A 57671-nucleotide genomic window follows, 5' to 3' on the forward strand; every position below is an offset into this window, starting at 1 on the left:
GTGGCGGGTTCTGTCCGAGCACGGGGTTCGTGCGGATGTGCTGGTGGGGCATTCGGTCGGTGAGATCAGTGCGGCTGTGGCCGCGGGGGTGCTGAGTCTGCGTGACGCGGTGCGGTTGGCCTGTGTGCGGGGCCGGTTGATGCAGGGGATGGCCGCCGGCGGGGTGATGGTGTCCGTAGCCGCGCCCGCTGAGGACGTCCAGGAACGCGTCAGTGGGGTTTCCGGGGTGTGGGTGGCCGCGGTGAACGCGCCGGGGTCGGTCGTACTGGCCGGTGAGGCGGACGCGGTGGGTGGAGTGGTCGAGAAGCTGACCGCCGAGGGCGTGCGCACCCGATCGCTTCCGGTGAGTCATGCCTTCCACACCCCGCTGATGGACCCGATGCTGGACGACTTCGCCGCCACCATTGCGGATGTGGAGTACGGGTCGCCTCAGATACCGATCGTCTCGACGGTGAGTGGTGAGTCGGCGGGCGTCGACTTCGGCAGCCCCGCGTACTGGGTGGAGCACGCCCGCCAGCCGGTACGGTTCGCCGAAGCCATAGAAACAGCGCGTGAGTTGGGGGCCCGCGTATGGGCGGAGGTCGGTCCACAGCCCGCGCTTTCCGCCGCGATGGAAGAGCGTACGGGCGAGGCCGTGGCCTCGTTCATGCGGCGGGACCGTGACCAGGTCACCGGGCTGCTCACCGGCCTGTCCCGGCTGCACGTGCACGGGGTCGAGGTGGACTGGGACCAGTGGGTATCCCGTACGCGACCGCCGGTGGAGATCCCGACGTACGCCTTCCAGCGCCGTCGCTACTGGCCGGGCGGCGCTGTCGCGACGTCCGCGGGCTCGCTGTCCGGTGTGGGCCTGGCCGGTACCGGCCATCGTCTGCTGGGTGCACAGATCACGCTGGCCGACGGCGGCGTGGTGTTCACGGGCCGGCTGTCGGTGGCCACGCAACCCTGGCTCGCCGACCATGCCGTATCCGGCACCGTCCTGCTTCCCGGGACCGCGTTCATCGACTTCATGGCGCACGCGGGTCGGCAAGTGGGATGCCCGCAGGTGCGGGAACTGACTCTTCAAGCACCCCTGGTGCTGGCCGAGGACGGGCCGGGCACGGCGGTCCAGGTCGTCGTCGACGTCCCCGACGACGACGGGCAGCGGACCGTCGCGATCTACTCCCGCCCGGACACCGAAGCCGGGGAGTGGACCCGGCACGGCACCGGCGCCCTCACCGAGACGACCGACGGCCCCGACACCACCTGGGTCTGGCCCCCGGCCGGAACCCCGGCCTCGGGGGAGGACGTCTACGCCGGACTGTCGGACGCCGGATTCGACTACGGCCCCGTCTTCCAAGGGCTGACGCAGGTCTGGCCGGACGGTGAGGACGTCTACGCGGAGGTCGTCCTGCCCGACGACCCGACCGGCTTCGCGCTGCACCCGGCCCTGCTGGACGCCGCGCTGCACGCCCTCGCCGCCACTCCTGGAAGCGGTGAGGGTGGGCTTCCGTTCGCGTTCACCGGCGTACGAGTACACCGGCCCGGTGCCTCGACGCTACGCGTGCGGCTGCGCCGCCAGGAGCCCGACGGGGTCGGACTGGAGGCCGTCGACCCCGCCGGAAACCCCGTGGTGTCCATCGACTCGCTGGTGTTCCGGCCGGTCAGCCATGCCGACCTCGCCGCGCCCGGGACATCCGACGGGGACGTGCTGCACCTGCGGTGGACGCCCCTCCCGGAACGGACCCCGGAAGAGGCACTGGAAGCAGAATCGGCGGGAACCCCGGCCGACGCGCAGCCGGGCGGTGGCCATGTGCACGCCGTCCCCGACATCGCGGCGGCCTCCGCGGCGGTGCGCGACGGAACGGCCGAGCCGCACTGGGTGGTGCTGTCCTGCCACGCCCCCGAGGAAGGGACGGTGCCGGAACGTGCGCGTGCCCTGACCGTCTGGACACTCGGCCAGGTACAGGCATTCCTCGACGCACCCGAGATGGCCGGGCGGAGACTGGTCGTCCTGACCCGGGGCGCGGTCGCGGCCGACGAGAGCGACCGCGGCGTCGACGTGCCCGCGGCGGGCGTCTGGGGGCTGGTGCGCTCGGCCCAGTCGGAGCACCCGGACCGGCTGGTCCTCCTTGACGTCGACACCGAGGTGGGCGATGCCGAGTGGCCCACCCTGCTGTCCGCCGTCTCCGCCGCCCCACTGCCCCAGCTCGTCCGGCGGAACGGCGCACTGTCGACGCCGCGCCTGGAGAAGGTCGGCGACAGCGGGGACCTGATCGCCCCCGCGCAGGGCCCGTGGCGCCTCACAGCCGGCTCGGGCGGCACGTCGTCGGAACTCGCCCTGGAGCCACAGCCCTTGACCGCCGACGCACCGCTCGGCGAGGGCCTGGTCCGAGTCGCGGTACGCGCGTCCGGCCTCAACTTCCGCGACGTGCTCATCTCACTCGGCATGTACCCCGGTGCCGCATCGATCGGCGGCGAGGGCGCGGGCGTGGTCACCGAGGTCGGCCCGGGCGTCGCGGGCACGGAGGTCGGGGACCGGGTGATGGGACTGATGCCGGACTCCTTCGCCGATACGGCGGTGGCGGACGCCCGCATGGTCGTCCGTATGCCCGAGGACTGGACGTTCCAGGAGGCGGCTTCCGTCCCCATCGTCTTCCTGACCGCGTACTACGCCCTCGGGGAGCTTGCGGCGGTGCGTCCCGGTGAGCGGGTGTTGGTTCATGCGGGTGCGGGTGGTGTGGGGATGGCGGCTGTGCAGCTTGCGCGGTATTGGGGTGCGGAGGTGTTCGCGACGGCGCATCCGTCCAAGTGGGGGACGTTGCGGGGGTTGGGGTTGGCGGAGGATCACATCGCGTCTTCGCGTGATGTCGGTTTCCGTGAGGTGTTTCTCGGTGTGACCGGTGGTGGTGGGGTCGATGTGGTGTTGAACTCGCTTGCGGGTGAGTTTGTGGATGCTTCGCTGGCACTGTTGCCGCGTGGTGGTCGGTTCATCGAGATGGGCAAGACGGATGTGCGGGAGGCGGGCTCGCTGCCGTCCGGGGTGGGGTACCGCACCTTCGACCTCACGGAACCGGAGCCCGCCCGGATCGGCGCGATGCTGACCGAACTGCTGGCACTGTTCCGGGACGGCGCCCTGCGGCACCTTCCGCTCACCTCGTGGGACGTACGAAGGGCCCCGGCCGCGTTCGGGCACGTGCGGTTGGCCCGGCACACCGGCAAGGTCGTCCTCACCGTACCCACGCCGCTCGACCCGGACGGCACCGTCCTGATCACCGGCGGCACCGGAACACTGGGCGCGCTGGTCGCCGAGCACCTGGTCACCACGCACGGCGTACGGCACCTCCTGCTCGTCGGCAGGCGCGGCCCCCAGGCCCCCGGTGCCGATGAACTCACCCGGCGACTGGAGCAGCGCGGTGCCGACGTCCGTATCGTGGCAGCCGATCTCGCGCGCCGCGAAGAGGCCGTGGACGTGCTCGCGCAGGTCGCCACGGACCATCCGCTCACCGGCGTCGTGCACGCGGCGGGCATCGCCGACGACGGGGTCCTCGGCTCGCTGACGCCCGACCGGGTCGAGCACGTCATGGCCGCCAAGGCCGACGCGGCCTGGCATCTGCACGAGCTGACCCGGGACGCGGGCCTGGCGATGTTCACCCTGTTCTCCTCCGCCTCCGGAGTCCTCGGCTCCCCGGGCCAGGCCAACTACGCCGCGGCGAACACCTTCCTGGACGCCCTGGCCGAGCACCGCAGGGCACAGGGCCTCGCCGCACAGTCCCTGGCCTGGGGGCTGTGGGCCCGGCGCAGCGCCATCAGCGGTCACCTCACCGACGCCGACCTGGCGCGGGTGGCCCGGTCCGGGATGGTGCCGCTCGGCGACGAGCACGGGCTGCGCCTGCTGGACGGGGCGCGTGACCGCAGTGGACGCGCGCACGTCGTACCGTTGCTGCTCGCACCGGGGCACCGGCACACCCATCCGCTCCTCGCCCATCTGGGCGGACCGTCCCGCCCGACCCGTACCGCCACGCGCGGCGGCGGGGCCGGCGCACCGTCCGTCGCACTGGCCGAAAGGCTCCGCGAACTGTCGGCGGAGGAACAGCGGCGGACCCTGCTGACCCTGGTGCGGGAGCAGTCCGCGGCGGCCCTCGGGCACGAGTCCACGGATGCCATCGGCGCCCGCAAGCCGTTCAAGGAACTGGGGTTCGACTCGCTCACCGGCGTCGAGGTACGCAACCGGCTCGGCGCCGCGACCGGGGTGACACTGCGCGCGACCGTCGTGTTCGACTTCCCCACGCCCGCCGCGCTCGCCGACCACCTGTGGGAGAAGCTCCGGCCGGACGACGGCACGGGGCAGCCGCCGATCATCGCCGATCTCGCCCGTCTGGAGGCCGCGCTGACCCGGGCCGCGGACTTCGGCGACCTGCGCGACGAGATCACCGCCCGCCTGGAGGAGATCCTCTGGACCTGGCGGGACGGGACGGACGGCGGGCGACCGGCCACCCAGGAGGACGACGACGATCTGGCCGCCGTGACCGACGACGAGATGTTCGCCCTGATCGACGAAGAACTCGGCAGGCAGTGACATGCGCGTTCGCCTGCCTGCCTGCCCGCCGCACGTGAGGAGTTAGGACCGGATGTCAGACAACCAGAAGCTGCGGGACTACCTGAACAAGGTCACGGCCGATCTGCGGCAGACCCGTAGGCGGCTGGAGGAGGCCCGGTCCGCCGACACCGAGCCGATCGCCATCATCGGGATGAGCTGCCGGTTCCCCGGCGGGGTGGACTCCCCCGAAGGGCTGTGGGAGCTGGTCGCCGGGGAACGGGACGCGATCACCCCGTTTCCCCGCGACCGGGGCTGGGACGTGGACGGCCTCTACGACCCGGACCCCGAGCGGACCGGCACCTCGTACGCCCGCGCGGGTGGGTTCCTCGCCGACGCGGGCGGCTTCGACGCGGAGTTCTTCGGCATCAGCCCGCGCGAGGCCCTGGCGATGGACCCGCAGCAGCGGCTGCTGCTCGAACTGTCCTGGGAGGTCTTCGAGGCCGCGGGCATCGACCCGACCTCGGTGGCCGGCCGACCGGTCGGCACCTACATCGGCACCTCCACCTCCGGCTACGGGATCACCCTGGCCGAGACGCCCTCAGGGGTGGAGGGATACCTGCTGACGGGCAGTGCCACGGCCGTCGCCTCCGGACGGATCGCGTACACCCTCGGTCTGGAGGGCCCGGCGGTCACGATCGACACGGCGTGCTCGTCGTCGCTGGTTGCCATGCACCTGGCCGCGCGGGCCCTGCGATCCGGCGAGAGCGATCTCGCGGTGGCCGGCGGCGCCACCGTCATGTCCAGCCCGGGCACGTTCGTGGAGTTCAGCAGGCAGCGCGGCCTGTCGCCGGACGGACTGTGCAAGCCCTTCGCCGCCGCGGCGGACGGCACCGGCTGGGGCGAGGGCCTCGGACTGCTCCTCCTGGAGCGGTTGTCCGACGCCGTCGCGAACGGTCACCGGGTGCTCGGCGTGCTGCGGGGCTCCGCGGTGAACCAGGACGGCGCCTCCAACGGCCTGACGGCACCGAACGGACCGTCGCAGCAACGCGTCATCCGACAGGCGCTGCGCAACGCCCGGGTCGCCGCCGCACAGGTGGACGTGGTCGAGGCCCACGGCACCGGCACCACACTCGGCGACCCCATCGAGGCCCAGGCCCTGCTCGACACCTACGGGCAAGGACGTCCGGAGGGCCGTCCGTTGTGGTTGGGGTCGGTGAAGTCGAACATCGGTCATACGCAGGCGGCTGCGGGTGTGGCTGGTGTGATCAAGATGGTGATGGCGATGCGGCACGGGAAACTCCCGGCGACGCTGCACGTGGATGCCCCCTCGCCGCATGTGGACTGGACGACCGGTGATGTGCGGCTGTTGACGGAGGCGGTGGCGTGGGAGGTGAACGGCCATCCGCGTCGGGCGGGCATCTCCTCGTTCGGGGTGAGCGGCACGAATGCGCACGTGATCCTGGAGGAGCCTCCCGTAGTGGAGCCGGAGGCTGCCGCGCCGGTGGGGGTGTCGGGTCCGATGCCGTGGGTGTTGTCGGGGCGCGGGGATGAGGGTTTGCGTGGTCAGGCGGCGCGGCTTGCCGCTTTCGTGCGGGAGCGGCGGGCGGTGGGTGGGGTGGATCGGGCGTGGTTGGCGGGTGTTGCGTCGGGTCTGGCCGGCCGGGCTGCTCTGAAGCAGCGGGCCGTGGTCGTGGGGTCGGATGTGGAGGAGTTGCTGAGGGGGCTGGACGCGGTGACCGGCGACGGGGAGCGGTTGTCGGCAGGTGCCGAGTCCGGTGTGGTCTTTGTCTTCCCTGGTCAGGGTGGTCAGTGGGCGGGTATGGGTCGGGAGTTGCTGGAGTGTGATGCGGTTTTCGCGGAGGCGGTTGCCGAGTGTGAGCGCGCTTTGGATCCGTGGGTGGACTGGTCGTTGCGGGGGGTTCTGTCGGGTGGGGAGCGGGAGTGGTTGGGTCGGGTGGATGTGGTTCAGCCGGTGTTGTGGGCGGTGATGGTGTCTCTGGCGGAGGTGTGGCGTGCGGCGGGGGTCGTACCCGATGCTGTGGTGGGTCACTCGCAGGGTGAGATCGCGGCTGCGGTGGTGGCGGGTCGGTTGAGTGTGGAGGACGGTGCCCGGGTGGTGGCGCTCCGCTCGCAGGCGTTGCGGGAGCTTGCCGGTAGCGGGGCCATGGCCTCGGTCGCGCTCGATGTGGCGGAGGCGGGGGCGTATCTGCCGTCGGGTGTCACCGTGGCGGCGGTGAACGCGCCGGGGCAGATCGTGGTGAGCGGACCACAGGATGAAGTGGCCGCGCTATGTGCTCAGTTGGACGGGCAGGGGATACGGGCCCGTCGTATCGAGGTGGATTACGCGTCGCATCATGCGCAGGTGGAGGTGGTGGAGGAGCGGTTGCGTGGGGAGTTGGCCGGGGTTGTCGATCTGCGGGGTTCGGGGCCGGAGTTCGTGTCGACGGTGACGGGTGAGCCGGTTCCTGAGGGGGAGCTGGATGCCGGGTACTGGTACCGGAATCTGCGGGAGCCGGTGTTGTTCGCCCAGGTGGTGGGGCGGTTGCAGGGTGCGGGGCCGCAGGTGTTCGTGGAGATCGGTCCGCATCCGGTGCTGTCGTTGGCGATGGAGCAGACGGTCACCGATGGTCGGGTGCTGCATACGCTGCGCCGTGACCAGCCCGAGGCCGCGCAGCTTCTGAGCAGTCTGGGTGCTGCCTGGGCGGCGGGTCTGCCGGTGGCGTGGCGCGATCTGCTGTCCGCCGTGGAACCGGTGGCGCTGCCGACGTACGCCTTCCAGCGCGAGCGCTACTGGCTCATGCCTCCGGCGAGCACGACGCAGACTGCCGTCGGCCGGTACCGGATCGGCTGGAAGCCGCTCCCGGAGCCGGAGCGGATCGGGTCGCCCCCGAACACCGAATGGCTGCTGGTCCACGAGGAAGACGGGAATCGCGCCGCCGAGGCCGCTGTGCTGGCCGCGGCGCTGGCGGGCGACGGCGGCTCGGCCCGTGTGGTCGCCGTCCCGTCCGGAACGGTCGAACCGGAGGCGCTGGCAAGGCAGTTGGGTGCGACCCTTGTACCTGAAGAGCACCCGATCGGGGTGGTCTCGCTGCTGGGCGGCGAGGCCGCGGTGGGCCTTCTGCGGGCCGTGGAGTCCGTGCCCTGGCGGGCCCGTCTGTGGCAACTGACCTCGGGCGCGGTCGGCGTGGGCGGCGGAGATCTCGTCGCGGACTGCGCCCAGGCCGAACTGTGGGGATGGAGCCGCTGCTTCGCGCTGGAGCACCCGGACCGCTGGGGCGGCCTCATCGACCTGCCCGTCGGCGCCGCCGACGACGTGCTGGCCCGCGCGGCGGCCCGGCTCGCGCACGACAGCGGTGAGGATCAGGTCGCCGTCCGCGCCGAGGGCACCTACGGCCGTCGGCTGCTGACGGTGACCGACGAGCCGGGCGACCCACGACCGGCGTGGCCGTCGACCGGCACGGTGGTGATCACCGGCGGTACCGAAGGGCCCGGCCGCCATGTCGCCCGCTGGGTGGCCTCCCAGGGCGCCGACCGCCTGGTCCTTGTCGGCGCCGACACGACGGAACTGTGCGCCGAGCTGACCGAGGCGGGTACGCCGACCTTCGCCGTGACGGGCGACATCACCGACCCCGAGGCGCTCCGCCTGCTGCTTCAAGAAGCCACCGGGGAGGGGCCGTTGGCAGCCGTGGTGCATGCCGCGGGCGCCATCGAGCTGGCCCCGGTCCGGCAGAGCGACCCCGCACACGCCACTCGAGTGATGCGGGAGCGCTGCGCGGGCGCCGAAGCGCTGGCCGAGGTGCTGCGCGCCGACCATCCGGCCGCCCCCCTCGTACTGCTCACCTCGGTCGCGGGCGTCTGGGGCGGAAGCGCGCACGGTGCGCTCGCCGCCGCCGGCGCACACCTCGACGCCCTCGCCGAACGCGAACGCGCGGCCGGTCGCCCGGTCACCGCCGTCGCCGTCAGCCCCTGGGAGGCCGAGCCCGAACTCGCCGACCTGCTGCGCGGACAGGGGGTGCCGGTCACCGACTCCGCCGCGGCCCTGACCGAGCTGCCCGGCCTGCTGGCCCTGCCCGAACCGGCCGTCGTACTGGCCCGTGTGCACTGGGAGCGGTTCGTCCCCACGTTCACCGCCGCCGGGCCCCGCCCGCTCATCGGCGACCTTCCCGAGGCGCGTCGCATCCTGGACGCGGACCGGAACCCCGACGCCGCGCACACCTCCAGGCTGGCACGGGCCCTGGCTGCCTCCGCGCCTGCGGAGCACGACCGGATCGTCCTGACGGAGGTCCGGGCCACCACCGCCGCCGTGCTGGGCCACGCCGGACCGGACGACATCGGCGAGACCAAGGCGTTCCGCGAGTTGGGCATGGACTCCGTGACCGCCGTCGAACTGCGCAACCGGCTGTCGGCGGCGACCGGCGTACGGCTCCCCGCCACGCTGATCTTCGACCAACCCAACCCGACGGCGGTGGCCCGCCTGCTGCGCCAGGAACTGACGCCCGACCTGACAGGAGCCGGTGACGAGACGGCCGACCCGCCCCCGCGGCGGGCGGTCGCCGACGAACCCATCGCCATCGTGGGGATGAGCTGCCGGTACCCCGGCCGCGTCGCCTCTCCCGAGGACCTGTGGCAGGTGGTCGCCGCGGGCGTCGACGCCGTCGCGCCGTTCCCCGACGACCGCGGCTGGGACGTGTCCGCCCTCTACGACGAGGACCCGGACCGGGCCGGGACCGTGTACGCGCGCACCGGCGGATTCCTGCACGACGTGGCCGGGTTCGACGCGGGATTCTTCGAGATCAGCCCCCGTGAGGCGACCGCCATGGACCCCCAGCAACGGCTGCTCCTGGAAACCTCCTGGGAGGCGTTCGAACAGGCCGGTATAGCCCCGGAGGACATGCGCGGCAGCGACACCGGTGTCTTCGTCGGCACCAACGGACAGGACTACGGATCCCTGCTGATGTCCGGCGACGACGGCCTGGAGGGCTACCTCGGCACCGGCAACGCGGCGAGCGTGGCCTCCGGCCGGGTCGCCTACACCCTCGGTCTCGAAGGCCCCGCCGTCTCGGTCGACACCGCCTGCTCGTCCTCCCTGGTGGCGATGCACTGGGCCGCGCAGGCGCTGCGGCAGGGCGAGTGCTCCATGGCACTGACCGGCGGCGTCACGGTGATGACGACCCCCGGCTCGCTGCTCACGTTCGCCCGGCAACGCGGCCTCGCCGCGGACGGACGGTGCAAGGCGTTCTCCGCCCACGCCGACGGAATGGGCATGGCCGAGGGCGTCGGCATGCTGCTGCTGGAACGGCTCTCCGACGCCCGGCGCCACGGGCACCGGGTGCTCGCGGTGATCCGCGGCTCCGCGATCAACCAGGACGGCGCCAGCAACGGGCTCACCGCCCCGAACGGCCCCGCGCAGCAACGGGTCATACGACACGCGCTGCGCAACGCCGGACTCGGCGCCGCGGACGTCGACGCCGTCGAGGCGCACGGCACCGGCACCACGCTCGGCGACCCGATCGAGGCCCAGGCGCTCCAGGCCGCCTACGGCAAGGACCGCCCCGCGGACCTCCCGCTGTGGCTCGGATCGCTGAAGTCCAACATCGGCCACACCCAGGCCGCCGCCGGAGTGGCCGGGGTGATCAAGATGGTGATGGCGCTGGACCGGGAGTCACTGCCCCGCACCCTGCACGCCGACGAACCGTCCACGCACGTGGACTGGTCCGAGGGCACGCTGAGGCTGCTCACCGCGCCGCTGCCCTGGAAGCGCTCCGAGCGCCCCCGCCGGGCCGGCGTCTCGTCGTTCGGGATGAGCGGCACCAACGCCCACGTCATCCTGGAGGAGGCCCCCGCGACCGTGGCCGGGGTCACCGGCGAGCCGGCCACCCACGACCACGAGGCGTCCGCCGTACCGCCGTGGCTGCTGTCCGCGAAGTCAGCGGCAGGGCTGCGCGACCAGGCCGACCGGCTGCGGCGCCGACTGCGCGCCGCACCCGGCCCCGACCCGGTGGACGTCGGCCACGCGCTGGCGACCACGCGCTCGTTCTTCGCGCACCGCGCGGCCGTCCGGGGCGCCGGGCTCGGCGAACTGCTCGCGGGCCTCGACGCCGTCGCCGCGGGGGACCAGTCCTCGTACGCGTTCAGCGGCCGGGCCGACGCGGGTGAACGCCCCGTGTTCGTCTTCCCGGGCCAGGGCTCGCAGTGGGACGGCATGGCCCTGCGGCTCCTCGACACCTCGCAGGTGTTCCGCGACAGCGTCGACGCGTGTGCCGCGGCTCTGGCACCGCACCTGGACTGGTCGCTGCCCGACGTGCTCCGGGGCACCGCGGGTGCGCCGCCGCTGGACCGGGTGGACGTGGTGCAGCCCGCGCTGTTCGCGATGATGGTGTCGCTGGCCGAACTGTGGCAGGCGCACGGCGTCCGACCGGCCGCCGTGGTCGGCCACAGCCAGGGCGAGATCGCCGCCGCGTACATGGCGGGAGCCCTGTCCCTGGACGACGCCGCCCGCGTCGTCGCCCTGCGCAGCCGGATGCTGGCCGGCCTCCAGGACGGCGGCGGCATGACCTCGGTCGCCGCTCCCGCCTCCTGGGTGGCGGACCGACTGGCCCGATGGGGCGGCGAGGTGGAGGTCGCCGCCGTCAACGGACCGCGCTCGGTCGTCGTGTCCGGGCCGCTCCCCGGTCTGGTCCTGATGGAGAAGGAGTGCGCCGCCGAGGGGATACGCGTACGGCGCGTACCGGTCCGGTACGCCTCCCACTCGCGGTACGTGGAAGAACTGCGCGAACCGCTGCTCGCCGCGCTGCACGGCCTGTCGCCACGCGCGGCCACCGTGCCGTTCCTCTCCACCGTGACGGGCGAGTCCGTCGACAGCTCCAGCCTGGACGCCGACTACTGGTACCGGAACCTGCGCCACACCGTCCGGCTGGACGACGCCGTCGGCACCCTGCTCGGCCAGGGGCACCGGGCCTTCGTCGAGATGAGCCCGCACCCGGTCCTCACCGCCGGGCTGCTCGACACCGCCGAACAGGCCGGCACCGACGCGTTCGCGGTGGGCACGCTCCGCCGCGACGACGGCGGCCTCGACCGCTTCCTCACCTCGCTCGGAGAGGCCCACGTCCGCGGCGTACGGGTGGACTGGCGGCCCGCCTTCACCGGCCACCGGCCAAGCCCGATGGAGCTGCCGACGTACGCCTTCCAGCGGCAGCGGTACTGGATCCAGGCCGCGCCCCCCGAGCCGGGGGACGTCGCGGCGGCGGGGGTGGAGCGGGCGGACCATCCGCTGCTCGGCGCGGAGATCGCGCTCGCCGACACCGACGAACTGGTGCTCACCGGTGCCATCCGCACCCCGGCACTGCCCTGGCTGACGGACCACCAGGTCTCCGGCGTCGCGCTGCTGCCCGGGACCGCCTTCGTGGACCTCGCGCTCCGAGCCGGTGAACGCTGCGGCCACCCCGTCGTGGAGGAACTCACGCTCCAGGCACCGCTGGTCCTCCCCGAGGGCGAGGAACCGCGGATCCAGGTCAGGGTCGGTCCGTCCGACGACACGGGACGGCGCGAGTTCCGCGTCCACTCCCGGACGGGCGACGGCGCGGCCGGCCTCACGGGCACCGGCACGGACGACTCCGGTTGGACCTGCCACGCGACCGGCACCCTCACCGCCGCCGCCCCCACCACGCCGAGCACCCCCGCCGCCCCCACCACGCCCACCGCCCAGACCACGCCCACCGACCTCACCACTCAGACCGACCTCACCACTCAGACCGACCCCACCGCCCTTCCGGACGCGGGAGCGGAGCCGGCCCCCTGGCCACCGGCCGGCGCGATCGCCGTCGACCTCACCGACGGCTACGACCGGCTGGCCCAACTCGGGTACGGCTACGGGCCCGCCTTCCGGGGAGTCCGCGCGGTCTGGCGCCTCGGCGACGAGATCTTCGCCGACGTGCGGCTGCCGGACCCCCTCGCGCGGGAGGCCGCCCGGTTCGGTCTGCACCCGGCCCTGCTCGACGCGGGCCTCCAGGCGGTCGGCCTCGCCGCGACCGGCCCCCACGGATCCGCTGCCTCCGACGGCTCCAATGGCTCCGGCGGACCGGAACCGGCCGGCGACCCCGCAGGCGTCCGGCTGCCCTTCGCCTGGACGGGGTTGCACCTGCACCGCGTCGGCGCGGATGCCCTGCGGGTGCGGCTGGCGCCGACCGCGAACGGCGGTGTCTCCGTCACGGCCACGGACGAGACCGGCACCCCGGTCCTGTCCGCCCGCTCGCTGGAGTTCCGGCCGCTCTCGACCCGAGGGATGGGGCTCTCCGGAGGCGGACTGTTCCGCCTGGACTGGCGGGAGACACCCGGCCCGCGGGGACACACCTCGCCCCAGGCCGGTGCCTGGGCCGCCGTGGGCCCCGGGGCGGAGGAACTGCGGACGCTGCTGGCCGCCGGTGGAGCCGACGCCACGGCGTACGCCGACCTGCCGGCCCTGCTGAGCGCCACCGTCGCCGACGCTCAGACACCCGGCGTCGTCCTGCTGGCCCCGGAGCCGGCCCGGACCGGACCCACGGACACCGTGGACGACGTACACACGCGTACCGGGCGCCAACTCGGCCTCCTACAGGACTGGTTGAGTGAGCCGCGCTGGTCGGACACCCGTCTGGTGGTGACCACCCGGGGCGCGAACGTCCTCGATCCGGCAGCCGCCGCGGCCGGGGGACTCCTCCGCTCGGCGCAGGCCGAGCACCCCGGCCGCTTCACCCTGCTCGACCTGGACGGTGACGTACGGCCGCAAGCGGTCGTCGAAGCCGTCGCGAGCGGCGCCCCCCACCTCGTGGTACGCGCCGGAGCGGTCCTTGGACCCTCGCTCGTCCGCCTGCCCGCACCGGTCGGGGCACCCGCCCCGCTCACCGGAACCGTACTCATCACCGGCGGCACCGGAACCCTCGGCGCGCACGTGGCCCGGCACCTCGCCGCCGAACACGGTGTGAAACACCTGCTGTTGATCAGCCGGAGCGGCGCGACGGCACCCGGCGCCTCGGAACTCTCCGCCGACCTCGCCGCCCTGGGCTGTGAGGCCACCTTCGCGGCGTGCGACAGCTCCGACCGGGACGCGCTGCGCGTCGCCCTGGACGGTGTCCCGGCGGAGCGGCCCCTGGCCGCCGTGATCCACGCGGCCGGGGTCCTGGACGACGCCGTTCTCACCTCGATGACGCCGGAACAACTGGACCGCGTGCTGCGTTCGAAGGCCGACGGGGCGATCCACCTGCACGAGCTGACCCGCGAGCACCCGCTGGCCGCCTTCGTCCTGTTCTCCTCCGCGGCTGCCGTCCTGGGCAGCCCCGGCCAGGGCAACTACGCCGCGGCGAACGCTCTGTTGGACGGCCTGGCGCGGCACCGACGCGCCGCCGGACTGCCCGCGCTCTCCATCGCGTGGGGCCTGTGGGGACAGCGCACGGGGATGACCGCCCATCTGTCCGAGGCGGACCTGCGCCGCATGACGCGCGCGGGTCTGGCCCCGCTGGACACCGAGGGCGGACTGGCGCTGCTCGATGCCGCGCTGGCCACGGACGAGGCGACCGTACTCGGAGCGCGGGTGGATCTGGCGACCCTGCGCGCCCGGGGCGCCGATGCCACGATCCCGCCGCTCCTGCGCAGTCTGGTGAAGGGGCCCGCCCGGACGGCGCCGAACGGTTCGGCGCAGCGGGAGCCGGAGGCGACGGTACGGCGGGAACTCGCGGGTCGGACACCGCAGGAACGCCGGCAGGTACTGCTGCGCCTGGTCCGCTCGGCCACGGCCGCCGTGCTCGGCCACGCCGACGCCGACCAGATCCCGCCCGACGGGGCGTTCACCGAGCTGGGCTTCGACTCGCTCACCGCGGTCGAACTGCGCAACCGGGTGCAGTCCTCGACCGAGTTGCGGCTGCCCGCGACCCTGGTCTTCGACCACGCGACCCCGCTCGCGCTGGCGGCGCACCTGGACGCGGAACTGGCGGCCGAACCGACCCCGACCCCGACCCAGGCGCGGGACGACCGGACGGACCTGGCGGAGAGCGCCGCGCCGGACAGCATCGAGGCGTTGTACCGGGCGGCCTGCCGGCAGCGTAAGGCGCACGAGGCCATGGATCTGCTCGCCGCGGCCTCCCGGCTCCGGGAGCAGTTCACCGACCCGGCGGCGCTGGCCGCTCCGCCCCGACCGGTCCGCCTGTCCGCCGGTCCCGACGCACCCGTGCTGATCTGCCTGTCCACGATCACCGCGCTGTCCAGCGTCTACCAGTACGCCCGCTTCGGCACGGCCCTCCAGCAGCGACGCGAGGCGTGGTTCGTGCCGGTGCCCGGGTTCACGGCGGAAGAGCCGGTACCGGCCGATGTGGACGCCGTCGTCGATCTGCTGGCCGATCTCGCGCTGTGGTGCGCCGAGGACCGCGCGTTCACCCTCGTCGGTCACTCGGCCGGCGGCTGGCTGGCGCACGCGGTGACGAGCCGGCTGGAGGACCGAGGCAGGCCGCCGGTGGGCACCGTACTGATCGACACCTACCTGCCGGGCAGCTCCGCGTTCACTCAGGTGCAGGACGCGCTGACCGACATGATGTTCGACCACGAGTCCACCGTCGGGCGGCTCGACAGCGCCCGGCTCACCGCGATGGGCGCCTATCTGCGACTGTTCGACGACTGGCAGCCCGCACCGGTGCGCACACCGACCCTGTTCGTCCGCGCGGGCGAGCCGGTCACCGACACCGTCGCGGACGACGGGTGGCGCCTGAGCTGGCCGCTGCCGAACACCACGCGGGAGGTGCCGGGCGACCACTTCTCCATGATGCAGTCCGGCGCCGCCACGACCGCCGAGGCCGTCGACGCCTGGTTGCGGGACCTCCCACGGACGAAGACCGACTGAGTCACGGCGGGGCCGCCCCGGCCGGCGTGGTCCGGACGGGGCGCCCCCACGTGTACAAGACACCGCAGGGCCCATGCACCAGACCACCGCAGGGCCCATGCACCAGACACCGCAGGCCCCGTGTACCAGACCCCCGCAGGGCCATGCACCAGACCACCGAAGAGCCCGCGTACCAGACCACCGCAGGCCCCGCGTGCAACACACCGCAGGGCCCCAGCACGTGCCGGGGCCCTGCGGGTGTCGAGCGGGTTCAGCCGTTGTGCGCGCTCAGCGCGTCCGTCAGCTCCGTGTAGGAAGGGCCGGGGGAGAGCACCGGAGGCTCCCAGCCGGTGGCCAGTACCGCGTCCAGCCGCTCCCGCACCTCGGGGGTGTCCAGGCTGTCCGGGGACGCCATCAGATTGGCGCGCAGTTGCGCCCGTTCCCACAGGTGGTGGTCCTGCTGACCGGCCAGGGCGGTGAGAAGGGCCGGCGGGAGCCCCGCGGGCGGCTCCGGACGACCGGCCACCGTCGCGCGCCAGTTCCGGATGCGCTCCGTGTCCTCGTGGACCCCGTCCTCGTACCAGGGGCGGACCGTGCGCCGGGCGTAGGCCCGCAGTCCCGCACTCACCGCGTCCAGATCCGCACCGTGACGGTCCAACAGGTCACTGAGTTCGGCCGCCCCGGCCAGGGCGAAGGAAGCGCCACGGCCCAGGATGGGATCGGTCGTGCACAGCACGTCCCCGATCGGCAGATAGCCGGACGGGGCGTCGGGCGTCAACTCGCGCCACATGTTGGTGAGTCCGGCCATCGGTACGACGTCACCGATCGGCTCGGCGCTGCCCGGCCGCAGCCACGGCTCGAACTGAGCCACCGCGTGCGCGGCGGCCTCGAACGCGCCGGTCTCACGCAGCCGCCCGAGCGCCGCGTCCTCCGGCAGCCGGGCGAACACCACCGCGAACGTACGGTTGTCATGTGCGTAGAGCCCGCCGCCGAAGCCCTCCCCGCCCGCGAAGACCACGGGAACCAGGAACGTGGGCGGCTTCGGAACGCCGTCGAGCAGCCGGTAGAAACGGCTGTTGTAGACGTTGCCGCAGGGGCTTTCCTCCACTTCCTTGGTGAAGGCGCCGACCAGCGGCGAGCGACGCCCCGTCGCGTCCACCACCGCGTCCGCCTCCAGCACCGCGGTGTCCACCCGCACACCCTGGACGCGTCCCTGGTCCACCACGACCTCACGGACGGAGACGCCGTGGTGGACCCGGACACCGGCCTGCCCCTGAAGGGCGCGGTGCAGGACCCATTCGACGGTCGCCCGGCGGGAGCCGAAGCTCGCCAGCTCGGTCGCGTCGGCCGGAGCCTCGACCCCGGGCGGCGCCGTCATGTCCACCTCGTCGACCCCGTGCGCGAGCAGATCCGCGTGCACGTCCGGCAACCGGCTGTGCAGCAGGTGCCGGAACAGGCCGAGGAACATGTGCGGATGACGGACCTGCGGCGCACCCGGTCGCCGCCACTCCTGAACGCCGCCGAGATCCTTCGGCGGCGGACCGTCCCGCTCCACCAGATCCACCGCGTACCCCTGGCGTGCCAGCAGCAGCGCGGCGCTCAGCCCGGCTATGCCCCCGCCCGCCACCACGATTCGTGAAACCATGCATGCTCCCGGATGTTGGGCGGCCCCTACGAGCCACGGCGAAGCGGCGGCCCCACCCCACGCCCGTACCCCGGTCGGGCACCGGGCCCGTGCCGTTGAGCCGACTGCGTCAGGTCGCGATGCTAGGCAGCCGCCCACGGCCTTGTGGAGGACGAACGACGAAGATAGGGGCCCCTATCCCTCGGAAGGGGCTCAGCCCGGGCATCCGCGTTCCAGCTCCCGGCCTTCTCCGTCCCCAGGTCGGCAGGCCCGCACCGAACGCGGCGAGAACGATCCGGCCGGTCATTCGGACATCCGACTCCTCGACCGGGCCTTGCGCGGCGCACGGTCGCCGAACGCAGAAGTCGGCCGCGATGAGCACGTATGCAGGGAGCCCCAAGAGACAGTAAAGAAACTGTATGGAGCAATGGTTGCGGGACTGTTGTTCCATGCCTGGTCAGAGCCGGTCGCGACACGGCGCGCTGGGGTAGGGGCTCCGCCACGATAGGGGTTGGTCGGGGGTGGGTCCGCTCTTGATCGCCGGTACGTTGAAGCGCGACGGCAGGGAGTTTCATACAGCTCAACCGAGCGAAGGACAAACCTTGACTGAAACGATATCCGGTCGGCACATCGAGATTGCCTGGCCCGATCTGGGCGTCACGGTGACAGCGGAACTCGACGGCCGCAACGCCGAACTCGCCGACGCCCTCTGGGAGGCTCTGCCTTATCAGAGTCTGCAAGGCCACGCGCTCGTGGCGGGTGAACATCTCTATCACGCGGCACCGATTCCGTCGCTGCTGCATCTGACCGCGGACACCCGTATAGCGGATCGACGCGACGCGCCCGATGGGACCGTATTCTGCTCCGGTCTTCAGCATTTAGGCATCAAGTACGGAACGCTGACCGAACCGATGCCGGCCACCCCGGTGGGCCGGATCCGGCAGGAAGACATTCCGGCCCTGCTGGAGGCCGGACAGGGGATCTGGGATTCCGTCTATTCGACGAAGAAGCCGATCCTGGTGGAAGTCCGCAGAGCGGGAACCGAAGGCGGCCACCGCATTCCGAAACTGGTCGCCGCGGATCCCGACGCGAGCCGTCTCATCGACGATGTGCACGCCGCGACCGAGACGGCATGGCTGTCCGAACCGAAGGAACTGGCCGACCTCCACGCGGGGTTGATCCCCTCCGGGGCGGGAAGCTTCGAGACGGTGTTGCCGACCCTGCTGTTCGTCAACGGCGAGACCCGCCCGCTGGGGTATGCCACCTACGGTGGTCTGGTCCGGGGCGCGGTCCAGGGCATGCCGATGGATTCCCTGCGCCACATGACGCGCCTCCTGGTCGGTGTTCCGGCCGAGTTCCTGGGCTACTGCGGCCTGGAACGGCTGTGGAGCTTCACCCAGCGCTTCCTGGACTGTCTCGACCGGCTCGACCGTGAGGACTTCCTCAGCGTGGTCGGCCAACTGGCCCTCTACATCAACTGCCTGGGCGGCTGGAACCTGCACCTGTACCCGTGGGAAGCCGGAGACCACCTGCGCCAACTGCGCCCCGACGAACCGGTCCTCCAGTCGTGAGTCGACTTCCCGAACGCGCTGACGCCGTCGTCATCGGCGGCGGTGTCATCGGCACCTCGACAGCGTGCCGGCTCGCCGAGTCGGGCGTCGGCACCGTCCTGCTGGAGCGTGGCGCGCTCGGATCGGGAGCGTCCGGGACCACCGCCGGCGTGGTGCGTACCTACTTTCCCGGCAACGCGCTCATCAGCAGCCTCGCCGTCCGGAGCCTGACGGAGTACCAGACCTTCACCGAGCGGACCGGCACCGAACTCGGCCTGGAGCGCATCGGCCTGCTCGTGCTGCTCTCCGACGAGCGACAGGTGCGGGACTTCCGGGAGAACGAGGCCGCCCAGCGGGCAGCGGGTGTGGAGGTCGAACTGGTGACCGCTGCTGAAGCGGCCCGGCTGAACCCCCTGGTGGACGAGCGAACCGTCCTGGCGGCAGCCTGGTCACCCCAGGCGTACACCTGCGACCCCGCCGCCATCGTGCGCGGTTACGCCACAGCGGCCCGGCGGGCGGGCGCCGTCCTGTGCACGGACACGCCCGTCACCGGCATCGACCCGGACGGACGGGTCCACACGCCCGCCAGAAGCATCCGCGCCGACACCGTCGTCTGTGCGGCAGGGCCCTGGGCGGGCACGGTCGCCGCCCTGGCCGACGTGACCGTTCCCGTGACCACGTACCCCGTCGAGATGCTCCTGACCGACACCCCCGGCGATGTCCCGCACGACGCCCTGCCGATGACCATGCACCCCTCCAGCCTGCGGATCCGCAGCTGGGGTGACCGCATCCTGGTCGGGATGGGCCGTCCCGCTCCGGACGAGACCCGACAGGACTGGCTCCGGCGGGTGTCGCACCACCTCGGCACGACCTTCCCGAGCCTCGCCGGCGGCTCCATCGAGAGCGGGTGGAGCGGGAACCTCGATGTCAGTCCGGACGGCATGGCATTCATCGGCCGCGATCACTCCCGCCGGTTCTTCTACGCGGCCGGATTCTCCGGTCAGGGACTGTGCCAAGCACCCGCCGCCGGGGAGATCGTCCGAGACCTTGTGCTCGACAAGGAATCCTGGATCGACACGGCGGCTCTCTCCACCACCCGCCACCTCGGTGGTTCGGCCGGGAACGGGTAGGAGAGCGGCCACGGCCCGAGCGCACCGTGAGGCCGAGGACCAGCGCGGGACTGCGTCGCGGCGCCGGGTGACCCGGCGCCGCGACCCTGCGCGAGACGCCGTTCGGTGAGCCCCGCGACCGGATGAACACCGGATCGCCGAGATCTACTTCAACCAATGCGAGAGGACATCCATGGTCGAGCACACGGGCGGAGAGTTCGTCCGGGAGATGATGCGGTGGCACTTCAGCCCGGAGACCGGGTCGCCGTTCTGGCTGGAACGAGCCGCGCGACTCGACTTCGATCCACTGACCGACGTCCGGGACTTCGACGACCTCAGCCGGTTTCCCCAGGTGGTCGACGAACTGCGCGACGTCGGAGTACGTGAGCTGATTCCCCGTGGCTACGGCGACAAGCACGAGGCGTCCGTCTACGAGAGCGGTGGGACCACGGGACGACCCAAGGCGGTTCCGTACACCGCCGAGTGGCATCGCCGCAGCGTCGAGTGGTTCAGCGAGCGACTGGACTCCCACGGCGTACCCCGGAACGTCGACTGGCTCAGCGCCGTCCCCACCGGACCGCACAATGTCGGAGCGATGGCGGTCGACACCGCGATGCTCCGCGGTGGGCTGAACTTCAGCATCGACCTGGACCCGCGATGGGTGAAGAAGCTCATCTCGGAAGGCCGGACGGACGTCGCCGACACCTACACCGATCACCTCATCGAACAGGTCGGCCACCTCCTGGTCGGCCAGGACGTCGGCGTCCTCTTCGCCACCCCGCCGCTGCTCGAACGCCTTTCGCAGCACGACGATCTGGTGGAACTGGTGAACCGCAAGGTGCGCGCGATCATCTGGGGCGGCACGCATCTGGACGCCGACACCCGGGACCTGCTGCGCGACGAGGTGTTCGCGGGCGTCAAACTGGTCGGCGGGTACGGTGGCACGATGATGCTGGGCACCTCGGTGGAACGACCCGGCCTCGGTGACGACGAACCCTGCGTGTTCGACTCCTTCGCGCCGTACACCACCTTCCGGGTGATCGACCCCGGCACCGGACAGGTGGTGCCGTACGGGGAACGCGGGCAGATCGTCGTGCACCACATGAGTCGAAGCGCCCTGCTGGTCAACAACATCGAGCGGGACTACGCGACCCGGATCGCGCCGGTGGACGGCGGCTTCGGCGATGCCGTCGCCGACGTCGCACCGGTGGCGTCGTTCGGCGACACGGCCGTGGTCGAGGGCGTGTACTGATGCTGTCCCTGGACGTTCTCGGCCCCGGCGGCCCCTACCGGTCCCGGCGCCAGGAGACCCTCGGCGAGTTCTCGGGACACCAGGTCGCGACACTGAGCCTCGCGCCCTCGCTCTACGTCACCCGCGCGATGAAGGCCCTGCGCCGCGCGCCGACGCCGGCCTACGACGCGCGGATCGAGGCATTCGCGCGGGCCGGCCGGGCCTTCGCGACGCAGACGGTCGCGGGACTCACCCCGCAGGAGTATCAGCACACCGTCAGCACCGTCACCGGGATGCCGATCACGGTGGTACGCCAAGCCACCGACGAGATCGCACAGGCCGCCGAGCGCGTCCACCACAGCGTGGAGAACGCGCGGCCCGCCGGTGCGGTCGACTCGTGGCGCGATCCGCGGGCCCGGGACGGCGCGGCGGTGTGGGCCCGGCGCGGCGAGGTGTTCGCCGTCCACGCGGCGGGCAATCACCCGGCGGTGCACCAGGGCTGGTTCGACGCCCTCGCGCTCGGCTACCGCGTTGCCGTACGCCCCTCGCGCCGTGAGCCCTTCACCCCGCACCGGTTGATCACCGCCCTGCGCGAGGCCGGGTTCGGCGACGAGGGCATCGTGTTCCTGCCCACCGACCACAACGTGGCCGACGACGTTCTCCGCCACGCCGACCTGGGAATGGTGTACGGCGGCGCGGACGTCGTGGCGAAGTACGCGGACGACCGACGCGTACTGCCACAGGGCCCCGGGCGCTCCAAGGTGCTGATCACCGCCGAGACCGCCTGGGAACCGATCGTCGACACCATCGTGGAGTCGATCAGCAGCGGTGGGGGAGTCGGCTGCGTCAACGCCACCGCAGTCCTTGTCGAGGGCGACCCCTCTCCCGTGGCCGCGGCGATCGCCGAACGCCTCGCCGAACTGCCCAGCCTGCCCGCGACGGACGAACGAGCGGTCCTGCCCGTGCAGCCCCTCGGCCTCGCCCGTCGATGGGACGGGTATCTGCGGCAGCAGGCGCGGGGCACCAAGGCGTGGCTCGGCGGCGACGGGGTCGTGGACGATCTCGGCGACGGTTCGGCGGTGCTCCGGCCGGCGGTGCATCAGCTCGACAGCCCGTTCGCCGAACAACTCGGGATGGAACTCGGATTCCCCTGCGCGTGGGTCGCGCCGTGGGACCGCGCAGCAGGTGTCCGGCCGCTGCGCGACACCCTCGTCCTCACCGCCGTCACCACCGACGGGAACCTGATCGACGCGCTGGTGGCCGAGCCGACCATCGCCAACGTCTACGTCGGTGACCATCCGACCCCCTGGATGGCGCACGGACTGCCGCACGACGGCTACCTCGCCGAATTCCTCATGCGCACCAAGACGGTCCGACGCTGATGAGGTGTTCAGGAGTCGCGGAACGGTGTTGCGGAAACGCCGTAGCCGAACACCTCGTCGGCATCATGGTCAACGTTCGCCCGCGGAGCGCGACACCCAGTGTCCGCGCCTGTTCATCCCCGACCGGACGGAGTCCGTCCGTCCCGCTGCGCGGTGGACGGTGACGGGGCGTCGTCGGCGAGCCTGATGAGCGCCAGCGCGGAGCGGTACTCCTCGGCGGAGTAGCCCAAGGGCCGGTCACCCGTCCCCACCGTCTCCTCGTACAGCTCCCGCTGCGCCTCCGCGTAGGACCGGAGGACGGACCGGGCCCGGCCCGTCGTCACGTCCAGCGCGCCCGCCACCTCGTTCCAGGTGGCACCCCACCGCATGGCGTCGTGCACGGACCAGGAGCGGTCCGAGAAGAGCGTGCGGTGCATGCTCTCACCCAGGGCGAGGACCGCGAGCGCGTCGTCCGCGGTGGCGGTCTCGCCGGGGTGGCAGCCGGAGGGCAGGTGCCGGTCCATCAGGCGGTGGTGGTGCGCGAAGTACTTCTCGGCCAGCCACGGCAGCAGGACCCCGTATCCCACGTCGTCCGGCCTGCGGATCACCTGGGCCCGCCACTCCTCCTGCGAGCGGGGTGAGTTGACGGGGACGGCGGAGGGCCGCGCCGGCGCCGGTTCCGAGGGGGCACGTGTCCCACCGGTCCGCGCGCCGGGCGCGGCCGTGTCCGGCGCCGGGCCGCCGTCACGGTCGGCCCTCCGCGTGGCGGACCGGACCAGAAGGGCCACCACGGCCAGCGCCCCCAGGTGCGCCCCGGCTCCCGCGAGCAGGAACCACCAGGGGGACCCGCCCCGGTCCACCGCGTCGAGGCCGAGCCCCACGGACGCCACCGACGCCACGACCAGGCCGATCCACGGCAGCAGGACCATCGCCACCGTCCACGTCCTGACCGGCTGTTCGACGTTGACGCACACCCAGAGCGCGATCAGGTTGACCAGGAGCCCGCACCCCGCGAGGACGGCTACCGCGCCCAGGTAGAGCATCGGCCACTCCTGCGACGCGCAGGAACCACCGCTCGCGTGCTGCATGAGTGCGTTCATGGGCTCCCCGCCGTCCGGTCCGCTCGACTACCACCCCCGACGGTACGAGGAGTTCGGCGCCCCGCCCTGAGCACGCGTACTCAGCCGGACCCGGCCCGCTACTCAACCGGCCCGCCCGCGCGCCCAGGACGGTCTGCGGTGGGCCCAAGCAGAGTGGTCCTCGTTCCACCGCTCCAGGTCCCCGGCCCGCTCCACCTCGGCGTCCAGACGCTCGATCCGAAGGGCGCTGTCGGGCCGTCCGGTCCCGAGATCCAGTCGCCCTCGCCTGCCTACTGACAGCCGGTGGGACCGGCCGAGCGCCGCCCCATCGGCCGCCTACGTCACGGAGGGTCCGTCAGGTGAGATGTGTCGTTGAGCAGCCGCACCGACGCGGCCCCGTCCCCGGAATAGGACACCGCCGACAGCGAGGCGGCCGACAGCTCCATCCGGAACAGTGTCGCCGGTGGTGCGCCCAGCGCCAGCCGAAGCAGCGTCCGCAACACCCCGACATGGGAGACGACCAGTACCGTCTCCCCCTCGTACCGGGCCAGCAGCCGGTCCCGTGAGAGCGCGGCCCGACGCGCGACCGAGGCGAACGTCTCCCCGGTCCGGCCCGGCACCGCCTTCGCGGAGGCGAGCCACGCCGCCATCTCGACCGGGTGACGCTCACGCACCTCGGCGAACGTGAGCCCCTCCCAAGCGCCGAAATCCGCTTCGGTGAGCCCACCGTCGATGTGGACCTCCAGGCCCAGACGACGAGCCACCACCTCGGCCGTCTGCCGGGCCCGGCGCAGCGGTGACGACACCACCGCCTGCACCGGGCCGCGGGTGACGAGCACTCTCCCGGCTGCCTCGGCCTGCCGCAGCCCGGTCTCCGACAGCGCCGGATCCGAGCCGCCGCTGCCGGAGATCCGCTTCTCCGATGTCAAGGCCGTCTCACCGTGACGGAGCAGGACAAGGGTCGTGGAGCCGCCGCGGGCTGCGGGTGCGCGATTCACGCCGGCTGCTCCACGACGGGTTCCTGGGCCGGTGCGAAGCGGGTGTCCATCCCGGGATTCCCCTAGCGGGGGAAGTGCGCGGTTCACCGCAGCGCGGCGAGGACCGGCGCGAAATTCTCCATGTTGTATTCCATGATCGTGAAGTAGGTGAAGCCGTAGCGCTCACGGCGTTCCTTGATCTGCTGCGCCATGTCCGCGGCGGTTCCGACCAGAACACTCGGCAGTTCGTCGGGGCTGTGCTCGGCGTCGGGCGGCACGGGCGCGAACCTGTCCGGCACCGCGGCGCCTTCCGAGGGCGGAATCACCTGCTGCACCAGGAGATTGAGTTCCACGGAGTCGGCACGGTCTCCGAGCAGGCCGCGCACATAGGTGATGCGTTCTTCCATCTGCGCGGATCCGGCCAGATGGAGCGCGTCGCCGTCGGCGTTGGCCCAACCACCGGGGAAGCCGATGATGTCGGCGTGCGCGGCGGCCACCCGCAGCAGCCGGTCGCCCCAGCCCGCGATCAGCAGAGGCGGGCCGGACGGCTGGGCCGGACGCGGCTGGTAATCGGGGGAGTCGAACAGGCGACGCAGGGTCGTGACCGTGCGTTCCAGCTGTTCGACCCGCTTTCCACCACTGGGGAAGGGAATCTCCGCGGTGTCGAACTCGGCCTTCACATAGCCCGCGCCGAGCCCGAGTTCCATGCGCCCGTCGATGAACCGGTCGGTGCTTGCCACATCACGCGCGAGGAGGGCGGGGTTGTAGAACGGCGTGTTCAACACGAAGGTGGTCAGTCGTATTCGCTCGGTCGCCTCGGCCGCCAGCACCATCGCCGGAAAAGGTGCGGGGAATCCGAGATGGTCGGCCACTCCGAGGACGTCGAATCCGAGTTCCTCGGCTCTGCGGCACTTCGCGCGCCACTCGTGCGCCGAACCAGGGACGAACATGTTGACGCCGAAGCGTAAGGAGAGTTGGCGAGACATTATATTTGTGTACCACACATTGATTCTTCCGTCATCCCGCCGGGCGAAACGGAATGATGTGGATCGTTTGTCCATCGAGGTCGCTTCGACCCCGTCATGGGTGCGGTGTGTGAACGCATGCAGACGGTCGCGGGGATGGCGCCGTTTCACAATTGGATGAGGGCTGAGACAGGCACGGATCCATGAAGATCATGTCACAGGTGAGAGTCAACTCGCAAGGGCGCCCATCGCCCCGATGTCTTCAAGTGCCGGACTCTGCCGCTGTGTTGGGGGTCGGCGGGTGCTTGGAAGGCACACGCACTTGGCCGGTATGCGTCAGGACCCCCGAGGTTGCGCTCTAGGCTTCGGTCAGTGTTTGGTAAAGCCAGGTACGGCTCGCGGGGGAAGCCTCGCACAAAACGATTGGGTAGCCAGTGGTTCTGAAGACGTTCGGCTGGTCGTTCGCGGTGACCGCGCTCGGCCTCGTCGTCGCGGTTTTTTACGGGGGATGGGCGGCCTTCGGGATCGTGGCGATCCTTTCCATCCTTGAGATCTCGGTGTCCTTCGACAACGCGGTGGTCAACGCCGGGATCCTGAAGAAGATGAATGCCTTCTGGCAGAGGATCTTCCTCACCATCGGTGTGCTCATCGCCGTCTTCGGCATGAGGCTGGTCTTCCCTGTCGTGATCGTGGCGATCAGTGCCAAGGTCGGCCCCATCGAGGCCGTCGATCTCGCGATCAACGACGCCGAGCGCTACGAGCGGCTCGTCACCGACGCCCACCCGTCGATCGCGGCGTTCGGCGGTATGTTCCTGCTGATGATCTTCCTTGAGTTCATCTTCGAGGACCGTGACATCAAATGGCTCGGCAAGCTGGAGCGCCCGCTGGCCAAGCTCGGCAGGGTCGACATGCTGTCGGTCTGCGTCGCCCTGATCGTCCTGGCGATCAGCGCCATGACCTTCGCGACCCAGGCCCACCAGCACGGCGGCACACACGTCGACAAGGCGGCGACGGTCCTGCTCTCGGGGGTCTTCGGCCTCATCACCTACCTCGTCGTCGGCGGTCTCTCCGGCTACTTCGAGAAGAAACTGGAGGAAGGGGAGGAGCGCGAGCGCGAGGCCGAGGAAGAGGCCAGGAGGAGCGGCAAGAAGGTCCCGGCGGTCGTGATGGCCGGCAAGGCCGCGTTCTTCATGTTCCTCTACCTGGAGGTCCTGGACGCGTCCTTCTCCTTCGACGGGGTCATCGCCGCTTTCGCCATCACCAACGACATCGTCCTGATGTCGCTCGGCCTCGGGATCGGCGCGATGTACGTCCGGTCGCTGACGATCTACCTCGTCCGCCAGGGCACCCTCGACGACTACGTCTACCTGGAGCACGGCGCGCACTACGCGATCGGCGCGCTGGCCGTGATCCTCATGATCTCCATCCGCTACCAGATCCCCGAGGCGGTCACCGGTCTCATCGGTGTCATCTTGATCGCCTGGTCCTTCTGGTCCTCCGTCCGCCGCAACCGCAAGCTGGCGGCGGACGGAGGGGAGCAGGCGAGGTCCACCGAGAAGGCCGAGGTCCCCTCGGACGCCTGACCCGGCCCGGACCACGCGGTGCGGCCCTCACCCGGCGGCGGTGAGGGCCTCGAACTCCGCGTCGTCCAGCCGCACCAGCGCGGCGTTGACGTTCTCCTCCAGGTGGGCGGCGCTGGACGTGCCCGGTATCGGGAGCACCACGGGGGAGCGGCGCAGCAGCCAGGCGAGGGCGAGCTGTGCGGGGGTCGCGTCGTACACCCGGGACGCGGCGTCCAGCGGACCGCCGGGGCGGGCGAGTTCGCCCGTGGCGATCGGGAACCAGGGGATGAAGGCGATGCCCTCGGACTCGGCGAAGTCGAGTACGTCCTGGGCCGACCGGTTCACGAGGTTGTAGAGGTTCTGCACAGAGACGATGTCCACATGGGTGCGGGCCTCCTTGAGCTGCTCGACCGTCACCTCGGACAGCCCGAGGTGACGGATCTTCCCCTCCCGCTGCAGCTGGGCCAACGTGCCGAGCTGCTCGGCCAGCGGGACCTCGGGGTCGATACGGTGCAGCTGGTACAGGTCGATGCGCTCAAGCCCGAGGTGCCGCAGGCTCAGCTCCAGCCGCTCGCGCAGAAACTCGGGCCGGCCGTCGGTCCGCCAGTCGTCCGGACCCGGACGCGACACCCCGCCCTTGGTCGCGATGACCAGGTCATCGGCGTAGGGGTGCAGAGCCTCGCGAATCAACTGCTCGTTGACGCACGGGCCGTAGGCGTCCGCGGTGTCGATGAAGGTGACGCCCAGCTCGACCGCCCGGCGTAAGACCCGGACGGCCTCGTCCGGGTCGCGGGCCTCGCCCCAGACACCTGGACCGGTCAGTTGCATGGCGCCGTAACCGAGACGGTTCACGGGAAGGTCGCCGCCCAGGGCGAAGGTGCCGGAGGCGTCGGCCGGACGTGTGGTGGACTGCGTACTCAACATCGATCCTTGGAAGTCATGTGCCCGGAAGGAGTGCTGGTCACAGGGGCCCGCAGAGGCACAGCACCCTCACCAGCCCCATCGAGCATGCCCCATCACCCACGCATTGGAAAGACCTCCCCAGTGAGTGGGTGACCGGCTGTCCGGACGCCGCCGTCGGGGAATTGACGGGTCAGCCGTGCATGCGCTCGGGACCAATACCCGTGCTCCGAGGCCCGGTTCGACCTCGGACCGAAGAGGACGGGCTAAGACGCGGGGAACGCCGGACGGCCGCCCGTCGTCGTCGAGAAGATCACGCCCGGGTGCGACGGCGTCTGGTTGAGCACCCACAGGCCGATCAGCGTGGCCAGGGTGAAGACGACGGCGATCAGGACGGCGAGGACGAACCGGCGTCGGCGTTCGCGCCGCAGCCACTCGCCGCGTGCCGTGCGGTAGGCGTCGGGGACGGCATGCACTCCGTCGGCGAGCGCGGCGAGCGCCTCGCTCAGCTCGCGCTCGGTGCGGTCCGGACCGGTGTCGTTCATCGCCGGGCCTCCATCGCGCGGGTCAGAGCGGCGATGCCGCGGGCCGTGTGGGTCTTCACCGAACCGGAGGAGATCCCCATCACGGCGGCGATCTCGCTCTCCTTCAGCCCGAGCCAGTGCCTCAGCACGAGTGCCTCGCGCTGCCGGGACGGCAGGTGCTGCAGGGCGTCGATGAGCACCCGCTGGTCGTCACGGAGCAGGGCCGTGCTCTCGGCGGAGGCGACGGACCCGTCCGGCGGGACCGGTGGGTTCTCCACGTGCTTGCGGGCGACCTGGAGGTGGCGTATGCGCATCCGCGTCAGATTGCAGACCGTGGAGCGCAGATACGCCTCCGCCGCCTCGACGTCCCGCAGCCGTCGCCACTTGCGGTAGATCTGGTAGTACGCCTCGGCCACCACGTTCTCCGGGTCGTCCGCCCCGAGCAGCACGGCCAGCCGCAGCATCGACGAGTAGTGGACGTCGAAGAGGCGGGCGAGGGCGGCCTCGCGCTCCAGTTCGGCCGGGTCGGACGGCGCGGGAGCGAGGCGCCGGCCCGGCAGCCCCACGGAGTGCTCGGGCGCGCGAGTCGGTGGTGGGCGTCTCATGATCGGTCCGCTCTCGTCTCCGGGCGCCGCCTGACGGTCAGGCGGGACGGCAGGTCGGTCAGGTCGGCGCCGCGCGGGACGCCGCGATGTTCCAGCACGGCGGTGCCGGCCACCGCCACGATCAGATTGAGCAGCAGCGCGGCGAGACCGGCGTAGATCTCCAGCGGCCCCGAGCCGAGCGGCACGATGGACGCGAAACCCTCGCGCACGACCAGGTACGTCCCGGCCGACATGCCCACGACCCACCCGGCGAGCAGCGCCCGCGGATGCAGCCGCCCGGTGAACAGCCCGACGGCCACGGCCGGGAAGATCTGCAGGATCCAGACCCCGCCGAGCAACTGGAGGTTGATCGCGTCCTGGTCGCGCAGCCCGAACACGAAGGCCACCGCCCCCACCTTCGCGGTGAGCGACACGGCTTTGGCGATGCGCACCTGCCGCTTGGGCGTGGCCGTGGGATGCATGTACTCCACATACACATTGCGTACGAAACTGGTGGCCGCCGCTATCGACATCACCGCCGCCGGAACCAGCGCCCCCACGATGATCGCGCCGAACACCAGCCCGGCCAGCGGCCCCGGCATGAGCCGGTCGACCAGCAGGGGTACGGCGGCCTCGGCGCCGCCTTCCGGCGCGGGCACGCCCGCCGCGAGCGCCGCGACGCCGAGGAAGCCGAAGAGGGCGAGCAGCGCGGTCCAGGCGGGCAGGGCCACGGAGACCTTGCGCAGGGTGCGTGGTCCGTCGGCGGCGAACCCGGCCGTCAGCACATGCGGGTACATGAGCAGGGCGAGCGCGGAGCCGAGGGCGAGGGTGGCGTAGGCGGGCTGCTGGGCGGGGGAGAGGAGCAGGGCCTGATCGCCGAGCTTCTCCGCGGCTCCGTCGAACACCCGGCCCGGTGGGCCGAGCCGCTCCAGGACCAGCCAGGTGACCGCGGTGAGCGAGACGAAGACGGCGACCGCCTTGAGCGCGGAGATGACCGTCGGCGCCCGCAGCCCGTGCCGGTAGGTGGCCACCGCGAGCCCGGCGAACAGCGCCACCATCACCAGGTCCCCGGTGACGCTGCGGGGGGAGAAGCCTCCCGCCGCCAGCACCGCCCGTATGCCGAGCAGTTGGAGCGCCAGATACGGCATCGTCGCCAGGATCCCGGTCAGCGCGACCACCAGGGCCAGCGCGGACGATCCGTACCGGCCGCGCACGAAGTCCGCCGCAGTGATGTAGCCGTGCTGGCGGGCCACTTCCCACAGGCGGCTCAGCAGCACGAAGGCGATCGGGCAGACGATCACCGTGTACGGCACCGCGAAGAAGGCGGGCGCGCCGTTGCCGTAGGCCAGGCCCGGTACGGCGGTGAAGGTGTACGCGGTGAAGATCGTGCCGCCGAGCAGGAACCATGTCCACACCGGGCCCAGACTGCGGTCGGCCAGCGCCCAGCCCTCCAGGGACGGCAGCCGGTCGCTCGGACGCAGGCGCCGCGCGGTCACGGCGAGCAGCGACGCTCCGCCGATCACGGCGAGAAACGTCGCGGTCATGGCGCCGTCGGCCATGGGTCACCGTCCTTGTGTGCCTGAACCCTCGCGCAAGAGATGCGCGGACCCCTGCGATGGATGACAGAAACAGGCGGGAAACTTTCTGGCCATCTGCTGTCAACCGGTTCCAGGGGGTGGGCAACTCTTGCACAGACCCTCAGCGAACGGGAGAGGAGCGCAGGTCATGGCACGGACCGGTCATCACCGGCTACGACGCGTAGCGATCACCGTACTGCTTCTCGCGCCCGCCGCGGGTCTGCTGTGGGTCCCCTGGTACGCCGGCGCCGAGCCGCGACTGGCGGGCACGCCGTTCTTCTACTGGTACCAGCTCGCCTGGGTGCCGGGGTGCGGCCTCTGTCTCCTCGCGGCGTACGCGCTGACGGACCGACAACGCCGCTGATCCGTTTCGATCCGCGTTTCTTCCCTTTGCACCGCTTCCGGTGAGGAGCTGCCATGCCCGCCACAGTCCTGCCCGAACCCGACCCCAGGTCGGGCGAGACGTCACGCGTGTCCCCTCGGGCGATCGTGCTCTGGGCCACGGTCTCCCTGCTGGGCGCCGTCGCCTGGGGCGTTCTCGCCCTCGCCCGGGGCGAGGAGGTCTCCGCGGTCTGGCTGGTCGTCGCGGCCCTCGGCTCCTACGCCATCGCCTACCGCTTCTACTCCCGCTTCATCGCCCGCCGGGTGCTGAAGCCGGACGACCGCCGGGCCACCCCGGCCGAGCGCCTTGAGGACGGTGTCGACTTCCACCCCACCGACCGCCGGGTGCTGCTGGGCCACCACTTCGCCGCGATCGCCGGCGCCGGCCCCCTGGTCGGCCCGGTCCTCGCGGCGCAGATGGGATATCTGCCGGGCACGCTCTGGATCGTCGCCGGGGTGATCTTCGCGGGGGCGGTGCAGGACATGGTGGTCCTGTTCCTGTCCATGCGGCGGGACGGCAAGTCGCTCGGACAGATGGCGCGCGACGAGATCGGCCGGGCGGGCGGAGCGGCAGCCATGATCGCGGTGTTCGCCATCATGATCATCCTGCTGGGGGTACTGGCGCTGGTCGTCGTCAATGCCCTCGCGCACTCCCCGTGGGGCACCTTCTCCGTCGCGATGACCATCCCCATCGCCCTGTTCATGGGCTTCTGGCTGCACCGCGTGCGCCCGGGCCGGGTCGTCGAGACGAGCTTCATCGGCGTCGCCCTGCTCCTGCTGGCGATCGTCGGCGGCAGTTGGGTCCAGGACTCCTCGCTCGCGTCCACCTTCACCCTCAGCCCGACGACCCTCGTCTTCTGCCTCATCGGCTACGGCTTCGTCGCCTCCGTGCTCCCGGTGTGGATGCTGCTGGCCCCGCGCGACTACCTCTCCACCTTCATGAAGATCGGCACCATCGCCCTGCTCGCGATCGGCGTGGTCGTGGCCACTCCGGTGCTGCGCACGGACGCCGTCAGCGAGTTCGCCACCTCGGGCGCGGGCCCGGTCTTCGCCGGTTCCCTCTTCCCCTTCCTGTTCATCACCATCGCCTGCGGCGCCCTGTCCGGCTTCCACGCCCTGGTCTCCTCCGGTACGACTCCGAAGCTGATCCAGAAGGAGTCCCAGGTCCGGATGATCGGCTACGGCGCCATGCTGATGGAGTCGTTCGTCGCGGTCATGGCGCTGATCGCCGCGGCGGCGCTGGACCCGGGCCTGTACTACGCGATGAACGCCCCCGCCGGACTCCTCGGCACCACGGCCGAGTCGGCGTCCCAGGCCGTGGCCGGCCTCGGCTTCACCATCACCCCCGAGCAGTTGACACAGGCGGCCCGGGCCGTGGAAGAGCAGACCCTGATCGCCCGTACCGGCGGCGCCCCGAGCCTCGCGGTCGGCATGTCGGAGATCTTCTCCGGTGTCTTCGGCGGCTCCTCGACGAAGGCGTTCTGGTACCACTTCGCGATCATGTTCGAGGCGCTGTTCATCCTGACCACGGTCGACGCGGGCACCCGGGTCGGACGGTTCATGCTCCAGGACATGCTCGGCCATGTGTGGAAGCCGATGGGCCGGGTCAACTGGAAGCCGGGCATCTGGCTGTGCAGCGGCCTGGTCGTCGCGGCCTGGGGCTACTTCCTCCACACCGGGGTCACCGACCCCCTCGGCGGGATCAACCAGCTCTTCCCGCTCTTCGGCATCGCCAACCAGCTCCTCGCCGCCATCGCCCTGACGGTCTGCACGACGGTCCTGATCAAGTCCGGGAGGCTGCGTTGGGCCTGGGTCACCGGCGTGCCGCTCGCGTGGGTCACCGCGATCACCTTCACCGCGGGCTGGCAGAAGATCTTCTCCGACGACCCCCGGGTCGGCTTCTTCGCCCAGCGCGCCAAGTACGCCGACGCCCTGGACGCCGGGCAAGTGCTGCCGCCCGCCAAGTCCCTCGACGACATGCACACCGTGGTCACCAACTCCACCGTCGACGGCCTCTTGATCGCACTGTTCCTGCTGCTGGTCGCGGTCGTGATCGTGAACGCCGCCGTGGTGTGCGTACGGGCCGTACGCTCGCCCGACGCACTGCCGAACACCGAGGCACCGTACGTCGAGTCGCGCATCGACCTGCCCGAGCGGGCCGGTGAGCCGCTGGCGGGTGCCCGGCCATGAACATCCGGCGGTGGGCGCGGGCGGTGCTCTGGTACCTGCGGGAGCTGACCGGGGAGTCCGAGTACGACCGCTACTGCGAGCGTCACCGGCACCGTCACCCCCTCGCGCCGGTCCCGACGCGCCGCGCGTACCAGGTGCTGCGCACACGGCAGCGCGAGACGCAGCCCCAGAGCCGCTGCTGCTGACCCTGCGCACCCGCCGCCGGACCGACGCCGCCGTCGAGGAAGGCCCAGGACGGCCGGGTCGGTCGACGGGCATCCCCTCAGGTGAGCCGGCTGCGGACGGCGGCGGACAGCCGGTCCACCAGGACGATCAGGACCACGACCACGAGGATGTGGGTGAGCATCTCGTCGAACTTGAACAGCCGGATGGACTGGTTGATGAGAAATCCGATGCCGCCCGCGCCCACCAGGCCCAGCACGAGTGAGGAACGGACGTTGACGTCGAACCGGTAGAGCAGCAGGCCGGCCAACTGCGGTGCCACCGTCGGCAGCAGGGCGTGCACGGCGACCTGCACACGGCCCGCACCGGCCGACCGCAGAGCCTGCGCGGGCCCGGGATCGGCGTCCTCCAGTGCCTCGGCCCAGAGCTTGCCCATCACCCCCACGTTGTGGCACACCAGCGCGAGCACACCCGGGAACGGCCCGAGGCCGACGGCGGTCACGAAGACCAGGGCGAACACGACATCGGGGACCGCGCGCAGGAACGACAGGACGGACCGCGCCGCCTGGTAGACCGTGCCCGACGGTGCCGTGCCCCGCGCCGCGAGCAGCGCCAGGACCAGCGAGAACGGCACGGACAGCGTCGTACCCAGCAGACCGATCCACAGGGTGACGAGCGCGGCGGAGAAGCTGGGTTCCAGGACGCCCCAGGACAGGTCGGGCGGGACGGCCTCGGAGAGGAAGTCGACCATGCCGCGCCAGCCCTCGGCCAGTGCGCCGAAGGACACGTCGGTGGTGCGCCACGCCACGACGTGCGCGGCCACGACGAGCGCCGTGACGAGCCCGCCCACAGCCAGCTTCCTGGGGACCCGGGGCCGGGGAGGTACGGGCAGGCGGCGGATCTCCGTCGTCATGACACGGCCTCCAGGGGCGCGGGTCGGTACAGGGCGTCGACAGGCTGGTCCGGGGCGCCGTCGAGGACGACCCGGCCCGCGCGCAGGCCGACGACCCGGTCGGCGTGGCGCGCGGCGTAGGCGGGCTGGTGCAGGACGGCGAGCACGGCCAGCCGCTCGACGTGGGCCAGCTCGGCGAGCAGCGCGAGCACCTGCTCGGAGGCGGCCGGGTCGAGGGCGGAGACCGGTTCGTCGGCCAGCAGCACCGGGGAGCGCTGGCACAGGGCCCGTGCCACGGCGACGCGCTGCTGCTGGCCGCCGGAGAGGCTGCCGGCCCGGTCGTGGGCCCGGTCGGCGAGGCCCACCCGGTCCAGGCAGGCCATCGCCTCCTCCTTCACCGCGTCGGGGAACCGGAGCAGCGAGGACCGCAGAGGAAGCCGGCCGAGCGCGCCGGCGCACACGTTGCTGAGGACGGAGCGTCGGCGGACGAGATGGATCTGCTGGAAGACGAGCGCGATGTCGAGCCGCTCACGTGCCCGCCCGTCCACGGTCACCGCGCCCGAGTCCACCGGTACGAGCCCGGCAGCGGCGCGCAGCAGCGTCGACTTGCCCGAGCCGTTGGCGCCGAGCACCGCCAGCAGCTCGCCCTGGGCGACCGTGACGTCCACGCCGTGCAGCACGGGCCGGTCGCCGAAGCGCACGGTGATCCCGTCGAGTGCCAGCATCAGACGTCCTCCTCGGTCAGTCCGAGCGAGTCGGCCAGCTCGAAGAGCGGCTGGTAGGTGGTCTCGTCGACGCGGACCAGCGGTCCGGGCGGGCTGACGTCGAGCAGGGCGCCGATCTTGCCGACCGCGGCCGGGTCCAGGTCGAGGAGCGCGTCACGCACGGCGGTCTTGAACTCGGCGGGCATGTCACCGCGGACGGTGATCGGGTCGTTGGGTATGGGGTCCGAGCTCCAGACCCGGCGGAACTTCGAGGGGTCGAAGGTGCCGGCCTCCTTCGCGCCGGCCAACTGCTGCGAGTTGATCTCGGCCGCGTCGACCGCGCCGTTGACCAGGGCGAGCAGGGCCTCGGGGTGACCTCCGGCGTAGGTGAGCTTCACGTCGTCCTTGGCCAGGCCCGCGTCCAGCAGGGCCTTGCGGGGCAGGGCGTCGCCCGAGGTGGAGCCGATCGAGGCGAGGGCGAGGGACTTGCCGCGCAGCTCCTCGATGGAGGTGACCGGCGACTTGGCGGGGACCCAGATGCCGGCGGTGTAGCTGGAGAGTTCGCCGTCGGCGTCGCCGAAGGAGGCGAGGGCCTCGGCATCGGCGCGCTTGGAGGCGAACACGTACCCCAGCGGTCCGAAGACGCCGATGTCGAGCTTGCGGTTCTCCATGGCGAGGACCTCGGCCGAGTAGTCCTCGGTGATCGTCAGCTCGACCGGACAGTCCAGGGACTTCGACAGCGCGTCGGCGAGCACCTTCGCGGCCGGGGTGAGCCGGGCGGGGTCCTCGAACGGCTCGACGCCGAAGCGGATCTTTCCGTCCGGGCAGGTCGCCGAGGAGGAGGCCGACTCGTCGGAGCCGCCGCAGCCGGTGAGGAGGGAGGTGGCGGCAAGGCCCGCCATGAGGGCGGACACGAAGGTGGAACGGCGGACGGACACAGTGGACTCCGAGATGAATGAGGATGGGGTGTGCCAGAGACCTGCGGCTGAGCCGGCAGCGCACACGGCGACCGGTCGCGGTGTGGTGGAGACGTGCGCCCACGCTGGCAGTGCACACCGTGACCGGTCAACGACTTGTCTTGACAAGTCATCTTCTGTTCATGTGGTGGTAGCCGGATGGTCAGGCGGGATGGCCGAGATCGGTCGCCGTCCGGCTGACCTTGAAGATCTGCTTGCCCTCGCGGTTGATCCAGGTGGCGGTGAGTGTCGCCGGAGACACCGTGGTGTCGGCCACCAGCTTGAGGAACACATGCGGCTCGACGGCGCTGTGCACCAGACTCGGGTGCGGGATGTTCAGGCTCGGGATCGTCCGCTCGTGCAGCGGGCTGACGATGTACTGCCACAGGTCGTAGCCGACACGCGGCCCGTAGTTCAGGGCGCGTGAGACATGGATGTCACCGCCGATGAGGAAGCATCCGGGGATGCCTTCGTTCTTGATGAGATCGAGGATCGCGTCCTTCTCGTGCTGATAGGTGGCCCAGTCGTCGGACTCGCTGTTGCCCTTGTCGTCCCAGATCATGCCGGTGGCGATGGCCTTGAAGGTGGCCGTGCTGCTGGTGAGCTTCGAACGCAGCCACTCCCACTGGACCTTCCCGAGACAGGTGGGCTTGGTGCCGTCGGTCCAGCTCGCGCCGGTGTTGCTGAACCAGCGCGGGTCGAGGAGGAACACTTCGACCGGTCCGCGCCGGAAGGAGGTGTAGAGGCCCTGGCCGGCCGTCCTCGCGGTCAGCGGCTTGTCGTCGTCTCCGTGACCGAAGGTGGCGTTGGCCCGGTGGTCGACGAAGGCGGTACGGGTGTTCGTCTTGCCGGCGAAGCTGCCGTCGATGCCGTTGCCGCCGAAGTCGTGGTCGTCCCACGTCCCCCACACGGGCATGGACGCCACCAGGCGCGCCAACTCCGGCTGCATCAGGAACGTACGGTGCGCGGTGCGCGCCACCGCGAGGTCGCCGGAGTCGATGTACGGGGTGTCGCCGAGCAGCACGAAGCTGTCGCAGCCCTCGTCCTGTATCCGGGTCCAGACGGTGTTCGGCGTGGAGGGCGCGCACGAGCCCATCCCCATGGTGACGACCGCGGGCTGCCCCGCCTTCGGCGCGGTGGTGAAGGAGCCGGTCAGCGGTGTGAAACCGGCCGCGTCGGACGTCGGGGTGATCGTGAACTCGTACTCGGTGTCCGCCGTCAGGCCCGTCACGTCCAGCAGGAGCGTCTGGTCGTTGGCGGTCGTCAGCCGCCCTGTCGCGGTGACGGACCGGCCCGAGGCCGAGCGCACGGCGCACTGCCAGTCCGGATGGGCCGCCGGATCCAGGCCCGGCCTCGCCCAGATGCGGGCACTCACCTCGTCCACATGGCCCACCAGCGGACCCACCGAGGTCTGGGACGGCATGGGGGTGGGTACCACGGCGGGCGCGGTGCCGGCTCGGACCTGGGTCACGTAACCGGCGAGGGCGGTGGCGAACGTGACGCTGTCCTTGACGGCCGCCTCGGGCTGGATCGCCGCACCGGCGGAGTCGAAACACTTGTCGACGGAGAGGCTGGAGACGAGGAAGCGGCCCGATCCGTGCGCCCCCTCCAGCAGACACGGGGAGGAGCCGGTCGTCGTACACGCCAGCAGGACGCGCATCCCTTGCCACGCCCCCAGCGTCTCCCAGCTGACCCGGACACCGGCCGCCCGGCCGGTGAACACCCGGCCCGAGGTCACCGGCAGCGCGGAGACCAAGGGGTGGCCGGTGGCGACGGGATGGACGGTGTCGTAGTCCGTGTCCGTACGGACGGCTCGCAGGGGGGAGGGCAGGTACGAGACGTTCGCCCCGAGCTGGTCGGACTGCGCGAGGTCCAGCACCACCCCGCCGTCCTTGACGAATGCGCCCAGCGAGGCCGCGTGCTCGGCCACGTAGGTGGTGTAGGGCGCGTCGTTGTTGGTGAAGCTGCCGAAGGCGATGAGGTCGGCCTCCTGAGCGGTGGCCGGCTGGGTGAGGTCCAGTGTCGTCACCGAGAATCCGGCGCGGCGCAGCAGTTCGGCGAGACCGGTGGCGCGCGTCCATGGGTCACGGAACTCCAGCACCGCCGCGCGTGGTGCTGGAGTGTCGGCGTTCGTGGTCTGGGCGGGAGCCGGGGTGGCGGCGAGTGCGGTGAGCGTGGTGGCCACGCCCCCAACTACGAACGAACGGCGGTGAATTCCTTCATTGGTCATGGTTACCTCCTGGCCGAAACTGTTCCAGCGGCCGAGAGCCCATGGCAAGAGCTTGTAGATACAAGTCGTGCTCTGTTCATGTCCAGGTAGCCGATCGATCACGGTCGGTGGCTGCCTGTAGAGTCAGGAACATGAAGGAACCTCTACACCGCTCCGTCGCGGCCGAGTTGCGCCGGCGTATTCGCACCGGCGCGATCGAGGTGGGCCAGGCACTGCCCTCGGAAGCCGACCTCTGCCAGGAGTTCGCGGCCTCGCGCGGTCCGGTGCGGCAGGCGCTGGGCACGCTGCGGGACGAGGGCCTGATCGGCGGCGGCCAGGGCAAGCGCGCGGTGGTCCTGGACGCCGTACCGACCCAGCCGTTCGAGTCGTTCCTGTCCTTCACCACGCGTGCCGAGATCACCGGTCATGTGCCGGGCCAGCGACTCCAGGAGATAGCGCTGCGGCGTCCCGACGCGAAGGTGGCCGCCGTCCTCCAGATCGACCCCGACGACCTGGTGGTCCAACTCCTGAGGCTGCGCCTGCTGGACGGCCGGCCCGCGATGCTGGAGCGGATGACCTACACCGAGCCGGTCGGACGTCCTCTGCTCAACGCGGACCTCGACGCCGGCTCGATCTACGCGCTGCTGACCACCTGGGGAGTGGACCTGGATTCCGCGCGGCACACCTTCGACGCGGTCGCCGCCGACGCCACCGACGCGGCGCTGCTGGACGTGCCGGAAGGATCGCCGCTGTTGCGCGAGCGACGGCTGACGACCGATTCCCAGGGGGTGCCGATCGAATGGTCCGACGACCGCTACCGCCCCGACGTGGCCACCGTGACCGTCACCAACACCCGCACCGCGCGCACGGCGATGCTGTGATCCCGCGGACGCGCTCGGGAGCCCGCGCCCGGCAGGCTCCTTGAACTCCCGGGGTTCGGCCTCAGCCTGCACCAGGGCGAGGATCTGGGCCGCCCTGCCGAGCTGACCGTGACACCGGACGCGGGCGACCCGCGGGCGCGGATCGGCGCCGCCGGGGCTCGGCCCGGATCAGACGGGCGCTCCCGTCAGCCCGGGCGCCAGGGCCTGCCGCGGGGCGGCGCCGTGCCGTGCCGCCACCATCGCGGTGTCCACCTGGTCCAGCGGGTGGGCCGTTCCCACAAGCTCCGCGAAGGGGACGGAGCCGTGGTGCGCGGCCAGGAACTCCACCGCCGTCAGCAGGTCCCCGGGCCGGTAGTTGTGGACGCCGACGACGGTGTGCAGGCCCCGGACCAGCGCCTCGGGGTCCAGCGCCACCGGCTGGCCCGGGGACACCGACCCCACCAGCACGGCCACCCCGCCCACCGCGAGGGAATCGAGACAGGTCCGCACCCCGTCCGGGTGCCCCGAGAACTCCATGGCGATGTCGAACGCGCCCAGCGGCGCCGAGCCGTCACCGACCTCCCGCGCGCCGAACGTGAGAGCCTGCCGCCGCCGAGCCGGGTCCGGGTCCGCCGCGCTCACGCTCGCCCCGGCCGTCGCCGCCATGGCCACTGCCGTGAGACCGAGCATCCCCGCGCCCGTCACCAGCACCCGCCGGCCGGCGACCGGACCGGCGGCCACCATCGCGGCGGCGGCAGTCGCGGTGGCGCAGGACGCCGGACTCGCCACCGTGTCCGGCAGCGTGTCCGGCACCGCCACCACGGCGGTGCCCGGCAGGACCACGCAGTGAGTGGCGAAGCCTCCCGTCAACGGGGCCTCCTCCAGCAGCGGTTGGTGCCCGTATTTGCTCAGCTTCACGCATTTCTGGGTCAGCCCGCGTACGCACCGGTCGCAGCTCCCGCACGACGCGGTGACCGACCACACCACCCGCATCCCGGGCACCACCGGGGTTCCGTCCACACAGGACACGCCTCCCGGACCCACCCCGAGCACGGTCCCCACCTGCTCGTGCCCGAGCACGGCGGGCACCGGGGAGGGCCGTCTCCCCTCGACGGTGTGCAGGTCGCTGCCGCACACCGTGGCCAGGTCGATCCGCACCAGCAGCTCCCCGCGGGCCGGGACCCGGGGGGTGCTGTCCGACACGAGGGTGAACTCACTGCCCACGCCGTTCCACCGTGCATAGCGGACGGGGACAGTGTCCGTCGAAGAGGTCATGGAGGGAACCTGCCATGGATCCGTTCCCCACCCTATACTTGTAGATACAAGTTGGTCGGGTGTTCACCTTCGCCGATCAGGGACCGGCCACGCTCCGGCGGATGCTCGCTGGGCCGAGGGGTTCACCACTTCGCCTCCACGGACCAGGTCGAGCCCTGCGGGGGCGAGAAGCCGGCGCGGGCCTCGTGGTGGTCACGCAGAGGCCGGGCGAAATTTCGCAGGCTGGTCGTCCGGCATCTTGGCCCAGCTCTCGACCCTCAGCCCTCAGCCCCGGAGTCCCGGAGTCCCCTCAGGATGTCCACGGCTGGGCGGCTCACAGCCAGCGGCTGTGCAGTTATCGGTTCGTTACTCCGCGAGCCGTGATCTCTGCTGGTTCTCCGTCATCGCCGCCCAGTAGGGTCAGCGCAGTTTCACCACCGGGCCGGCGCCTGAGCGCGGTACGGAGGGCCTCGCGGCGTGGCGGTACATCTTGAGGGGCGCAGGGCAGTTCCGGCGTGCCCGGTCCCGTCGACCCGAGAGTCCCTCTCCGTCCTCGTCCTCTCGGCCGGTCACCCCCTGGCTTCGCCTGCCGTCCTGCCGTGTGCCCTTGGCTGAAGCCCTGCCCTCCCGAGGATGCGTTCATGCCCACCGCAAAGCCGCTGTCGCGTGCCGGTCACCCCGCCCGTCTCCTGACCACCTGCACCACCGCCCTGCTGCTCCTCGGCGGGGCCGCCACCTCCCCGGCCGCCGCAGCCGACTCCTACTCCTACGACTTCGAATCGCGGTCCCAGAAACTGCCGTTCATGGCGATCCAGGGCTCCGGCCGGGTCGCCCTCCAACCCGCGCCCGGAGGCAGGTCCGGGATGGCCGCCCGGGTCAACCTTCCCAACGACGGACGTTCGTTCAAGACCGAACTGGTCATCAAGGGCCTCGACGCGGGCAGTCATCGCTTCAGCTTCGCCAACTATCTCCCCGGCGACTGGCAGAGCCGGGACTTCGACACCATCGTCACCCAGTGGTTCAGCACCCAGGACGACACCATGCGGATCAAACCCGTCATGGCCCTCTCGGTCAACGGCGGCAACTGGCGGCTGAAAGTCCACTGGATGACCGGCGGTGTCATACAGGAGAAGATCATCCCGCTCGGGGCGGCCCGTCCGGGCCGCTGGAACCAGTGGACCTTCGACATCACGTGGTCCTCCGCGAGCACGACCGGTTCGATCGCCGTCACACGGGACGGCGCCGCCGTGGGCTCCTACCAGGGTGCCAACAACTACCACCGCGGACAGCCGCCGCACTTCAGGATCGGCGCCTACCGACCCGGCTGGCGTCCGGAGAAGGGACAGAGGCTCCGGGACGGCGCCGCCGAGGCGGTCCTCTACATCGACGACATCGCCATCACCAGCACGATCGGCGGCCCCGCACCGAAGCCGCGCCCGACCGCCACCGACGATGCCGCCGCTCCCTCGCGTACCGCGACACCCTCCGGCTCCCCCTCGCCCTCCGCCTCCAGCGCCTCCCCGTCCGCGTCCCCCTCCACGAAGGCCGACGCGACACCGACCAGCGGCGCACCGGTCGCAGCCGCGGCTCCCGGCGCGAGTCCCCAGGTGACGGCGGCGGAAGACGTCGGGTCCTCCTTCTTGAGCGCCGGTACGACTCGGGTGATCGGTATCGGCGGCGCCGGTGCCGCGGCCCTGGCCGGCGCCGCGTTCTTCCTCCTGCGGCGGCGGACCGAGCCACGGGGGGCACACCGCCGCTGAGGTCACCGGCCGTCCGATCACGTGCCTGCGGCTGACCACCGTCGCCGCAGGCGCTGTGCTGCGTTCCGCTGCCGCGCACCGCCCGACGAGATGACTCTGCCGCCGACCTGGAGGTGGCCGTGCGGGGAATCACGCTGGTGTGTCAGAGGGGTGACGGCGCGGACACAGAGCCCCGGGCGGCGAGCCTGGACACCACGGGGGCCAGCAGACCGGCGGTGGCGAAGAGCAGGGCGAACACCAGCCATCCCACCTGCTCGTTCACGCCCAGAATGAGTGCCGTTCCGAGGACGGGTGCCACCATGCCGCCGAGGTGTATGGAGGTGGTGAACACTCCCTGGTACTGGCCCTGCGCGTGGTCCGGTGCCAGGGCGAACGCCATCGACCATGAGCCCGCGCTGTACACCAGTTCCCCCACCGCGTGGACGAGGGCACCGGCGAGCAACAGGACGACAGCCCAGCCCGCGGGGCGTCCCGAGGCGGCGAGGAAGAGGACGCAGCAGGCGGCAAGCAGCAACCCGGAGCGGCGTAGGGCCCGTACGCCTCCGGCGAGCCGGGCCGTGCCACGGCTGGCGCGTACCTGGAAGAGGACGACGCAGGCGGTGTTGAGCACGAGAATGGCCGAGTACACCCCCAGGGGCGCGTCGGTGCGTTCCGCGATCCACAAGGGCAGGACGACCGTGAGCAGCCCGTCGTTCATGACCAGCAGGACATTGAGCACCGTGAAGAGCACGAACGGGGCGTCTTTGAGCATGCCCGACGCGGGGAGCCGTGCGGGTCGCGGCACCGCGGGTGTGGGTGGCAGCCGCGCGCATCCCGCACCGGCCAGGGCGAACAGCAGTCCGCAGGTGCCGAAGGCGGCCAGCAGCACGGTGCGGGAGTGGGACTCCAGCGCCACCCCTCCGCCCACCGCCCCGAGGGACATGCCCGCGTTCGCGACGGCGTGCAGAAAGGCGCGGGCGCGCACCCGGCCCTCCCCTTCCACCAGCGAGGCGACCAGCGCCCCACGGACGGCCTCCGAGGCGGACTGGCAGCCCACGGCCAGGCTCGCGGCGAGGACGAACCCCGCGAAGGTGTCGGCCAGGACGAAGAAGAGCCCGGCGCAGCCCTGCGCCACGCCGAGCACGACGGCCGTACCCCGGGCGCCGAAGGCGTCGGCAGCGCGGCCCGCGGGAATGCCACCGAGCGCGCCGCAGGCCGCGGCGACGGTCATGGAGAGGCCGGCCTGCTGCGCGGACAGGCCGATGAACTGAGTGCCGTAGAGGACACTCACGGTCAACAGGAATCCGAACGCGACGGCGCGGACCAGCCCCGTCAGGGCGAGGACGCGGACCGGTCCCGAGAGGGGCATCCGCCCGTGGCGTGGCTTCGGCAGCCGCAGCCCCGGGCTGGTCACCGGCGCTCGCGCGGGTGGCCGGCCGCCGGAGCATCGGCGCGACACCCGGCGCCGGGCCCCGGTGGACGGGGAGCGATCAGGCAGCGGGCCTGGTGAGGGGACGCGTACGCGGGGCGTGGGATGCCGGTGTGCACGGGCAGCGGGCGGCCTCGGGCCTCGTCCGGAGCGGCCCGGCGTGCGGGCGTGCTGCGGTGGATGGCGTCGTCTCTCGTCAGGCCGTGCACCCCAGGGGTGCCGGCACCGGGGCGACGGATCACGTGGTGCCGTCGTGCGGAAGCGCGGCGATGGCCAGCAGCGAACTGCCCACGGGCGCGCGGACGGTACGGGTCAGGGCATGCTCGGCCCTGCTCACCTCGAACAGCAGCCGGTTGAGCGGCCGAGGAGGCGGCTGGACGAAACTGCTGTTCTCGGTGTGGGCGGCACGGAAGAACCAGCGACGGGCGAAGAGCGGCGGCACCGTCCACACGGAGCAGTAGCGCACGTCGAGCACGCGCAGCCCCGCGCCATGCAGGGCGGTGTGCAGCGAGGCCCTGGTGTACCTGCGGAAATGACCGCTCAGGGTGTCGAACTCGCTCCACAGCGCGGGCAGCGCGGGGACCGTGAGTACGAACCTCCCGCGCGGTGCGAGAAGCCGGCGCACCCGTGCCAGCGCGGCCTGCTCGTCCTCGATGTGTTCCAGGACGTCGAGCATGACCAGCAGGTCATGGTCCGCCTTCCGGGGACGGCCCGTGAGGAAGTCCGTCACCTCGATCCGCGGGCGGTGGGGGGAGCCGGGTGCAATCAGGGAGGCGTCGGGCTCTATCCCCTCGACCGTGCCCTCCCGCTCCAACGTGCGCCAGTTCAGGCCGTCCGCGCAGCCGACATCGAGGATCTTCGCCCGGCCGGGACCCCAGGTGCGGCAGGAGCGCAGAGTCCGCCCCAGGTTGTGCTCGCGTGCGCGCCACCACCAGTGCCGCGCGGACATGTCGCCGTACATCCCTCCGTACGAGGCGTCCATCAGGTGGGTGGGGGGCTCGGTCATCATCGCTCCGTCGCGTGGGGTCGGGGGTCCCTCGGGTTGCTCCTCGGGTCCGGGGCCGGGTCCGGGTCCGGCGGGAGGAGGGCGTGGGGGAGTGGCCGCCAGGTGCCGCGCAGCACGGTGAACGCTTCCGCCGCCGGCACGGCGGCATGGGCACCGAACAGCTCCGCCTGGGCCTGCATCGCCCGCAAGGAGCGGGGGTGCGGGAAGTCCCGCAGCTCCGAGGCGTAGGCGCGCATCGCCCGCAGCTTGACGGGCAGGGTCTCCTCGATGGGCGCGTACAGCACGGGCGCGAAGCCGGGACGTGCTCCGAAGCCGGCCTCGGTGGAGGACAGGGTGGAGAAGCCGAGGAGCCAGTCCACGGTGCTGACGTGCGGGCGGCAGGCGATCGCGGTGGCGCGGGCGGTGAGTTCGTGGTCGGCGTTGAGGTCGCCGGTGTGGTGCGTGTACACGATGCGCGGCTCGGTCCTGGCCACCTCGTCCCCGATGTGCCGGGCCAGTTCCAGCAGCGGGTAGGAGTCGAGCATGTTGTCGGCCAGGTCCAGCCTGCGGTGGCCCGCGACGCCCAGCTCGGCGCAGGCGGTCGCCGTCTCCTCGCGGGAGAGTTCCGCCTCCGCACCACCGGCCGCGAGACCGCGGGAGGTCTTGCCCTCGGCGAGGATGAGCACATGGACCCGGTCGCCTGCCCCCGCGTGCCGGGCCAAGGTCCCGCCGGGGCCGATGACCTCGTCGTCCGGATGCGCGACGACGGCGAGCACACCGGTCATCCGACGCTGCCCTTCAGAAGGTCGGCGGCGCGCGGCCCGCAGTTCATCAGCAGGTCCAGCGCGGAGAGGTGTGAGACGAACGTGGCGCTGCCGCGGTGCATCTGCGGATAGGTGGGGTGTCGGTAGTGGAACAGGTCGACGGTCAGGCCGTGACGTTTCATGAGGTCCCAGTCGAGGTAGTCGGCGGCGTGCGGGCCCGCGAGGAATCTGCGGGCGCCGAACCGCTCGCACAGCGCGGGGATGACGGTCTGACGGTCGACCGGGGGCAGGCCGAGTTCTGACAGCCGCCGCAGGGGGGTGCTCAGGCCGAAGGCGGCGGCGCAGTACTCGATGACGGGTATGCACACCGCGTCGAGGGTCTCGTGGTCCCGGGTGTAGTAGTCGGCGAGGAAGTCCCTGTGCAGGTCGAAGTACGGGGCGCGACCGTAGGCCGTCTGGAGGGCCCGCCAGTGTCTGCGGCGCCAGCCGTCGTCGACGACCCGGATCTCGTCCAGGGGCCGCTTGCTCCGCACGTCCGCACCCGAGAGCGGCACGGTCAACGTCAGCGGCCCGTTGGCGGTGAGGATGACGTTGCTGTTCAGGCCGTTGCGGCGGCCGATGGGGCTGCGGTCGTGCAGGACGAACAGGTCCGCGCCGGCGATCTTCCCGAAGTACCCCAGCCACGGAAGGTAGGCAGGCTGGTGGGCGCTCACTACGGTCAACTCTCCTCCTGCGGCCAGTGGACGAGACGGGTCGTCGCCGCCTCGCCGCCCCAGTTCTGCTTGAAGAACTCCTGTCCCGGGCCTGCCGCGGAGCCCAGGTCGACGCATCGCACACCACGCGCGGCGAGCGTTTCCAGGGCACTGAACAGCGCCAGGTGGCCGGCGTTGACGCGACGACCGTGCTGCGAGGTGACCTGCATGATGTGGAAGGCGGTGCTTCCCGCGAACGCGAAGACGGAGGCGGCCAGCAGCCCTTCGGCGTCCGGCACGACACAGGTCACCGTGTCGGACACGGGTTCCTTCGACGCCCCGGGCAGGAACCGCAGATCCTCGGCTCGGTACGGGGACCGCCTCCCGTGCCGGGCCATCGTCTCGCTGTACCCGTCCGCCAGTGCGCTCGCGTGTTCGAGCCCGCCGGGCACGGCCCGCAGGCCCGCTTCCCGCGCTCGTCGTACGGCGGTCCGCACCTTGCCCCGCGCCGCCCGCCAGGCGCCGGGCGCGCCCCCGGAGAGATCCAGGAGGTACGTGCGGGGGCCGGGACGGGAGGGCCAGCCGCCCACCGTCCGCTCCAGCGCGGGCACGGAGCCGGGCGGGGGGAGCAGGGTACGCACCGGCCCGGCTCCCGCGGCCGTCCTGACCCGTTCCGCGAGCCACGGGAGGCCGATGACGCCGGTGGGGTCCGTGGGGAGGCCGAGCGTTCCGTAGCCGAAGCACCCGATGCGCACGCCGTCCCGGGCGGTGACGAAGGCGGGCACCAGGACGTCCGACCCGTCCGCCCGCGACACCGACAGCGGCAGGAAGCGCGACCGGGGGTCGGCGCGCCGCCCCAGGTGCAGCCAGTGCGAGGCGGCGAACGGCAGCGACGGCGCACACCGGCTGATCCGCCCGGCCCACACGTCCTCCGGCAGGACACTGACATCCGACGTCCCCATGGGCCGCGTGGGTGTGCGCCGCTCACCCATCGCGGCCTCCCCTGTGCGCGGTCTCCCGGTCGGCCGCGAGCAGAGCCGAGGTCAGGAGGGGCGCATCCAGCCGGGGTTGCGGCAGTGCCGGGACGGTCAGCACCCGGCGCCACAGCAGATCGGCGCTGGGCAGCGGACCGTTCGCGTACCGCGCGTACGGCCGGGTCCGATGCAGCGGATAGGGGTTCCAGGTGCTGGGTACGCCGTGCCGGGCCAGCGTTCGGGCGAAGGGGTAGCGCAGCCCGGGGGCCCGGAACAGCAGGTCGATGCCGCCGGACAGTCCCGGTTCCGAGGGCACCACCCGGCAGGTGAGGAGCGCGGGGCCCAGTGCCTCGCTCACCCGCCGTCGTACCTCTGCCGCGCCGGTGGCCCACACGTCGGCGCGCTCCAGCAAGGTCGCCGTCGCGGCCGTCTCCCAAGGGTCGGGTGCCCCGCGGGGTACCGGGCCGGGCGCCAGGGGCAGATGGTCGGCACGGGTGAGAGACCACCCCGGGGAGCGGCGCTGCCGCCGTACCGCGCCCGCGCGGACCGGCGCGGGCGACCGGGACAGACACCACTGGCCCAGTCCACGGCCCAGCGCGGTCGCTCCGCGCGATCGCGCCCCGACCGGCCCGTGCCCCTGCGACCAGGGGCCGGTGTCGCGCCCTGGCCCCGTCCCGGAGTCCAGCAGAGCGCCGCCGCCGAGGGCCCCCAACGCCTTGCCCTCACCGAAGCTCAGCACGAGGGGCCACCCGCTGGCCCGGTACCGGGCCAGGACCGCGGCGCTGGGCAGCGCCTGTGCCAGATCGAGCACGGGGATGCCCCCACGTTCGGCGATCGACCACGCGTGGTGGGAGTGCTCGTCCAGCCCGAGCACGTTGGTCAGGACGACGACCCGTCCCCGGACATCCACTGATCCGTAGTGGGGACCGTCCCGCTCGTCCGTGTCGACGAGAACCGGCGTGGCGCCCGCGGCCAGGACGGCGTCGGCGACGGCGGGGCAGTTGAGCGTGGACAGCACCACCTCACGTCCGTGTACGGCGCCGAGCGAGGACAGCGCCAGCACCAGCGCGCTGCGCCCGGACCGGGTCAGCACACAGCGCGGACGCCCCGACTGGGCGGACAGGCGTGCCTCCAACCGGGTGCGGGTGGCGCTGTGGAGCGACCGCCGCAGGAGGACGGAGGCCACCGTGCGGGGGCCGGTGCGGGAGGGGTGCAGGTCGATCGCGGGGCGGGCGGGGGGAGGGAGGTAGCGCAGATCCTCGGCGTCCTCCGCAAGGGTGGCCGCGCCGACCGCTTCGCCGCCGGGCGGCGGATGTGCCCCGGGCCGGTTCACCGCCGGACCCCTGGTTCCGCCGCGCCCGCCCCGGGCACAGCGGCCGAGGGCCAGTCCGCCCGACGCAGCCGTGGCTGCCAGTTCCGGGCACCGCCGCTGATCCACTGGACCGTCTCGCGCAGTCCTTCGACGAGGTCCCGCTCCGGCTCGTACCCCAGCAGGGTGCGGGCTCTGCTCAGGTCGGGGCGGCGGTTCTGGATGTCGGGGCCGTTGCGGTCGATGTGGCGCACCGGAGAGGCACTGCCGCTGACCTCCTTCAGAAGCCGGGCCAGTTCGGAGACGGTGAGATGGTTCCGGTCGTCCCCGATGTTGAAGGCGTGACCGAGGGCCTCGTCACTGCGGAGGCAACCCACCAGCCCACGCGCGAAGTCCTCCACATGACACCACGTTCTGCCCTGCTTGCCGTCGCCGTGCACGGTGACGGGCTCACCCCGCACCGCCTGGCGGGCCATCCTCCCCACGGCGTAGGAGCCTCCCCGCAGCGGTCCGTACACGTTGAAGGGCCGGACGACGGTGTACGGCAGACCGTGTTCCGTGCCGTACGCGGCCGTCATCGACTCGGCCGTGACCTTGCTGACGGCGTAGGACCAGCGGGGGTCGTCCGTGCGCACCGACAGCCAGTCGCCCTCCGCCGCGTCGCCCGCGTCCGATCCGTAGACCTCGCTGGTGCTCAGCAGCACGAAGCGGTGCAGCGCGGGCTGCGCCGCGGCGTACGCGAGAGCTGTCGCGGTGCCGTCGATGTTGACGCGCAGAGTCTCGGTCGGCGCGGCGCGGACCGCGTCGACGCCGAGGACCGCGGCGGCGTGGATGACGTGGTCGACCTCGCCGCAAGGGTCCAGGGCGCCGGGCCGGGTGACGTCGGCGCGCACGGTCGTCAGCCCCGGCTCGTCCGCCAGCCCGGCCAGGTCGAGCGGGGTCCCGCCGACGGGCCGGTTGTCCACGGCGATCACCTCGTGACCGCAGCGCAGGAGCCCGGCCGCCGTCCAGGCCGCGAGGAAACCGAAGCCGCCGGTGATCAGGGTACGGGGGGCGGTTCGGGTGTCACGACGAGCGGTCACGATGCGGTCCTTTCGACGCGGGGGCGGCCGGTGCCGCCTGTTCGGAGAACCAGTCGCCGCAGGGTGTCGACGACCCGCTCGTGGGCGGCGGAGTCCAACCCGTGCCACAGCGGCAGGGAGACCAGACCGGGGAAGGCCGCGTCCGTGACGTCGAGCGAGGTGCGCAGCCGGGTCGGTGTGCCCGCGAAGGCCGGCAGCCGGTGCAGTGGTGTGTAGTGCACCTGACAGCGGATGCGGTGCTCGGTGAAGAATTCCAGCAGTGCGCGCTTGCTCACCCCGAGCCGACCGAGGTCGAAGACCACCGGGAACAGATGGTGGGCGGACCCGGGCCGCTGCCGGCGGGGCACGGTCCGGACCGAGGGCAGCCCCGCCAGAGCACGGTGGTACTCCCCGGCGAGACGGGCCCGCTCCCGCCGGCTGACATCGACGCGGCCGACCTGGGCGACGCCGAGGGCCGCGTGCAGTTCGGACATCCGGTGGTTGGCCCCCGGCTCCGCCACCGTGTACGGCCACGGCGCGAGGTCGCCCTCGTGCTCGGGAAGCGGAGTCATGCAGTGGTTGCGGTAAGCACGCAGGCGTTCTACGAGGCTGGTGTCGCCGCTGCTCACCGCGCCCCCCTCTCCGGTGGCGACCGGTTTGACGGGGTGGAAGCTGAAGTAGGCGGCGCGCGAATCCGGCCAGGAACCCACCGGCAGTCCCGTACCCCCGTAGTGCGCACCGGCCGCGTGACAGGCGTCCTCGACCAGGACGGCGCCGTAGCGGGAGCACAGGGCGCCGAGCGCGGCGACATCGGCGGTGTGCCCCGCGTAGTGCACAGGCATCACCACCGTCAACGCATAGGCTCCGCTGGTGCGTTCCAGGAGTTCCCCGACACTCGTGGGGCTGAGGGTGAGATCGTCCTCGGTGACGTCGGCCAGCGCCACGTCCCAGCCCTGCAGCAGGGCGGCAGCCGGGGCCGCGGCGAACGTCAGAGCCGGCGTGATCAGCAAGGCGGGACCGTCCCTGCCGGAGCCCAGCGCGTGCAGCAGGGCATGCACCGCCGCCGTGCCGCTGGACAGCGCGACCGTCGCCGCGCCGGTGAGGCGGGAGAGAGCGCCCTCGAACTCCCGCACCAGGGGCCCGTTGGTCCACATCCCCGAGCGCAGCGCCCTCAGCAGCAGCGCCTCCTCCTCAGCGTCCCAGTACGGGCGCGCGTAAGGCACCTCCTCCGGCTCCCTCATGGCCGTCGTCCCTCCACTCGTGTGTCCGCCCCAGCCGCCGGCCGGATGTCCGTGCCGACCGACCGGGCCGCTGCGGGCAGCGCCCGCCCCAGCAGCCAGTCGCGAGTGCGCCAGCAATTGACGCGGTTCTCGTAGTCCTCCTCCTGGACCTCCAGCACCACGCGTGCCTGACCGTCGGAGGCGGCGAGGGCCGCGCGCACCATGGCGGCCAGCACCTCCTGGTCCGGGTCGCCGTCCTGCGGTGGTACGCCCTCGTGACAACGGCCCGCGGTGAAGGGCAGCGCGAGGCCCGTGTACGAGGAGAAGTGGATGTGCTTGACAGGGACCGTCGGCAGCGCCAGCGCGTCGTCCTCCGGTGGGCGGCGCTGGAGCTGGGCGACGGCCCTGTCGGTGGCGTAGGTGACAGCCCAGTGACAGATGTCCCAGGTCGCCCCGATCCGGGAGGAGCCGAGTGCGTGCAGCGGCAGATAGTCGTCGGGACGGACGAACACCGGGTCGTAGTCGGTGCCTTCGGCACCGATGACCGGGAGGTTCTCCACGCCGATCCACAGCCGCGAGCCCGCGAGGCGGGCATCCAGTTCGGCGAGCCGTTCCACCACCTTCCCGCGGGTGCCGGACAGATCGTGCCGGAGCCAATCCTCCTGCTGCACGAACTGGTTGGCGTGCAGCACCACACCCCGTGCCCCTGCGGCGTCCGCCGCATCGCAGAATCGCAGCAGCATGTGGTAGGCGTGGTCGTCGTTCACCCAGTCGGCGTTCTCCGTGGGGAAGTGGCAGGTCAGCTCGGACACTCCGAGTGCGGACACCGTGCGCAGGCCCGCGCGCAGCGCCTGCCAGCCCGCCTCTTCGGCCAGGCCCGCCCCGTCGAAGACGTACGCCTCGAAGCCGCCCGCTTCCGCCGCCCACTTCTCGCTGATCTGCTGGGGGCGCAGTCCGTCGTAGGTGATCTGAAGGGCGGGTCGCGCAGCCTGGTTCACAGCTGCTCCACCTCCGGCTCCTTGAACCAGCCACGGCAGTCCAGGATGAGGCCGCTGGATTCGAGGACCATCCGGCTGTCGACCCCCGCGTGGTCGGTGACCAGCATCACGGCGTCCGCCGCCCGGCACTCCTCACGCGTCAGCTCGACGGGGGTGAACCGGGTCCCCTCGGCGTGGTCGGTGCCCGCGAGCGGGTCGGCCACCCGGACGTGCGTGCCGGCATCGGTGAGCAGCCGGATCACGGTGTGCGCCGGAGAGTTGCGGGTGTCGGAGACGCCCGCCTTGAACGCCCGGCCGAGGACGAGCACCCGCGCTCCGCTCAGGGGGGTGCCGTGCCGCATCAGCCCCTGCCGCAGCCGTTCCACGGCGTACCCGGGCATGGAGAGGTTGATGCGCTCGGCGACCGCGAGCATCTCGCTCGGGTGCCCCGCCGCGCTCATCGCGTGGTTGAGGTAGTGGATGTTGTTCGGCAGGCAGTGCCCTCCGACCCCCGGTCCGTGGTGGAAGGACATGAACCCGTACGGCTTCGAGGCCGCGGCGCTGACCACCTCGCGGAAGGGGACGGCCATGGCGTGCGCCGCCTTGCTCAACTCGTTGACGAAAGCGACGTTGACGTAACGGAAGGTGTTCTCATACAGCTTGGCGAACTCGGCGACCTCGCTGCTCGACACCTCGACGACGACGTCGAAGGCGGTCTCGTACAGCTCCCGCGCCAGTTTGACCGCACGGTGATCCAGCCCGGACACCAACTTGGGCACCACGCGCAGCGGGAGGTCCCGCCCCGGGTCGACCCGTTCGGGACTGTAGGCGAAGTGGACGTCCTCACCCGACCGCAGACGCGTCAGCCGCTCGAAGAACGGCGCGATGTGCCGCCGCAGCGCTCCCGGGTACACCGTCGACTCCAACACGATGAGGGCCCCCGGACGCGCCGTCGCGGCGATCGCCGTCAAAGCCTCCTCCACGAGCCGCAGATCGGGTTCCCGCGCGGGGGTCAGCGGAGTCGGGGTGGCGATGATGTACACGTCGGAGCCGGGCGCGAGTCGGGCGTCCCGGACGGGACGCAGGAGACCGCTGTCGAGGCGGGCCCGGAGCTCACCCGAGGGGACGTCGGGTATGTAGGAATCGCCCCGGGCCAGCGCCTGATGACGGTCGGGCGCACTCTCGGCCGCGTACACCGTGTGTCCCGCGGCGGCAAACGCCACTGATACGGGCAGACCGATATAGCCCTGCCCTATGACGGTTAATAGCACGTTCCCTCGCTTCGCTCATCGACGGTGGACGGTGCACGTGCACAACCTGCGGGTCAGACGGGACCGCCCCCGGCGCCGGGTTCGCCGGGGTGGACGGGCAGTGGTGCGGGCGAGTCCGTCAGCGACCGGCGGGCGAAGCCCTCCGCCGCGCCGAGCCCCAGCAGACCCAGCCCGGCGGTGACCAGTCCGCCCCTCGCCAGTGGCCCGCGCCGGGTGAGCGCCACCGCCCCGAGACCGGCGGCGACGGTGGCCGCGGCACAGCGGGTGAGCGCTCCTGTCAACGCCAGCGAGCCCAGGCCCTCCTCGACATGCCCACGCAGGCCGAGCCGGGACTCCTCGCGATAGCTGGCCGGCTTCTCGTACCCGACGGATTCCATGCTCAGGCCCAGCGCTGCCAGCACCGCGCCGACGTTGCCCTTGGTGAACCGCAGGCCCGCGACATGCCGAGCGGTGTCCGCCCGCATCACGAAGAAGGAGCTGGCGCCGTGCGGGATGGGGCTGCGGCTGAGCCGGGTCTGCAGGAAGTAGAAGACGGCTTGTCCGGCCATCAGCCGTGCCGGGTCGTCACGGTGTGCCGTGGAGGTGGTCCCGAACACGGCCACGGTCTCGGGCCCCGCCTGCTCCAGACGGTCGGCGAGCCGCGGCACGAGTTCGGGCGGGGTCTGCAGGTCGGCGTCGAGGACGGCCACCATCCGGCCACGGGCGGCGAGCATGCCGGCTTTGCTGGCGGCGGGCTGGCCGCAGTTGGGACGTAGCTGCACCCAGCGGAAATGCTCGTGGCTCGCGGCGAGTTCGGCCAGGACACGGGCCGTTCCGTCGGTGCTGCCGTCGTCCACCGCCAGCACCTCGAAGCGGCGCCCGGAGTCGACCCCGGCCTTGAGGACACGTGTCACGGTCTCACCGGCCACCTCCTCCTCGTTGTACATGGGGATGGCGAACGTCAGATCCATTGCTGCTCCTTTGCCGCTCCTGGGACGTACGACGGTCGGCGAACGGTCAGGGGTGTCGCGCCGGACGGGCTCTTCAGAACGTCCCCGGGGGGTCATCGGCGCCGCCGGGGTGGGCAGGGCGCGGGGCACGCACCAACTGCATCGTCATCTGCGCGGTCGGGGCGAAGGGGGCACGCGCGTAGTCCAGCGCGGCGAAGAGCGCCGTCAGCGGTTCGTACGTCCAGTGCCGGTAGGCGGGCCGCTGGGACGTGACCTTGATCAGGCCGCGGTCCTGGAGCCAGGCCATGACGCTCAACGCCCACTGCGGGGCGCCCTGTGTGTACGCGCTGGAGCGCGCCCGCAGGCCGCACCGCTCACCGAGATCGGCCAGGCCGTCCCGGGTGAACAGGACGAAGTGCCGCGGGCAGTGGAAGCCGCCCCAGTTGCGGTGCCGGAAGATCCGGCAGTCCCAGGTGGCGGTGTTGGGTGTCTTCACGAGCAACACCCCGTCGTCGCTGAGCAAGTCACATGCCTGGCGCAGGACCCGCGCCGGATCGGGGACGTGCTCGATGACGCTCATCATCATGATGAGGTCGAACTTCTCGCCGGAGGTGAACTCCTCCACCGGCATGCAGTGGTAGACATGCCCGGCCCGCTCGGCAGCCGGCGCCGCCGCCTCCTGCATGTCGACCTCGTGCGTCTCGGCGACCCGCGGACACACCCGGCGCGCCGTGGTGAGCAGCCACCCCGCGCCACCCCCCACGTCGAGGACGCGGAGCCGTTCGCCGGGTATCTTCGCGAGAATGCGCCGAAGGGTACGCCCGTCGAGCTTCTCTTTAATGCGTTCCGTGAACGCGGTCGAGCCTTCGATACCGCCGTAGGAATAGTAATTGGGCGGGTAGATCTCGTCGAGACGATCGGCCGGCGGATCATCAAGATACACCGCCGAACAGGCGCCACATCTGGCGTAACGATACTGCGTGGAACTGGTGAAGTATTCCTTGTCGTAAGCCTTTGCGAAAAGCTCCGCATCGCCCGTACCGCACACGGGGCAGTCCATCAGTTTGTCACCCACGACGCGCCTCCGCTGTCATCGTTCTCAGCACTGTGAGGTATCCAGTGCGGCTGCTCTCCAGTTCCCGGGCCAAGGGCGTCCTCCTGAAGAATTCCTCCATCTCACGGAACCTGGTGTAGGAAATGGCTGGATCCCAGTGGTGCAACAAGTGTTTGTTGAATCCCGCGGCACCGAACGTCCGGGACAGCGGATCCTCGCCGAACAGCCGATTCAGCGGTCCGTGCTCCACCGTCCTGAAGTCCGTCGCGCACGACGCGTCGAGGATGCGATGCTCGGCCACCGTGCGGAGCATCGCGCACAGCGGGAAGACACAGCCCACGCCCACCGCCCAGGCCAGCGCCGCCGGCCACCACCCCGCGGTCGACAGCGCGGCCAGCACCAGCAGGTGCAGCAGCGGGGTCCGGGCGGCGAGGAGCACCTGGCGTGGCAGGGCGAGAGCCGAGCCGCGCCTCGCGGACGGTGTCCCGTCCCGGGCCGCCCCGGCACGCGGAGCCCTGGAGGCGCTGGCTCGCCGGTCGCGCAGCAGAACCTCCAGCACCCGCACACCGGTCATCCCCTTGAGGATGTTCGCCACCGAAAGACACAGGTGATAGGTGGTCTCCGTGTCCTGATGGGTCCCCAGATGGGTGTGGTGCGCCATGTGGGTACGCCGGTACTGCGGGGTGGTGGACCCGAACAGCAGCCAGACGGACCAGTCGCCGAGCCGGTCGTTCCTCCTGCGGCGCCGCGCGAGGTTGCCGTGCGCCGCCTCGTGGCCGAAGAGGAAGAGCGCGTGCAGCCACCAGCCGATCCACCCGGCGGCCAGCGTCGTCACCACGGCCACGCCGGTGGGGCCCGCCGCCATCGCGGGCGGCACGGCGGCGACACCCGCCACGAGTGACACCCAGCACAGCGCGATGTCCCGCCACACGACGTGGTAGTGCGGCGTGAGCGTCCTGCGGTAGTCCGTCCACCGCACCCCGTCCGCGTCCGTGACCGACGGCAGGTGCGGGGAGCCCGGGTTGCCCGCGGCCCCCTTCCCGGACTGCCGGAACTCCTTCCCCGTCGTTTTCCTGCGGTATTCTTCAGAGGGCTCTGTCATGTGCTCTCCCGGTGTCGCCGGCTGGCTCGTCATGCAGGGGGGAAATCGGCTCGACTGCGATGGCATCGACCCTTGTCCGAGAGTCCTGTCCGCGTAGGGAGGGGAATTCGAGGCAGGGCGAAGCGGCCAGGCGAACGCGATTCGGTGCATGGTCTTCGGGGGTGCTTCGAGAACCTTCAGAATGCTTCCCGCGTGCTTGTCATGCACCGCACTCGGGCAAGGTCGGGGGCTACTCTAGTTCCGTCGCTCGCGCTCTCGCAATAAGGAAACGGATTCGCCTCCGGAGCCTTCCGTCGAATAGCATCACGACCGTTCGACGACGAAGGAGGAGGAAAGTGATCCGACTCGCACAGGACAGCGACGTACCGCGCCTTCAGGACATTGAGCGGGCCGCTGGAAAGGTGTTCGCGGAGGTCGGCATGAACGCCGTCGCGGAGGACGAGCCACCGACCAGGGAGGTGCTGCTGGGGTACCTGAAGGACGGCCGCTCCTGGGTGCACGCGGGCGGTGACGGCGTCGCGATGGCCTACATCCTGGTCGACGTGATCGACGGGTGCGCGCACCTGGAGCAGATCTCGGTGCACCCCGACCACAGCCGCCGGCGAGTGGGACGTGGCCTGGTCGAGCATGTGGCCGACTGGGCGCGCGAGCGTGAGCTGGCCGCCCTCACGCTCACGACGTTCCGCGACGTGGCGTGGAACGGTCCGTACTACGAGCGGTGCGGCTTCCGCTGGCTGACGGACGCGGAAGTGACCCCCGGCCTGCGGGAGTTGCGCAAGGCGGAAGCCGAGCACGGTCTCGACCGGTGGCCGCGCGGCTGTATGCGCCGTGAACTCTCCACCATGGCCCCGGTGGACCGCAAGCCCTGATCCGGAGCACCACCTGGTCTCCCTCCCCGCACCGCATGCCCTTGGTGCGGGGAGGGTTCGCGTTTCGCACGGTAATGCCCGGCATAATCGTCTGCGAGGCAGGTGAGGGCGGTTGACACCCTTGGCGGTGTCCCGCGTTGAGCGAGCCTGCACATGAACCCTTTCTTGTGCTGCTCAGCATGGCGCCCGAAAACGCCTTTCGAGCGCCACGTGAGGTAGTTCCGACGAGGTGGGTGACCCGCCTCGTCAGAAGAATTCATGGCCGAGTGAACATGGGTCATGGGAATGAGTCCGGTGATGTCGTGCAGGCGCGAAGACCGTGCACTCCATGAGGCGCCGGCGGCGACCGCTGCCACCTCATGCGCGCCGACTGGCTAAAGAGGGAACACATCATGCCTGGTCAGGTGCCATACAGCGAAGTTCCCGGCAGTCCTTGGCGGCGGACCGACGGGACTGCAGACGGCCGCGCGAAGAGGGCATGCATACGCCGGGGGCACATTCGTCCGTGAGGCATGGGGAGCACGGTAGCCACGCCCGAAGCGGGATGTCCAGGAGAGGAGAATACGTGAGTTGGTATTTGGCCTCACGTGGCCTGACTGGATCTCTGCGCTACCGCGGGGCGTTGAGTGACGCATGTGACATGTACATCCGGCACGGTCCTGGTCAGCGGTGGTTCGTGCAGGAGGGGGGCCTGTTGGTGTGCGCGGTGACCGCTGGCCTGTGCACGGTGATCCGGTAAGGGGCCGGGGCTCTTTGCGTCATCGCGAGCTGTCCGGGTTCATCCGGTGAGGTGACGAGTCGTCATCGGAGGGTGGTAGGGCGCGGGCGGCATGGCCGTCCACGACACCGTGCTCAGGCCCGGTGGGTGGCTGCGCCGACCGCGGGACCGTGCCCGGAGGCGACCTGCTGGTCCCCGCACAGGGCAACGCGCCCCGCGGACTCCGAGGAGCCGCTGAGGCGCGACCGAGGTGGATGCTCTCCGGTACGCCGGAGGGGTCATGTCGGCACACTCAGGGTGTGGAGGTGGGGCCGGACCGGATGGGCCCGGCCCGTAGGACCGTCCGTACGACTCGGTTTCTCAGTACCGGATGCAGGCGGAGCGCAGGTCGGTGTAGAAGTCCCAGACATCGGGCGAGCATTCGGGCGCGCCGAGCTGGGAGGCTTTGGCCCCCATGTGCGGCAGGTGGGAGTAGGCGCCCACACCTGGACGGTTGACGTGCAGCATCCCGGCCTGGAAGTCCTGGAGGGCCTGGAACATCAGGGACGGGTTCTGAGTGAAGATGGTC

At 71.5% G+C, this 57671-nt stretch carries 40 protein-coding genes (1 of these 40 running past the window's edge); 13 read left to right on the forward strand and 27 right to left on the reverse strand.

The window, feature by feature from the left end:
• Window positions 1–10 precede the first annotated feature (10 nt).
• Window positions 11–4555, forward strand: a complete 4545-nt coding sequence (locus ACIQNG_RS33250; RefSeq protein WP_401490365.1) for an SDR family NAD(P)-dependent oxidoreductase — start codon at window positions 11–13, stop codon at window positions 4553–4555.
• A 52-nt stretch (window positions 4556–4607) separates the two neighbouring features.
• The gene (locus tag ACIQNG_RS33255) at window positions 4608–15380 is read left to right on the forward strand and encodes an SDR family NAD(P)-dependent oxidoreductase (protein ID WP_401490214.1); all 10773 of its coding nucleotides are present in this window, start codon (window positions 4608–4610) and stop codon (window positions 15378–15380) included.
• Window positions 15381–15630: 250 nt separating this feature from the next.
• Here the strand turns inward: ACIQNG_RS33255 and ACIQNG_RS33260 are convergent, their stop codons facing one another.
• Complete coding sequence (locus tag ACIQNG_RS33260) at window positions 15631–17004, reverse strand: NAD(P)/FAD-dependent oxidoreductase (RefSeq protein ID WP_401490217.1); 1374 nt, start codon at window positions 17002–17004, stop codon at window positions 15631–15633.
• Window positions 17005–17585: 581 nt separating this feature from the next.
• On the opposite strand from ACIQNG_RS33260, the gene ACIQNG_RS33265 reads away from it, so the two are divergent.
• The 4 genes from ACIQNG_RS33265 (at window position 17586) to ACIQNG_RS33280 (ending at window position 22255) form a co-directional block, all read left to right on the forward strand.
• Entirely contained in the window at window positions 17586–18554 is a 969-nt protein-coding gene (locus tag ACIQNG_RS33265; RefSeq protein ID WP_401440309.1) for a hypothetical protein, read from the forward strand.
• Window positions 18551–19663: an NAD(P)/FAD-dependent oxidoreductase gene (locus tag ACIQNG_RS33270; protein ID WP_401490219.1), complete on the forward strand. Its 1113-nt coding sequence runs from the start codon at window positions 18551–18553 to the stop codon at window positions 19661–19663. Before ACIQNG_RS33265 ends, ACIQNG_RS33270 begins: the two co-directional genes overlap by 4 nt.
• A gap of 172 nt (window positions 19664–19835) precedes the next feature.
• Window positions 19836–20894, forward strand: coding sequence for an AMP-binding protein (locus ACIQNG_RS33275; RefSeq protein WP_401440313.1), 1059 nt, complete (start codon window positions 19836–19838; stop codon window positions 20892–20894).
• Window positions 20894–22255: an aldehyde dehydrogenase family protein gene (locus tag ACIQNG_RS33280; RefSeq protein ID WP_401490221.1), complete on the forward strand. Its 1362-nt coding sequence runs from the start codon at window positions 20894–20896 to the stop codon at window positions 22253–22255. Before ACIQNG_RS33275 ends, ACIQNG_RS33280 begins: the two co-directional genes overlap by 1 nt.
• Window positions 22256–22368: 113 nt before the next feature.
• On the opposite strand, the gene ACIQNG_RS33285 is transcribed toward ACIQNG_RS33280, so the two are convergent.
• The 3 genes from ACIQNG_RS33285 to ACIQNG_RS33295 form a co-directional block, all read right to left on the reverse strand.
• On the reverse strand, window positions 22369–23334 hold the full coding sequence (locus ACIQNG_RS33285; protein ID WP_401490223.1) for a hypothetical protein: 966 nt from the start codon (window positions 23332–23334) through the stop codon (window positions 22369–22371).
• A 320-nt stretch (window positions 23335–23654) separates the two neighbouring features.
• The gene (locus ACIQNG_RS33290) at window positions 23655–24311 is read right to left on the reverse strand and encodes a histidine phosphatase family protein (RefSeq protein WP_401490225.1); all 657 of its coding nucleotides are present in this window, start codon (window positions 24309–24311) and stop codon (window positions 23655–23657) included.
• A gap of 83 nt (window positions 24312–24394) precedes the next feature.
• Window positions 24395–25276 carry an LLM class F420-dependent oxidoreductase gene (locus tag ACIQNG_RS33295; RefSeq protein WP_401490228.1) on the reverse strand — a complete coding sequence of 294 codons (882 nt, stop codon included), beginning with the start codon at window positions 25274–25276 and terminating at the stop codon, window positions 24395–24397.
• Window positions 25277–25689: 413 nt separating this feature from the next.
• On the opposite strand from ACIQNG_RS33295, the gene ACIQNG_RS33300 reads away from it, so the two are divergent.
• The gene (locus ACIQNG_RS33300) at window positions 25690–26838 is read left to right on the forward strand and encodes a DUF475 domain-containing protein (protein ID WP_401440323.1); all 1149 of its coding nucleotides are present in this window, start codon (window positions 25690–25692) and stop codon (window positions 26836–26838) included.
• 27 nt (window positions 26839–26865) lie between these two features.
• Here the strand turns inward: ACIQNG_RS33300 and ACIQNG_RS33305 are convergent, their stop codons facing one another.
• The 4 genes from ACIQNG_RS33305 to ACIQNG_RS33320 form a co-directional block, all read right to left on the reverse strand.
• Complete coding sequence (locus ACIQNG_RS33305) at window positions 26866–27741, reverse strand: aldo/keto reductase (protein WP_401440325.1); 876 nt, start codon at window positions 27739–27741, stop codon at window positions 26866–26868.
• Between the two features lie 242 nt (window positions 27742–27983).
• Complete coding sequence (locus ACIQNG_RS33310) at window positions 27984–28262, reverse strand: hypothetical protein (RefSeq protein ID WP_401490231.1); 279 nt, start codon at window positions 28260–28262, stop codon at window positions 27984–27986.
• Window positions 28259–28846: an RNA polymerase sigma factor gene (locus ACIQNG_RS33315; protein ID WP_401490233.1), complete on the reverse strand. Its 588-nt coding sequence runs from the start codon at window positions 28844–28846 to the stop codon at window positions 28259–28261. Before ACIQNG_RS33315 ends, ACIQNG_RS33310 begins: the two co-directional genes overlap by 4 nt.
• Window positions 28843–30384 (reverse strand): sodium:solute symporter, encoded by a 1542-nt coding sequence (locus tag ACIQNG_RS33320; protein ID WP_401490235.1) that lies wholly within the window; start codon window positions 30382–30384, stop codon window positions 28843–28845. Before ACIQNG_RS33320 ends, ACIQNG_RS33315 begins: the two co-directional genes overlap by 4 nt.
• Before the next feature lie 166 nt (window positions 30385–30550).
• Here ACIQNG_RS33320 and ACIQNG_RS33325 point away from each other — a divergent pair, with 166 nt between their 5' ends.
• The 3 genes from ACIQNG_RS33325 to ACIQNG_RS33335 are packed head-to-tail and all read left to right on the forward strand — an operon-like array spanning window position 30551 to window position 33158.
• The gene (locus ACIQNG_RS33325; protein ID WP_401440333.1) at window positions 30551–30766 is read left to right on the forward strand and encodes a DUF3311 domain-containing protein; all 216 of its coding nucleotides are present in this window, start codon (window positions 30551–30553) and stop codon (window positions 30764–30766) included.
• 53 nt (window positions 30767–30819) lie between these two features.
• Entirely contained in the window at window positions 30820–32973 is a 2154-nt protein-coding gene (locus ACIQNG_RS33330) for a carbon starvation CstA family protein (RefSeq protein ID WP_401490237.1), read from the forward strand.
• Window positions 32970–33158, forward strand: coding sequence for a YbdD/YjiX family protein (locus tag ACIQNG_RS33335; RefSeq protein WP_401440337.1), 189 nt, complete (start codon window positions 32970–32972; stop codon window positions 33156–33158). The genes ACIQNG_RS33330 and ACIQNG_RS33335 overlap by 4 nt, the downstream gene beginning before the upstream one ends.
• 77 nt (window positions 33159–33235) lie before the next feature.
• Here the strand turns inward: ACIQNG_RS33335 and phnE are convergent, their stop codons facing one another.
• The 4 genes from phnE to ACIQNG_RS33355 all read right to left on the reverse strand — a co-directional run bounded on the left by phnE (window position 33236) and on the right by ACIQNG_RS33355 (window position 37917).
• Window positions 33236–34048, reverse strand: coding sequence for a phosphonate ABC transporter, permease protein PhnE (gene phnE, locus ACIQNG_RS33340; RefSeq protein ID WP_401440339.1), 813 nt, complete (start codon window positions 34046–34048; stop codon window positions 33236–33238).
• A complete protein-coding gene (locus tag ACIQNG_RS33345) occupies window positions 34045–34752 on the reverse strand; it encodes a phosphonate ABC transporter ATP-binding protein (protein ID WP_401490240.1) in 708 nt (235 codons plus the stop codon). Before ACIQNG_RS33345 ends, phnE begins: the two co-directional genes overlap by 4 nt.
• Complete coding sequence (locus ACIQNG_RS33350) at window positions 34752–35669, reverse strand: phosphate/phosphite/phosphonate ABC transporter substrate-binding protein (RefSeq protein ID WP_401490241.1); 918 nt, start codon at window positions 35667–35669, stop codon at window positions 34752–34754. Before ACIQNG_RS33350 ends, ACIQNG_RS33345 begins: the two co-directional genes overlap by 1 nt.
• A gap of 181 nt (window positions 35670–35850) precedes the next feature.
• Entirely contained in the window at window positions 35851–37917 is a 2067-nt protein-coding gene (locus tag ACIQNG_RS33355; protein ID WP_401490243.1) for an alkaline phosphatase D family protein, read from the reverse strand.
• Window positions 37918–38048: 131 nt separating this feature from the next.
• On the opposite strand from ACIQNG_RS33355, the gene ACIQNG_RS33360 reads away from it, so the two are divergent.
• Window positions 38049–38777 carry a GntR family transcriptional regulator gene (locus tag ACIQNG_RS33360; protein ID WP_401490244.1) on the forward strand — a complete coding sequence of 243 codons (729 nt, stop codon included), beginning with the start codon at window positions 38049–38051 and terminating at the stop codon, window positions 38775–38777.
• 168 nt (window positions 38778–38945) lie between these two features.
• Here the strand turns inward: ACIQNG_RS33360 and ACIQNG_RS33365 are convergent, their stop codons facing one another.
• Window positions 38946–40031 (reverse strand): alcohol dehydrogenase catalytic domain-containing protein, encoded by a 1086-nt coding sequence (locus tag ACIQNG_RS33365; RefSeq protein ID WP_401490246.1) that lies wholly within the window; start codon window positions 40029–40031, stop codon window positions 38946–38948.
• A gap of 620 nt (window positions 40032–40651) precedes the next feature.
• Between ACIQNG_RS33365 and ACIQNG_RS33370 the strand changes: the two genes are divergently transcribed.
• Entirely contained in the window at window positions 40652–41770 is a 1119-nt protein-coding gene (locus tag ACIQNG_RS33370) for a heparin lyase I family protein (RefSeq protein WP_401490248.1), read from the forward strand.
• A gap of 142 nt (window positions 41771–41912) precedes the next feature.
• On the opposite strand, the gene ACIQNG_RS33375 is transcribed toward ACIQNG_RS33370, so the two are convergent.
• The 13 genes from ACIQNG_RS33375 to ACIQNG_RS33435 form a co-directional block, all read right to left on the reverse strand.
• Complete coding sequence (locus tag ACIQNG_RS33375; protein ID WP_401490250.1) at window positions 41913–43118, reverse strand: MFS transporter; 1206 nt, start codon at window positions 43116–43118, stop codon at window positions 41913–41915.
• A 298-nt stretch (window positions 43119–43416) separates the two neighbouring features.
• Complete coding sequence (locus ACIQNG_RS33380; protein WP_401490252.1) at window positions 43417–44184, reverse strand: class I SAM-dependent methyltransferase; 768 nt, start codon at window positions 44182–44184, stop codon at window positions 43417–43419.
• Window positions 44184–44948: a PIG-L deacetylase family protein gene (locus tag ACIQNG_RS33385; RefSeq protein WP_401490254.1), complete on the reverse strand. Its 765-nt coding sequence runs from the start codon at window positions 44946–44948 to the stop codon at window positions 44184–44186. The genes ACIQNG_RS33380 and ACIQNG_RS33385 overlap by 1 nt, the downstream gene beginning before the upstream one ends.
• Window positions 44945–45640, reverse strand: coding sequence for a WbqC family protein (locus ACIQNG_RS33390; protein ID WP_401490367.1), 696 nt, complete (start codon window positions 45638–45640; stop codon window positions 44945–44947). Before ACIQNG_RS33390 ends, ACIQNG_RS33385 begins: the two co-directional genes overlap by 4 nt.
• 5 nt (window positions 45641–45645) lie before the next feature.
• Window positions 45646–46611 carry a GNAT family N-acetyltransferase gene (locus ACIQNG_RS33395; RefSeq protein ID WP_401490256.1) on the reverse strand — a complete coding sequence of 322 codons (966 nt, stop codon included), beginning with the start codon at window positions 46609–46611 and terminating at the stop codon, window positions 45646–45648.
• The gene (locus ACIQNG_RS33400) at window positions 46604–47926 is read right to left on the reverse strand and encodes a DegT/DnrJ/EryC1/StrS family aminotransferase (protein WP_401490258.1); all 1323 of its coding nucleotides are present in this window, start codon (window positions 47924–47926) and stop codon (window positions 46604–46606) included. Before ACIQNG_RS33400 ends, ACIQNG_RS33395 begins: the two co-directional genes overlap by 8 nt.
• Window positions 47923–48984, reverse strand: coding sequence for an NAD-dependent epimerase/dehydratase family protein (locus tag ACIQNG_RS33405; RefSeq protein WP_401490259.1), 1062 nt, complete (start codon window positions 48982–48984; stop codon window positions 47923–47925). Before ACIQNG_RS33405 ends, ACIQNG_RS33400 begins: the two co-directional genes overlap by 4 nt.
• Window positions 48981–50204: a DegT/DnrJ/EryC1/StrS family aminotransferase gene (locus ACIQNG_RS33410; RefSeq protein WP_401490262.1), complete on the reverse strand. Its 1224-nt coding sequence runs from the start codon at window positions 50202–50204 to the stop codon at window positions 48981–48983. Before ACIQNG_RS33410 ends, ACIQNG_RS33405 begins: the two co-directional genes overlap by 4 nt.
• A complete protein-coding gene (locus ACIQNG_RS33415) occupies window positions 50201–51181 on the reverse strand; it encodes a TIM barrel protein (protein ID WP_401490264.1) in 981 nt (326 codons plus the stop codon). Before ACIQNG_RS33415 ends, ACIQNG_RS33410 begins: the two co-directional genes overlap by 4 nt.
• Complete coding sequence (locus ACIQNG_RS33420) at window positions 51178–52431, reverse strand: nucleotide sugar dehydrogenase (protein ID WP_401490266.1); 1254 nt, start codon at window positions 52429–52431, stop codon at window positions 51178–51180. The genes ACIQNG_RS33415 and ACIQNG_RS33420 overlap by 4 nt, the downstream gene beginning before the upstream one ends.
• Window positions 52432–52484: 53 nt before the next feature.
• Entirely contained in the window at window positions 52485–53381 is an 897-nt protein-coding gene (locus ACIQNG_RS33425) for a glycosyltransferase (protein ID WP_401490268.1), read from the reverse strand.
• A 73-nt stretch (window positions 53382–53454) separates the two neighbouring features.
• Window positions 53455–54435: a class I SAM-dependent methyltransferase gene (locus tag ACIQNG_RS33430; protein ID WP_401440363.1), complete on the reverse strand. Its 981-nt coding sequence runs from the start codon at window positions 54433–54435 to the stop codon at window positions 53455–53457.
• Window positions 54428–55516, reverse strand: coding sequence for a fatty acid desaturase (locus tag ACIQNG_RS33435; protein ID WP_401490270.1), 1089 nt, complete (start codon window positions 55514–55516; stop codon window positions 54428–54430). The genes ACIQNG_RS33430 and ACIQNG_RS33435 overlap by 8 nt, the downstream gene beginning before the upstream one ends.
• Window positions 55517–55851: 335 nt before the next feature.
• Between ACIQNG_RS33435 and ACIQNG_RS33440 the strand changes: the two genes are divergently transcribed.
• Entirely contained in the window at window positions 55852–56385 is a 534-nt protein-coding gene (locus ACIQNG_RS33440; protein WP_401490272.1) for a GNAT family N-acetyltransferase, read from the forward strand.
• Window positions 56386–57463: 1078 nt separating this feature from the next.
• Here the strand turns inward: ACIQNG_RS33440 and ACIQNG_RS33445 are convergent.
• Window positions 57464–57671, reverse strand: the 3' end of a protein-coding gene (locus tag ACIQNG_RS33445; protein WP_401440367.1) for an aldehyde dehydrogenase family protein. It continues 1247 nt past the right edge of the window; only the last 208 of its 1455 coding nucleotides appear in the window; its start codon lies beyond the right edge, outside the window; it ends in the stop codon at window positions 57464–57466.

It is taken from the genome of Streptomyces sp. NPDC091377, from assembly GCF_044757045.1.
Classification (GTDB): Bacteria; Actinomycetota; Actinomycetes; order Streptomycetales; family Streptomycetaceae; genus Streptomyces.

Bases quoted from the DNA above. Each gene is read 5' to 3' on its own strand.
- ACIQNG_RS33255 (WP_401490214.1), top strand. From the start codon at position 4,608: ATGTCAGACAACCAGAAGCTGCGGGACTACCTGAACAAGGTCACGGCC.
- ACIQNG_RS33260 (WP_401490217.1), bottom strand. From the start codon at position 17,004: ATGGTTTCACGAATCGTGGTGGCGGGCGGGGGCATAGCCGGGCTGAGC.
- ACIQNG_RS33275 (WP_401440313.1), top strand. From the start codon at position 19,836: ATGGTCGAGCACACGGGCGGAGAGTTCGTCCGGGAGATGATGCGGTGG.
- ACIQNG_RS33280 (WP_401490221.1), top strand. From the start codon at position 20,894: ATGCTGTCCCTGGACGTTCTCGGCCCCGGCGGCCCCTACCGGTCCCGG.
- ACIQNG_RS33285 (WP_401490223.1), bottom strand. From the start codon at position 23,334: ATGAACGCACTCATGCAGCACGCGAGCGGTGGTTCCTGCGCGTCGCAG.
- ACIQNG_RS33295 (WP_401490228.1), bottom strand. From the start codon at position 25,276: ATGTCTCGCCAACTCTCCTTACGCTTCGGCGTCAACATGTTCGTCCCT.
- ACIQNG_RS33305 (WP_401440325.1), bottom strand. From the start codon at position 27,741: ATGTTGAGTACGCAGTCCACCACACGTCCGGCCGACGCCTCCGGCACC.
- ACIQNG_RS33310 (WP_401490231.1), bottom strand. From the start codon at position 28,262: ATGAACGACACCGGTCCGGACCGCACCGAGCGCGAGCTGAGCGAGGCG.
- ACIQNG_RS33315 (WP_401490233.1), bottom strand. From the start codon at position 28,846: ATGAGACGCCCACCACCGACTCGCGCGCCCGAGCACTCCGTGGGGCTG.
- ACIQNG_RS33320 (WP_401490235.1), bottom strand. From the start codon at position 30,384: ATGGCCGACGGCGCCATGACCGCGACGTTTCTCGCCGTGATCGGCGGA.
- ACIQNG_RS33325 (WP_401440333.1), top strand. From the start codon at position 30,551: ATGGCACGGACCGGTCATCACCGGCTACGACGCGTAGCGATCACCGTA.
- ACIQNG_RS33330 (WP_401490237.1), top strand. From the start codon at position 30,820: ATGCCCGCCACAGTCCTGCCCGAACCCGACCCCAGGTCGGGCGAGACG.
- ACIQNG_RS33335 (WP_401440337.1), top strand. From the start codon at position 32,970: ATGAACATCCGGCGGTGGGCGCGGGCGGTGCTCTGGTACCTGCGGGAG.
- phnE (WP_401440339.1), bottom strand. From the start codon at position 34,048: ATGACGACGGAGATCCGCCGCCTGCCCGTACCTCCCCGGCCCCGGGTC.
- ACIQNG_RS33345 (WP_401490240.1), bottom strand. From the start codon at position 34,752: ATGCTGGCACTCGACGGGATCACCGTGCGCTTCGGCGACCGGCCCGTG.
- ACIQNG_RS33355 (WP_401490243.1), bottom strand. From the start codon at position 37,917: ATGACCAATGAAGGAATTCACCGCCGTTCGTTCGTAGTTGGGGGCGTG.
- ACIQNG_RS33360 (WP_401490244.1), top strand. From the start codon at position 38,049: ATGAAGGAACCTCTACACCGCTCCGTCGCGGCCGAGTTGCGCCGGCGT.
- ACIQNG_RS33365 (WP_401490246.1), bottom strand. From the start codon at position 40,031: ATGACCTCTTCGACGGACACTGTCCCCGTCCGCTATGCACGGTGGAAC.
- ACIQNG_RS33370 (WP_401490248.1), top strand. From the start codon at position 40,652: ATGCCCACCGCAAAGCCGCTGTCGCGTGCCGGTCACCCCGCCCGTCTC.
- ACIQNG_RS33375 (WP_401490250.1), bottom strand. From the start codon at position 43,118: ATGCCCCTCTCGGGACCGGTCCGCGTCCTCGCCCTGACGGGGCTGGTC.
- ACIQNG_RS33380 (WP_401490252.1), bottom strand. From the start codon at position 44,184: ATGACCGAGCCCCCCACCCACCTGATGGACGCCTCGTACGGAGGGATG.
- ACIQNG_RS33385 (WP_401490254.1), bottom strand. From the start codon at position 44,948: ATGACCGGTGTGCTCGCCGTCGTCGCGCATCCGGACGACGAGGTCATC.
- ACIQNG_RS33395 (WP_401490256.1), bottom strand. From the start codon at position 46,611: ATGGGTGAGCGGCGCACACCCACGCGGCCCATGGGGACGTCGGATGTC.
- ACIQNG_RS33410 (WP_401490262.1), bottom strand. From the start codon at position 50,204: ATGAGGGAGCCGGAGGAGGTGCCTTACGCGCGCCCGTACTGGGACGCT.
- ACIQNG_RS33425 (WP_401490268.1), bottom strand. From the start codon at position 53,381: ATGGATCTGACGTTCGCCATCCCCATGTACAACGAGGAGGAGGTGGCC.
- ACIQNG_RS33435 (WP_401490270.1), bottom strand. From the start codon at position 55,516: ATGACAGAGCCCTCTGAAGAATACCGCAGGAAAACGACGGGGAAGGAG.